Below are 54,455 nucleotides of genomic sequence, written 5' to 3'. Positions count from 1 at the left end.
GAATGTCATCGGCTCTGACATTAAAGATTACGAATGGACTCACCGATGGAACAATCTGGTCACATTTTCGTCAAGAAACAGCATGTATCATAGCTATGTCTCTAAAATCATGGAGAAAAGATTCATCCCCATGCTGGTGAAGTACTTCCCCGACCAGGCCGGGAAAGTCGTCAAATACATCAGGAAGGCGGGATACGGAGACGGCGAGGTTCTCGACCTCATCGAAGGTTCTCGACCTCATCGACCGAACGGCTGGATACAACTCCAACACCGCCTACCTCTACCAGGGGAAAAGCGGGGAGGAACACAGGAAAAAGCTTCAGCAAAAAATACGGAATTCCTGTCCAGCCGCGAGCCGGAATGCCAATAAATAAAGGATAAAACGCCGGTCGTACTCAATAACATGCCTCAACAGCGTTCACCGGAAAACTCCGGAGTCCTGTAAGCAGTCCACTGTTTTTCCTTGGCAGGTTTCCGCCTCCGGCTATCATGCGGGCATGGGCCTTTTTCAGGATCAAACCAGCTCTTTGTCGGAAATCAAGCGGCTTGCCGCCCTCGTCACGGATCCCTCCCGCAGGGGGGAGATCGGTTCGGATCAATGGCCTCTGGCCATGATCGCCTACGGGCTGGTCACCTGCAATGAAACGGGAAGAGAAGAAGAAGGCGTCATCATTTACAACATGTTCCAATCCCGCTGCGCTCCGGACGCCCGCCGCAAATGCGCTCTGCAACTGGCAGCTTTTATCCGGCAGCGCAAAGGGGACGGATGGAGGGCCCTGCTGCCTTTTGCCATGGCGGATGAGGCGCCGGATATCCGCAGGCAATCCGCTTTCCTTATTTATACGCTGGCCGCGCCCCAGCCGGAGGAGCGGTTTCCCGGAATTGCCGGATTGGCGAATGTCATCTGCGCCTCTCCCTGCCCCGGACAGGCATCCATGGCTCCGGCGCTGGACGCCCTGATGAGCCTGGGAGACATGCGGTTTGCCCCTTATCTGTCTTTCATTTCCAAAAATCTCCCTCCCGGGCGCCTCGCGGACCTGCTGGCCGAAACGGAGGCCATTCCCACGGACCTGGGCTGCGGATGGCTGCTGGATATTCTGGATGAACATCCGGAGCTTTCCTCCACCATTGCGGCGGTACTGGCCGGGATGCCCTCCAGAGCCGGAGAAGTGCTGGACGTGGTCGTTCCCGTTCCCTCCTGGCAATTCACCAATTCCGCCGTCCAGCCGCTCCATTCCTGGAGTATTCCCGAATACAGGCTGCGCATGGAAGAGCGGCTCTCCAGATATCTTGCCCCGGAAGAGAGGGAAGCCGTGGACCGGGCATGGAGCTGAGTCTTCCGGTGTATCCCAACCCGCTGCATTTTTCAAAAAGCCGTCTCCCAAAAATGCGGAACGGCTCTTCTGATTCGGAAAATACAGGCTAAGGGGAGTTCCACAAACAGGCAAAACGCAATATGAGCCTGATGTCCTACAGGCTCATATCGGCAAAAGCCCCCCAAGGATAATTTGCTTCAAGAGGGAAAAATCCCCCATGGCGCGGATTTCCCCGTCCATTCATTCACCTCGCCACTACGTGGCGATGGTGGAAATCCACAAAGCTCCGGTATGTCTCCTCATCCAGCAAATCTCCATGCGTCATCAGCAGAAGCGGGAAAGGTTCACCCTCATCCGTATAAGGAGGATGGATATAATCAAACTGCGGATTGGGGACAAAGCCGTGCCTCTGATAAAACCCCAGCCGCCGGCGTGAGATCCCGTCCTCCGGAGGATCAATTTCCAAAATAACCTTGTACGGAAACGCATCCCTCAATTCTTCCAGAATCCTTTGCCCGGCGCCCTGGCCGCGCAGGGAGGCATCCACGGCAAAATACTCCAGATACACGAATTGTTCCCGACGCCACGTCACCAGCATCGCAACCACCCGGCCTTCCCCATTTAAAAATACTTCATAACAAAAACCGGGGTCTTGAAACGCCAACGGGAAATCCTGTATCCGCCGCTGTTCATGCACCGGAAAGCTTGTCCGGTAAATATCCAGAGAATCCAGGAACAGCGGATCATCCACACCCGTCACACGGCGCTTGGTCAGCGATTCAGACTTCATGAACCATATCCAACCACACCCGTCTCCTTTCGGCAAGTCCTCCGGAAAGTCTTCCCCAGTCATACAACCAGTTGTTCAGACTTAAATTGATGCAGAGCTTCCCAATCAAGGAGAAGGAAGAAAAATACCTTCGCGCGGCGATACGGAGACAAGGAAATCCCCGTCTGCCTGCCGGGATTGACGGCAGCCCCGGCGCCTGTACAAGGGATGCCGAAACAGAGGCATTCCATGTTCTCTTTTATCTCTATGAATTTACTTTTACCTGATGTATAGAAAGATCCTGCTCACGCCATGAATTCCATTTGAAATTTTACTCCGGAAACATGGAAACCCGTCTAAAGCCATGATGCCGCCCGTCAAGATATTCCTGCTGCTGATTTTTTCCTGGGCAGCTTTCCCCCGCCCTCTCCAGGCCCGGGAAGAGCCGCCCGCATCCCCCTCCTGGCCGTGCTGTGTTCCTGCACGCTCCGGCAGCCGTATTCTCTTTCTGGGAAACAGCTATACGTTTTTCAACCGCATGCCCGCCATGGTTAAAGCCATGGCAGACACCAAAGGATTGCGGCCGGACGTGCACATGCACGCGGCTCCGGCAGCATCCCTCCAGTCCCATTGGAATGACAGGCGTGCCCGCAACAACATGGAAGGAACGGCATGGGACTTCGTTATTCTCCAGGACCAAAGCGCTACACCTGTCCGGGCTCCGGAACGAACCATGGAGTTCGGAGAAAAATGGTGCTCTCTGGTACGAGCCGCCAAAGGAACGCCCATCCTGATGCTGACGTGGGGGAAAAGAGGAGCTTCCGGAACTCCGGACCCGCAGGAGCAAAAGGCTCTTCTTGAAACGTATTTGAAACTTGCCCGGAGGGAAAAAGCAGCGCTTGCCCCCGTGGGCATTGCCTGGGAGAATTGCCTCAAACGCCATCCAGGCATTCAGCTGTACCAGCCTGACGGCCGGCACCCGACGGAGGAAGGGAGCTACCTGACGGCATGCGTAATCTACTTCACGTTATTCGGAAAATCTCCGCTGGGCCTGCCGGGCCGCTTGTCCTTGAAAGGGACGCGGCTAAGCAATCTTCCCGCAGACAGGGCCAGAATATTGCAGACCGTCGCCAGGGATACATGCAGGCAGTTCTTTTCCGCCACTGCCGGAACCCGTCCCGCAACTGCCGGATTGCAGGCCTCTGCATTGTCTCCGCATAGCGCAAAATCTACTCGCAAAACGGGCACGGGCCCTTTACCATGGCAACGGACATATATACTATTATGAGCGAACAAGTCATTATCATCGGTGCCGGCTGCGCTGGTTACACGGCGGCCATTTACACCGCCCGCGCCAATCTCTCTCCGCTTCTGATCACGGGTTCCCAAATCGGCGGACAGCTGACCACCACGACGGAAGTGGAAAACTTCCCCGGCTTTCCGGACGGCGTGATGGGGCCGGACCTGATGTTCCTGATGCAGCAGCAGGCGGAAAAGTTCGGCACCCGGTTTGCATATGAGGACGTCAAGAGCGTCGTCAGGGATGAAGCCACCGGACTGTTCACCGTGAAGACCAGCGGCCAGAATTACGAAACCCGGAGTATCATTGTGGCTACGGGAGCATCCGCCCGCTATCTGGGAATCCCGGGAGAGGAAGGGCTGGTAGGCCACGGCCTCACCGCCTGCGCCACCTGTGACGGAGCTTTTTACCGGGACGTGCCTGTGTGCGTGGTAGGCGGAGGAGACAGCGCCTGTGAAGAAGCCATGTTCCTGACGCGCTTCGCTTCCCGGGTGTATCTGATCCACCGCCGCGACACGCTCCGCGCTTCCAAAATCATGGCGGAACGAACGCTGTCCAATGAAAAGATTTTCCCCATGTGGAATTCCACCATCGTAAGCTATAAGACGGACGACAAGGGAGAACTGGAAGCCGTCATGCTGAAGGACGTAGTAGAAGGGGATGAAACGGAACTTCCCGTCAAATGCGTCTTTATGGCGATCGGGCACACGCCGAACACTTCTTTCCTGGGGGATCTGGTGGACCGGGACGATGCCGGCTACATTATCCGGAAAACAGGGATGATGGCGACCAGGACGCCGGGATTGTTCGCCGCCGGAGATGTGGCGGATCCTCACTACCGCCAGGCCATTTCTTCCGCCGGAATGGGCTGCAGCGCCGCGATTGAAGCGGAACGCTACCTGCTGGGGCTGTAAACCCATCTTTCGGGAAGGGCCGGAAATCCCGCTGGGAATTCCGGCCCTTCCCCGCTACAGGAAAACGGACATGCACCATTACAGCATTTTTGAGCTTTTCAGCATCGGCATAGGTCCTTCATCATCCCATACCGTAGGGCCCATGCGGGCGGCGCACCGCTTTCTTGAACAGATACGCCACTCCCCGCGCTTGGCGGAAATCTCAGGCATCCGCTGCGAATGCTATGGCTCCCTGGCCGCCACCGGACATGGGCACGGCACAGACACAGCCATCATGCTGGGGCTTCTGGGGGAAGAACCCCATACGGTGGAGCCGCGCAGCATTCCCGGAAAAATCGCCCGCCTGCACCAGCAGGAAACGTTGTCCGTCACGGAAGAAAAAAACGTCCGCTTCTCTCCTTCCCGCGACTTGGATCTTTCCCACTACCAGCCCCTGCGCCTGCATCCGAACGGGATGCAGTTTACTGCCGTCAATCAGGACGGAGACCCGGTGGAAGACGCGGTATTTTATTCCACGGGGGGCGGGTTCGTCTCTTCCGAACAGGAACTTCTGCATCCGGAAGAAAGGGACCGGGAAACCTTTCCTTTTCCTTATGAATCCGCGGAGGAACTGCTGCATATGGCTGATGAGCGCGGATGCCCTCTTTCCTCCATTGTCATGGCGAACGAATGCGCCATGCTCCCGGAACGGGAAGTCCGTGAAAAACTGGACCTGATCTGGGCGACGATGAAGCAGTCCATCTCCAACGGCATGAGCGCGCGCGGCAACCTGCCGGGCGTTCTGCAGGTTCCGCGCCGGGCCAAAACTTTGCGCAAGAATCTTCTGGTGCACGGAGAATCAGCCTTGAAAGACCCTCTCTCCATCATGGACTGGATCAATCTGTACGCCATTGCCGTAAGTGAGGAAAACGCGGCCGGCGGCCGCATCGTCACCGCTCCGACCAATGGAGCGGCGGGAATTGTTCCGGCCGTTCTTAACTACGCCACCAAATTCTGCGTTTCCCCGTATCCGGATGCCGTGCATCGCTTCCTGCTCACCGCCGGGGGAATCGCCATCCTGTACAAGAAAAACGCCTCCATTTCCGGCGCGGACGTAGGCTGCCAGGGAGAAGTGGGCGTAGCCTGCTCCATGGCCGCCGCCGCTCTTGCGGAGTACCTGGGGGGAACACCCCACCAGGTGGAAAACGCCGCGGAAATAGGCATGGAGCACAATCTGGGCCTCACCTGTGATCCTATTGCGGGCCTCGTCCAGATACCCTGCATTGAGCGCAACGCCATCGCCGCCATCAAGGCCATCAACGCCGCCCGCATGGCCCTGGGCGGTACGGGCGCTCATTTTGTCCCGCTGGACAAGGTCATCCGCACCATGCTGGACACCGGAAGGGACATGCAATCCAAATACAAGGAGACCGCCCAGGGCGGCTTGGCCGTCAACGTGGTGAATTGCTGAGGGTACATGAACCCCCTCCCTTGTCTTTTCACGCGCGTCTGTTCCCGCAAAAAACGCTCCGCCGGATTGACAGATACGGGGAGCAAAGGTAGGGTGCGGGCATGCTTTCACGCCTTTTTCTCGCTCTGGCCCTGTTGCTGGGCGGCACGGGACTGTCCCGGGCCGTTCACGTCGTCATGTGCGGCGGCCCCGCACTCAGGCAATGGGAAGGGCTGAGAATACAGCCTGACAGGCATGACAACTGGTGGGCCAACTTTGTAAGGGCCTCCACCATCCGCATCGCCCAGATCCAGCAGCAAGATCCTGCCGCCAGAATCACCTGGATTGTTTACCGCCCCGGTTACGCAACCCGGGGGAAGGAAGACGGAAAACCTTACACCCGCTGGATTGCGGACCTGGCTTCCAAGTATAAAATCAGGCTCGTCTGGGTAAACAGCGCCGACCAGGCCATCCGGGCGCTGAATTCCTCCCCGCGCTTCCACGGCGACAAGGTGGAATCCTTTTACTACTTCGGCCATTCCAACTGCTATGCGTGGATGCTGGACTACGGCAACAATATCATGGCCGTTTCCACGGAATGGATCCATGAGACGGACCTGAACAGGATACGGCGGGATATTTTCACGCCGCAGTCCGACTGCTGGAGCTTCGGCTGCTATACGGGAGCCAGCATGTCCCGCTGGTGGAAACGCATCGTAGGCGTCCCCCTCTGGGGCAACACGGAATCCACCCGCTACGGCCCCGTCTCTGACGGCAGGCTGCCGGAAGGCGCGGGAAAATGGGTTAAATAGCAGGCTTGCACCGCTCTTTCCTTTAAAGACAGGCTCCCTAAAATCGGGAGCCTGTTTTGTTGCCTTTCATGGAAAGCGAGGATATGCCGGATTTTCAATCCGGAAGTCAAGCGTAAATTCTGATAACCAAGAATTTGTGCCGAACTTTATTGCATCATTGAAAACCTTTTTATGCATACGGAAAGCCTGCCGAAATATCCACCCGTGCAGAAACCGCCGCCAGCTTTTGAGACTGCTCAAGATAAGTCTGAAAACCGGAGAACTCTTTTCCCTGAAAGCTGGTACATCTGCCGGGAATGTCCGTTTCAACAGCCGCAGGAAACAGTCCGTACCCTGCAGAAAGAGAAACTCATGCACTATTTTCAGGGCATATCGGATTGAAAATCCGCTTTATTCATCATGAGCGGGTTCAAGACAGCCCGGCAAATTACAGCAATAAAAAAGAGCAACGAACAACCATGAAGAACACATTATTTCTTTCCGGTCTTATGGCTTTGTGTTGCGGCGCAGGGATGGCCGCCACCGTAGCAATCGACCTAAATGGGGAGGCAGCCGAAGGGGCATCTCTGCCTGCAAACCTTAAATTGTCTGGATTCGGAGACGTCAACAGCGGAAATGTCATCACTGCACAAAAAGTCGTCACATGGTTGCAAGGCACCACCGGCTGGCAAGGCACTACTGCAAACGGCAATTCCGGCTCCGGTATTTACGGCAGCGTCACCGCATCCGGGGATACTGATGTATCCGTGTCTTTCATCAACAGAAATGCTTACGGCGGCTCTATCGTGGGAACAGCGGTAACGCTTACCAGTGATTACGCCAGTTATACCGGATTGACTCTTTCCGTGGACTGCGCCGGGCTGCAATCCGGAGCAAACTTCACGACGCTCAATATCGTTTATCAGACGGCAGAAGGCTGGCAGATCAGCCAGTTGACCGGCCAGGCCTCTTCTCTGATTCAAACAGGCATGACCCTGTCCGTGGACTTGAGCGGTACTCCCCTTACCAGCGACACGGCTTACATCGTGATGTCCACCCGCAATGGCGGCGGAAACACGAACTCCAACCTGCTTTTTTCCATGTCAGCCACTGCTGAGGATGTCGTTCCGGAACCGGCTACGGCATCCCTGAGCCTTTTGGGCCTGTCCCTGCTGATGCTGCGCCGCAAGCGCTGAAATAAAAAACGCGATCTTTCCCGTTTTTCAACAACTGTCCGGGGTGTAAAATCTCGGACAGTTTTTCATTTTTAAGCCTGAAGGCTTGCAATCGTATTGCCATATGACCGGGCTGCCGTATAATGGGGGCGGACGGAAAATATCCGTCATTTTCTGACAACAATCATGAACCAAGCACCCCATGTTGCCATCGTCGGCGCCACCGGAGCGGTGGGCGTTGAAATCCTGTCCTGCCTGGAAACACGCAATTTTCCCGTAGGTTCCCTGAAGCTTCTGGCCTCCGCCCGGTCCGCCGGAAAACAGGTCGCTTTCCGTGGGAAAATGCTGACTGTAGAAGAATTGACGGAAAAATCCTTTGATGGGGTGGATATCGCCCTGTTCAGCGCAGGCGGAGGCATTTCCCTGAAATTCGCTCCTATCGCGGCGGCTGCGGGCTGTGTGGTCATTGACAATTCCTCCGCCTTCCGGCAGGAGCCGGACGTGCCCCTGGTGGTGCCGGAAATCAATCCGGAAGCGGCCTTCAACCACCCCCGCAATATTATCGCCAACCCGAACTGCACCACCATCATTACGCTGATGGCCCTCTTCCCTCTGCATCAGCGTTTCGGGTTGAAAACCGTCATCGCCTCCAGTTATCAGGCGGTTTCCGGCAGCGGCCAGCACGGCATTGCGGAACTGGAAACCCAGGTGCGCGCCGTAGTGGACGGCCATCCCGTAGTGAAAAATGTTTATCCCCACCAGATAGCCTTCAATCTTCTTCCCCAGATCGATTCCTTTACGGAAAACGGCTATACCAAGGAAGAGCTTAAGATGCTTAATGAAGGCCGTAAAATTCTTTCCCTGCCCGAACTCAAGGTAACATGCACCTGCGTGCGCGTGCCCGTTTACCGTTCCCATTCCATCTCCGTTACCGCCCAGTTTGAAAAACCTGTGGACTTGGAAACTGCCCGCAGCGCCTATGAAGGCAAACCCGGAGTCGCCCTGATGGACAACCCAGCGGAGGGCGTGTGGCCCACCCCGCTGGACAGCACCAACGGAGATACCTGCTACGTAGGGCGCATGCGCATGGACATGGCGATTGACAATGCCCTGACTCTCTGGGTCGTGGGCGATCAGGTCCGAAAAGGGGCCGCGCTCAACGCCGTACAAATCGCGGAATTGCTGGTCAACCGCTGACCTGTTTCCTCCACACCCCGCACCTATTCCATAACGCCATGTGTGAACAATCACTGAACGACTACATCACAGAACAATGCGCCCTGATTGACGCAGCGCTGGACAGACTGCTGCCAGCAGAGAACGAAAGCCCCGAAACCATCCACAAAGCCATGCGCTACAGCATATTTGCGGGGGGGAAAAGAATGCGCCCCGTCCTTTGCCTGGCGGCGGCAGAGGCCTGCGGAGGACTGGCAGTGGACGCCTTGGTTCCCGCCTGCGCCGTGGAAATGATGCATACGTATTCCCTCATCCATGACGACCTGCCAGCCATGGACAACGACGATCTGCGCCGTGGGAAACCCACCAGCCACAAGGCCTTCGGAGAAGGCGTCGCCATCCTGGCGGGAGACGCGCTGCTGACGGAGGCTTTTGCCGTAATCGCCCAGGTGGACGATACGGAACGCTATACCGTCAGGGATTACGTGAGGGAGCTGGCAGCCACCGGCGGCAGCACCATGCTCATCGGAGGCCAGATTCTGGATTTGGAGGGAGAACACAAGCAGCTTTCCGAACCGGAAGTCCGCACCGTGTACGAAGGGAAGACGGCCGCCCTGCTAACCACGGCCCTTCGCTTCGGCGGCATGTCCGCAAACGCCACGGAGTCCCAGCTGGAAGCTCTGACGGACTTCGGTTACAACCTGGGGCTGGCTTTCCAGGTGATTGACGACATTCTGGATCTGACGGCTTCCACGGAAAAACTCGGCAAGACCGCCGGCAAGGACGTCAATTCCCAGAAATCCACCTGTCCGGCCCTGATTGGCCTGGACGGCGCCCGTTCCGAAGCCAAATGCCGCACTCAGGCGGCTCTGGATGCCCTGATGATTTTCCCGGAAGAACGCCGCGCCCGCCTGGTGGAACTGGCCAACTATCTTCTTAACCGCGAATATTAAGCCGCTTTTCTTTCATGCCCGCAGAAACCGTATCCGACAACGTGGAAACCCTGATCAATCTGGCGCTGGCCGAAGACTTCGGCTCCGGCGACGTGACTTCCACATACTTCGTCCCGGAACATCTGACAGCCAGAGCTATTTTGACCCCCCGGAAAAAAGGCGTTCTTTCCGGCGTCAATGTCGCGGCGGAAGTTTTCCGCAAGGTGGATCCCACCCTGAAGGTGGAAGTTTACCTGCATGACGGGGAAGCCGTGGCGCCCGGCGCCGTGGTGATGCTTATTGAAGGTTCCGCCCGCTCCATTCTTGGGGCGGAACGCACCGCCCTCAACTTCATCCAGCGTCTTTCCGGAGTAGCTACGCTCACCAGACAATATGTGAAAGCCGTTTCCCACACCAGCGCCCGCATTCTGGATACCCGCAAAACCACTCCCGGCTACCGTCTGCTGGAAAAAGCGGCCGTGCTCCATGGCGGAGGCACCAACCACCGCATGGGCCTTTATGACCGCGCCATGGTGAAAGACAACCACCTGATGACGGATGGAAATACGGAACACCTCCAGGAATGCATCAACAGGCTGCGTCAGGAAAAGCCCGGTGTGGAAATCCAGCTGGAAGCGGACACCCTGGAACAGGTGGGCAACTTCCTTAAACTGGAAGGCGTGGACCATATCCTTCTGGACAACATGACGCCGGAAATGCTGAAACAAGCCGTCGCCATGCGCGGAGGACGCACCACCCCCCTGCTGGAAGCCAGCGGAGGCGTTCATCTGGATACGGTAGCCGCCATTGCGGAATCCGGCGTGGACTTCGTCTCCGTAGGCTACGTGACCCACTCGGCCCCCTCCCTGGACCTGGGGCTGGATTTCAGCGTAGAATAACCCCTCATCGTTCAACACGCCATGGACTTGTCCAATTTCAGAGAAGAATACCTCAAAGGCCAGCTGCACAGAAAGGACCTGGCGGAAAATCCCTTTGAACAATTCCAAACCTGGTTTGAACAGGCCCTGAAAGCGGATATTCCGGAACCCAACGCTTTTTCCCTGGCCACGGCGGACGCCCAGGGCAGGCCCTCCCTACGCACCGTGCTGCTCAAATATTTTGACCGGACGGGCTTTGTTTTCTTCACCAACTACGGCAGCCACAAGGCCCGCGATATTGAAGAAAATCCACAGGTCTGCATGATGCTTCCGTGGGTAATGCTGGAACGCCAGATCATCATTTACGGAAAAGCCGTCAAAGTCTCCCGCGCGGAATCCCTGAAATATTTCCTCACCCGCCCCAAGGAATCCCAGCTTGGAGCTTGGGTTTCACACCAAAGCTCCGTCATTTCCGGAAGAAAACTGTTGGAAATGAAGTTGATGGAACTGAAAAACAAATTCTCCAAGGGAGAAATACCCCTTCCCTCCTTCTGGGGCGGCTACCGAATTATCCCGGATACCTTTGAATTCTGGCAGGGCGGCCCCGGCCGCGTGCATGACCGTTTCATGTACAAACTTCAGGAAAACGGCTCCTGGACAATTGAACGCCTTCAGCCATGACCGTCCGGCGCACAACAAACCAGGGGCTTTCTTTCCTGGACGTAACAACACCGCTCTGCACGGCATCCCTGTGCCTTCAGGGAGCGCACCTCACCTCATGGAAGCCGGCAGGGCATGAGGAATGCCTTTTTCTTTCTCCCAACGCAGCCTTTGTCCCCGGCAAAGCCATCCGCGGAGGCATCCCCGTCTGCTGGCCCTGGTTCGGTCCCCGGGAAGGCGCGCCGTCCCACGGCATAGCGCGCACCTCGGAATGGCGCCTCCACCACCAGGAAATGGACAAGCGCGGCAACGTCCTGCTCTCCCTGGCTTTCTATCCGGAAGATGAATCCTATCCCGCCGCCATCCTGCGTCTTACCCTGGGCCGCACGCTGACCATGAAGCTGGAAACCACGGCGCGCACGCAGCCCTGCAAGCTCACGGAAGCCTTCCACAACTACTTTGCCGTCGGCAACCTGACCAAATGCCGCGTTCATGGGCTGGAGGACATCCCGTTCCGGGAAGAAGCCGCCCAGCCCATGAAGCACGGAGAACGCCCGCTGGCGCCGCTGGGGTGTCTGGACCGCGTTTACAACTTCCCCTCCTGTTCGGGAAAAACAATGCTGGAAGACCTCATGCTGAACCGCGCCATCACGGTGGAGCGGAATCATGCCTCTTCCGTCATCGTCTGGAATCCTGGACAACAGGGCGCCAAAAACATGGCGGACCTGGGTGCGGAGTCCTGGAATAAATTCCTGTGCATTGAAACGGGAAACGCGGAGCCCCGTTCCATTTCCCTCGCCCCCGGACAAACCCATACCCTTTACCAAAAAATTTCCGTAAGGCATATGGAGGAAGCCTGCTCTCCCCGTTAAAACGGCAGACAACATTACCTCTCAAATAATGTTCCGGAACATTTCCTTGCCGCCCTTCCGGAATTTCCTTTGTCACCCTTGCCTCTCAGACCGCCTCCAAAAGAAAAAAATTGGCGCAGGCACGGGAAAAACCCGCATCTTGCCCCGGCAAAAGGAAAAACCCCGCGGAAGAACATCAATGACGCCCTTCCGTGGATAAACAGAAGGTCCTTACAGCTTAATTTCAGTATCCCCCTTCCTTACTGAATAAGTATTGCCATTAATGATTAGAGAGTAAGAAGCATTCGACGTGACCGACACCGTGCCTTTACCATCAAAAACAATATCGGTTACAATATCGCCAAACCTCAAATTCCTGATTCCATGGCGGCCCTTATTTTTCTTCAACCTCCACCGCACTTCTTTTCTGGTTGCGGACACCTCCTTAAATCCCAGTACATTTTCAATAAACAGGGAAATCGGCCCCAGGGCTGACCAGCCGCAAAATTCCGGTCTTGCGCGGCGTCCGTGTTCCGTGGAAGGAGTATTCCCGCTTGGGCTGTAGCACTCCCAGATAGTATGCGGTTCTATGTTCCTGTAAGCGGCAAGCTGCTGGTTGATAACCTTCTCGGCAATAGCATCGGCCTCCTCATGGTAGCCATACTTTTCAATGGCCTTAATCGCCATATATGTCGTCGGCAGCCAGATTCCTCCCCGCCAGTAATCCCCGGTTTGATGATGATAATCCTTATCCGAGCGGGCCAGGGAAGGAGTCGGATAACTGCCTCCGAATTCTTCGGGATTCATCAAATGCCTGACCATGCTCCGCGCCTGTTCCCTGGAGGCAACCTGAGCCAGAAGAGGCCAGTAGGACGCAATGGTTTTAACGCGGCAGGGCTGTTTGTCCGCAATGGTGACATCGTAATAAAATCCATCCCGCTCATCCCAGTAAAGATGGTTGATCTTTTTCTTAAGCGCTTCATATTCGGCGTTCCATTTCCTTGCTTCATCTTCATTTCCCAAAGCCTGTTCCATGGCAACAATGCAGTGGGCGCTAAGAGCCTGCTGGGAAATGGCATCCACCCATAACACCTTATGGTATCCTCCGGCATCACGCCCACGGGGAGTATTGTCCATACCGCTCGCTCCCCCTGTCCAGGTAAAGCCATCATCCCCAATGGAATTCAAGTAAATACGCTGGGGGGAACACTCAAACCGTTCACCAGCCTTAGCCCGGGCAAACCATTTGAAATGCTTTTGCAGATATTGCTTCTTATTCAAGATATCATCCAGGCGTTCCTTATCACCGGTGAAGTCAAAATATTCTTTCTCCACCCACGCAAATAACGGGGGATTGTCCACTAAATGAACCTTAAGCGGAGTAACGGCTTTTTCGTGAATAGGCTTGTAAAGATTATCCAAACTTTCAACTCCGGGAAACGACCTGGGAGCATACTTGGCGAAAAGAACCATGAAACAGGTATCCCATATCCATATTTGATCTTCATAGCAATTCTCATCCATGTAGGGAGACGCGGGAAGGCCTTCCGGCCCTTTTCTGACGCGGCCTGCCGCAATTTCCCATGTCTTATGATAAAGATCCACCATTTCCCGGTTTGGATACACCGGAAGGGGAATCTCTTTTTTCCAATCCCGGTTCATGCAGGAATCCGGATGGGTTGTCGCGGAAAATCCCTGCAACGGGGCTGACAGCAGGAGAATCGAACCTGTAATTACCGATAGTTTAGCGCTCATCATTATTTTTTTGTTTATTGAATTAAAGGTTGTTTTTTCAGAAGTTCCCTGAATGCAATGTCAGCCATAATCACCTGCCCATCGGCATTGGGATGAACGCCATCGGGGAAAAGTTCCGGTTTATTCTGAAAAGGGGAGAAAAAGTCGATGGTTTCACACTTATTGTCCCTCGCAACCTGCTTCACAAGAGGAATGATCTTAGTTTCCACCGTTTCCTTGTCAATTTGGCTGGAAGATTGCCACGAGGGAAGAGGAATTGCGCAATAGATTTGAATGCCGGGCATATTTTCCCGCAGTTCGGCGATGATGGCGGCATAATTCTGCTTAAACTCGGACAGGAATTTCCTGTTCTGCGGTTTGGCGTCATTGGTGCCTAAAGCGATAATGGCAATCTGTGCATGGGAATTGAGAGCATTCCGGTACTCGCCTGTTTTAATATAGGGAAGGTCTCCCTTGGCCAGAAGGGTACGCCCGTTAACGCCGCAGTTCAGCACTTCTATTTCTTTCCGTTTGAATTTTTTCCTCAATTCTTGACCAAGAAGATGGCTCCAGCGCAAAACATCCTTATTGGCTCCGGCTACTCCTGCTCCAAAAGTATTACTGTCTCCCAGGCACGCAACGCGCAAAGGGACGGGCTGTCCGGTAACGGAAAGAACAAAATCTACGATATGGGCAGGATTGTCAAAACCGTGCGGATGGTGCCCGCCGGGGCGGCGAATAACTTTTACAGGGCCTCCCAGCTTGGCGTAACGTTTGGCGAAAACATCCGTATTCTCTTCAATAGGGACTACATCATCTTCCGTCCGGGAAATAAACAACAAAGGAATTCCGGCTTTAGCCATGCCGCGCATATTGTCCACGGGATTGCCCTTATAGGATAAAGCCTGCTGTTCATTAAAGCCATAGGCGCGCAGGCATTTGTTCCAGTCATCCGGCGAACCTTTGCCCTTGCCTCTGTCGGCCGGCCAGCTTTTGAAATCACAGACGGGGGCATCCACATAAACGCCAGCCACGCACAAAGGATTCTTCTCCGCCCAGTTCAGAGCATAAAGTCCTCCACGACTCAGTCCAAACAACACCGGTTTTCCGGAAAATTTGCGTTCATCCACCAGATACCTGTAAAATTGATCCATCACCTCCATGGCCTTGGGAGAACCGTAAAGGTCTTCCATGCTGATAAATACCGCCGCATAGCCGCGCTTTACCAGTTCGAGATCAGCTATAGGCTTATAATCAAAAAATTGTGGCCGCCATATCCATAACTGTTCTTTTCCAGAAACAACAGCCTTGTCGGGAAAGACGATGAATGCCCTGCGGCCGCCCACGGTAAACTCCTCCCGTAAAAAACCATTCCAGACAGAAACCGTCCTAGGAAACTGACGCTTGGCCATTTCCGGATCATACCCCGGAATTTCCGGCCGTGCATGTCCTGTTTTTACCAGCCATTCATTGCGGACTTTCTCATGTTTTTTCATCGTATCCGGCGTCGGCCGATGGTCTTTTTCCGCAACCTCAGGAGCAAGGCCTATTTCCGGGACCAGCCCGGCAAGAACTTCCCGGGCTATCATATGATGCCCTTCCGGACCGGGGTGCACGCCGTCACCGGAATACCTGAAACCGGGATTCCCGGCCTTCTCTCTGGCAATGAGCTTCCGAAGCCCGGGACGGATATCTATGACTTTCCAGCCGTCTTTTCTTTTAGAAACCAGCCATTCCGCGTACTTGTCCAATACAGCGTCATACTCAGCCTGCTCAGCGGAATCCCCCCGGAACAATGGAGGAGTAATGAAGACAATCTCCGCTTTTGCCGCATCGGCAGCCTTTTTAAGGCGGATATTCCCTTCCTGGTACGCTTGAAAACGCGCTTTGTCAAACGCCTGCATAAGGCCGTCATTCATCCCGTAGCATGCCAGAATCAATTGGGGCCGGTACATTTGGAGAACCCGGTCAAGGCACTCATGCAGGCATGGACGGGGGAATCTGCCACCCGCATGGCCATACTCGCTCAACCCGGCTACCGTCTCGCTGGGAACGGCAAAGTTGACAATCTCGCAGGCCTCAAACTTTTTATCGGCTTTCAAGGCGTTTTCCACCTCATTTGCCCATGGTCCCGCATAAGCAATACTGTCCCCAAGAATGGCAATCCGGCCCTTATTCAAAGGCTGGGCATGAAGCCGCATCCCCACTCCCGCACAACACAGCAGCATCAACAATAAACATCTTGCTATTAACAATAAACGCATTTCACAATAATATGGTTGTACTTATTACTACTGAAAACGAAATAGATTTCTTGCAAGATACGGAAAAATACCGCTCGGCAGGTTCCTGTGCCGTTTCATGAAACAAAAACCCGGCACTTCACCAATTCCCGTCCAGTCCTCTTCCCGACAATCACGGCCTATCCCTTCCTTTACAGCGTCCCCCTCCTTCCCCAATTTCTCCATTGCCGCCGGAGAACCATAGAAACCGGAAAACCGTTTACGCTTCTTCCCGAAAACGGATGGGGGCGGAAGAAGTCCTTTTCCTGAAGAAATAGGGCAGGATTCGGCTTGCCAAAAAGTCTCTTTTAAGGTTTGGTATGTTCCGAGCCTTTTGGCGCGTTCCCTATCAAGATGCATACAAACCCACCTTCCGATGTTGGCAACGCCGCAACCTTTATTGCGGAAATTTACGGTCAGGATGTCTTCAACATGGAGACCATGCGCAATTACCTGCCCCGCCCCGTTTACAAAAAACTGCTGGCTACCATCCGCAAGGACGAAAAACTGGACCCCGACATCGCCAATGAAGTGGCTCAGGCCATGATGACGTGGGCTCTGGAAAAGGGGGCCAGCCACTACACGCACTGGTTCCAGCCTCTCAATGGGAGCACGGCGGAAAAGCACGACTCCTTTGTGGACGTGGACCCGGAGGGAAATCTGGAACTCAAATTTTCCGGCAAGAGCCTGGTGCAGGGCGAGCCGGACGCCTCCAGCTTCCCTTCCGGAGGTCTCCGCGCCACCTTTGAAGCGCGCGGCTACACCGCATGGGACCCCACCAGCCCCGCCTTTATCAAACGGACGGAAAACGGCGCCACGCTTTGCATCCCAACCGCTTTCTGCTCTTACAAGGGACAGGCGCTGGACAAAAAGACGCCTCTCCTGAGATCCATGACTGCTGTCACCCGGCAGGCCAAGCGGCTGTTGTCCTGCTTTGGCGGTCCGGACAACATTCACGTCAGCGCCGACCTGGGGGCGGAACAGGAATACTTCCTGGTGGACAAGCAGCTTTATGCCCTGCGCCCGGACCTGATGATGTGCGGGCGCACCCTCTTCGGCAATGTGCCCCCCAAGCACCAGCAGATGGAAGACCACTACTTCGGCTCCATCAAGGACCGCGTGCTGGAATTCATGGTGGACGTGGACGAAGCCCTTTGGAAACTCGGCATCCCGGCCAAAACGCGCCACAATGAAGTCGCTCCCGGCCAGTTTGAGATCGCACCCATTTTTGAAAGCCAGAACCTGGCCGTGGACCATAATATGCTGGTCATGGAGGTGCTCCGGAAAACTGCCAACAAGCATGACATGGTCTGCCTGCTGCATGAAAAGCCCTTCTCCGGCATGAACGGCTCCGGCAAGCACAACAACTGGTCCCTCTCCGCCCCCGGTTACGGCAGCCTGCTCAATCCCGGTTCCAGCCCGCAGGAAAACGCCATCTTCCTCACTCTGCTCTGCGCCACCATCAAGGCCGTGGACGAACATGCGGATCTGCTGCGCGCCTCCGTCGCCAAATCCGGCAATGAACACCGCCTGGGGGCCCATGAAGCCCCCCCGGCCATCATTTCCATCTTCCTGGGAGATCTGCTGGATGAAATCATTGAGCAAATCGAGAAAGGAGGCACTAAAAAAGCGCGCACCCAAAAGACCATCAACATCGGCGTGGACACCCTGCCCATGTTCCCCCTGGACGCCTCCGACCGGAACCGCACCAGCCCGTTTGCCTTCACAGGCAATAAATTCGAATTCCGCGCCGTAGGTTCCTCCCAAACCTGTGCATGGCCCATGACGGTGCTCAATACCATTGTGGCGGAAAGCCTGGATGAAATCTGCACCATCCTGGAACCTGTCAAGGACAAGCCCGAGGAGTTCCACGCCACCCTCAACAAGCTCCTTCAAAACATCATCAAGAAGCATAAGCGCATTCTATTCAGCGGAGACGGCTACGGAGAAGCCTGGGTAGAGGAAGCGGAACGCCGCAATCTCCCCAACATCCCCGGCACCATTGAAGCCCTGGCCGCTCTGGAAACGCCCAAGGCCAAGGCGCTTTTTGAAAAGTACAAAGTGGTCAGCCCCGTAGAACTCCACGCCCGCCATGAAATCCAGACGGAAATATTCCACAAGGAAATCAACATTGAAGCGGAAACGGCCCTCCTGATGGTGGAAACCCTTTACATCCCCGCCGTAACGGAACAGCTCACGCAGCTTACCACCGCCATTGCCCAGATGAAGGCATCCGGAATCAAGGCGGGAATGAAAGCTACTACGGATCGCGCCAACCAAATCGGCACGCTGCTGGATATTCTCCCCGGACAGGTGAGGGAACTGCGCCGCGCCGTGGATGAAGCCGATACCAGGGCCATCCAGACGGGCATGGACAATTTGAGAAGCACCATTGATATGCTGGAAAGCCTGACGGACGCAGACCTGTGGCCCGTCCCCACATACGCGGAACTGCTCTTTCTGTAAAGCAGGCGGGCTTTTCTGGAATAGAAAAACACTGTCTATCAATCATAAAGACTACTTATCCCAGTGCTTTCCGCAAGAAAAACGGCAAATTAATCGCCTGACGGATTGACAAAACAATCAAAATAGTTATCCTTTTCGTCCGGTTGTGCATAGGCCGCTTAGACGGACGGCACTGAATCTAGTAATTCACAAGAAGCATCTTTCAACATCATGAGCAAGAGGACTTATCAACCATCCAAGCGTTGCCGCAAGCGTCAGTTCGGATTCCGTGCACGCATGGCCACCAAGAACGGAGCGGACATCATCCGCCGCCGCCGCGCTAAAGGCCGCAAGCGCCTGCTTCCCAAGGGAGCCGAAATCCAGTACAAGCGCCACACCATCCAGCACGGCCGTTAATCCAGCCGCCAGGATTCGGTTAACGCCTCCTTGGAACTTCTTTTCACGGGCCGACCCGCGGGAGATGCGTCTTACTCGTCAACAAAGCATGACCAGGGCATTCCAATTTGCCCGGGTACGTAACGAGGGGCCATCCGTAGCAGGTCGGCTTATTGTTTTAAGCGCGACCCCTTTGGAACATCCGGAGGAACCCTCCAAATTCGGTATCATCTGTACGAAAAAAATCGGCTGTGCCGTTGTCCGCAACAAACTGCGGAGACGCGTGAGGGAAATACTGAGGGCGCACGGGGCTCCTTTTGAAAACGGCGTACACCTGGTGTGCGTCCTCCGCTGGAGGGCCGTGGAAGCCAGCTACGCCGACCTGGAACGGGACTGGCGGAAAGCCGCCCGAAAACTCAAATTGCAACTTCTTTCCCGGGAACAAGACAAGACATGATGAAATGGCTGCTCATCACCCTTGTAAAGGGATACCAAACCTTCATCAGCGCTCCCCTGCATGCCCTGGGGGGCCCCGGAAGCGGCTGCCGCTATACACCCACTTGTTCCCAGTACTTCATCCAGGCCGTTCACATCCACGGAGCCTGGCGCGGCTTTCTTCTTGGCACATGGCGTATTTTAAGATGCAACCCGTGGGGCGGATCAGGTTATGATCCCGTGCCCCCGGCGCGCCACCCACGCTGAACAATTACCTTTCTTTCCCTTTCCTTTCACCAACTCCAATCAAGCTATATCACATTATGGATCGCACAGCATGGATCATCATAGGCATCTGCGCCGCCCTTCTGGGCCTGAATATTTACATGGGCAACAATAAAAAGGCTGAAACCGCCCCCATTCCCGCACCGCAGACGGCTGTCGCCGCAGCCAATGCCCCGGTTGCCGGCGTCCGCCCCGGAGCCGGAACCTCCGCCCCGGAACAGGCCTCCGTCAACAAAGCCCTTGAAGAAGACAAAACCGCCCCGATCACTCTGGTAGCCACGCAGGAAGTGAACGGGAAGCAGCAACCCTTCATCACTTACACGTTCAACCGCATAGGGGGTTCCATCGGCACGGTTACCCTGCACAACGATATTGTGGACTCCCAAAAAGTCGCGGACCATAATATCACGATTAACGAAGCCCAGCAACGGGGCATCGGAGAACTCGTTTTCAACATGGATGCCACCCAGGATCCTTCCTATGACAACACCGTGTATAAGGAAGTGAAACGCACGGCGGACTCCGTAACCCTGGAAGGCTATGACCCCGCACGGCAGCTTTTCATCTCAAAAACGTACACCCTGCACCCCGTCAAAAATCTGGAAGGTGAAATATTGCCCGGCAGCAAATATCTCATTCGCCTGACCGTCTCCCTGCTCAATAAATCTCCCAATGTCCAGGATCTGCGCTACATGGGCATCTTCGGCGGGAGCGCCTATCCTATCGCCAAAAGCGAACCAAAAGATACCTACACCCATTTCTTTTACCATGCAGACGGCTCCCTGGAACAGGAAGTGCCTTCCTATTTCACAGGCGGCTTTTTCAGCAGTGCCAAGGCCCGCGTCCTGGAAGGCCCTCTCCAGGACCTGACTTATGCCGGCGTCATGAGCCAGTATTACGCCACCATCCTTCTTCCCCAGGACCAGTCCAGGGGGTCCACCGTGTACGCCACCCGCCAGGAATTTCCTTTGACGCATGAAGGCAACACCCTGGTGCCCGGCGTCACCGTGGCCATGGGAATCCCCAATCTGACCATGGCCCCCAATGAAATCAAGACGCTCACCTACGATATTTACACCGGCCCCAAATTCAACGCCTACCTGCGTGACCTGAATCTTTCCTATCCCGCCATCAGCGATATCATGGCATACGGCTGGCTCGTATTCCTGAGCGTTCCGATGAACTGGCTGCTCAACCTCTTCCACGGATGGTTCGGCAACTGGGGCGTGGCCATCATCTGCATGACCATCGTTGTCCGTGCTCTTATCTGGCCGCTGCACAAAAAATCCTATATGGCCATGAAACGCATGTCCCTGGTTCAGCCGGAGATGGTCAAACTCAAGGAGAAATATCCGGACGACCCTCAGAAGGTGAACATGGAAATGATGAAGCTGTACCAGAAATACGGCATCAACCCGGCCAGCGGCTGCGTCCCCATGCTCATCCAGATTCCCATTTTCTTTGCCTTTTACCGTGTGCTCCAGTATTCCGCGGAACTGAGAGGGCAGCCCTTCTGCCTGTGGATGACGGATCTTTCCCTGCCTGATACCGTGGGCCACCTGTTCGGCATTCCAATCAATATTCTGCCTCTCATCATGGCTGTAACCATGATTATTCAGATGAGGATGACGCCTCAGGCGGGAGAACGCTCCCAGCGCATTATTATGAACCTGATGCCTGTAATGTTCTTCCTGTTCTGTTACAATTTCGCTTCCGCCCTGGCCCTGTACTGGACCACGCAGAATTTGATCTCCATAGGACAAACAGCCCTTATCCGCCGCTTGCCCATGCCCGTGCTTTCCCCCGCCAAAAAGAAAAAGTCGGGCTTTTTCCAAAAGATGATGGAGCAGCAGCGTGCGGCCCTGGAAGAACAGCAGCGCAAAGCTAAAGGCCGCAACATGCGCAATATAACGCCTAAAAAGTAGGAATCCCTGCTCTGCCTTCCGCCTCTGCAAGTGCGTCCGCCCCTCCGCGGCCGCACTTTTTCATGAAAAGGCGCAGGAAAAAACATTCTGCCGGCGCAAGCCTCAAAAAAGGGAAAGGAACTCCCTTACAGAATTTCCTCAAAAAACCGGCCCTCTCCAGGTGGAGAGGGCCGGTTTTCCTCGTCATATATTCATTGCGTAGTTAATTGGAGCAGCTTGGCAGAAAATGCCAAACACCCACTGGAGCAAACCTAACGGATTATGAATTCGCGGCAATTCCCTGAATAACTAAATAACAAGAATACCAATCAGTTACCTTTCAATTCACTTTTTTATCAATTGCCATCCAGCCGAATTTCCAAAACCAAAACTCCACTAACACATTTCCATTCAAACTTTCCTGTTGACTTCGAATTCATAATCCGCTCAGAACCGGGCATTGCTGGAACATTTGACCTTCCTCCTGACATCAACCGCAACCACCATCCCCCTCGCAGCCGCATTTCTCTATCAACTGACAGTATGGTCATGAAAACCTCCTTATCCGGAACATTAGTCTTCAAATGCGGAATGGCTTAAGCAGGAAAAGCGGCGCCAACATGCCCGGCCATGAAACGGCATACAGGCCTATCAAAAAATGGGGGCCTCCGCACCCGCGGAGGCCCCTGCCTTACCCCAAACAACAGAAAACTGCTGCATGCTTCTTTCAGGAATGCATGGCCAGGGCATGCCGGTATTCCACCGGGAATACCTTGATGAATTTGCCGCGTTCTTCCGGCCAGTTGTTTAACAGGTCGTAAGCCCTGCGGCTCCTGGTAGCCATGTAATGCTCGTAAATGAGCTGAAGCAATTCCGCTTCATCGGCGGAATGCGGCATGACCGTTTCCAGGTCCACGCTGCCCAGGTTGCATTTCTGATCGAAGTTGTTGTCCGCGTCATACACGTAGGCCAGGCCGCCGGTCATCCCCGCGGCGAAATTGACGCCCACTTTGCCGAGCACCGCCACACGGCCCCCGGTCATGTATTCACAGCCGTGGTCGCCGATGCCTTCCACTACCATTTTGGCGCCGCTGTTGCGGATGGCGAAACGTTCCCCGGCCTGCCCGTGAAGGAAGATGCCGCCGGAAGTGGCCCCATAGCCGATGACGTTTCCGGCGATGACGTTGTCTGACGGTACGTAGGAGATATGATCCGGGGGGCGCACGATGATTTTGCCGCCGGACAAGCCCTTCCCGACAAAGTCATTCGCCTCCCCGACAAGTTCAAAGGTGACGCCAGGCGCCAGAAAAGCCCCGAAGCTTTGCCCCGCGCATCCGGTAAAGTGCACCGTAAGCGTATCTTCCGCCAGGCCGCGCGGCCCGAATTTCATCACCAGCTCACCGGAAAGTTCCGTCCCCACCGTCCGGTCCACATTGCGGACGTCTCGGCAGAGTTCCGTCTTTTCCCCCTTTTCCAGCAGGGGCTTCAATGCCGGCAGCAGATGGCGGCGGTCGTAGTTGTCCAGCGGTTCCTTTTCAAAAGAGGGGTCAAACCTGCGTCCATCCCCCTCTGCCGCATGCAGGATGGAGGAAAAGTCCAAATGCCGGGCCTTGTAAAAATCTATGGCGCGGTTGACGGAAAGCAGATCTGCCCTGCCTACGGCTTCATCCAGGGAACGAAGCCCCAGGGATGCCAGGATTTCCCGCGTTTCCTGGGCCACGAAGCGGAGGTAGTTGATGACGTATTCCGGCTTGCCGCTGAATTTGGCCCTCAGGGCCGGATCCTGCGTGGCGACGCCTACCGGGCACGTATTTTCATGGCACCTGCGGAGCATGGCGCAGCCGATGGAAACCAGGATGGCGGTTCCGAAACCGAATTCCTCCGCCCCCAGCAGGGCGGCCATCACGACGTCCCTCCCGGTGCGCAGCTGGCCGTCCACCTGGAGCCGGACCCGGGAACGGAGCTTGTTGAGCACCAGCGTCTGCTGCGTTTCCGCCAGCCCCAGCTCCCACGGCAGTCCGGCGTGCTTTACGCTGGTGAGCGGAGAGGCGCCCGTGCCGCCGTCGTGGCCGCTGACCACAACCACATCCGCATGGGCCTTCACCACACCCGCGGCAACCGCGCCGATGCCCACCTCGGAAACAAGCTTGACGGAGACACGGGCATCCGGATTGGAGTTGCGCAGATCGTAAATTAACTGGGCCAGGTCTTCAATGGAGTAAATGTCATGATGCGGAGGAGGAGATATGAGGCTGACGTTCTGCATGGAATGGCGCAGCCGGGCGATGTATGGATCCACCTTGTGCGCCGGGAGCTGGCCCCCCTCCCCGGGCTTGGCCCCCTGGGCCATCTTAATCTGGAGCTCGGAAGCGTGGCGCAGATAATTAATGGTCACTCCAAAACGCCCGCTCGCCACCTGCTTGATGGCGCTGTAGCGGGCTTCTCCCCGGGCGTTGGGTTCATAGCGGGCTTCATCTTCCCCCCCTTCCCCGGAATTGCTTTTGGCTCCGATTTTATTCATCGCAATGGCGATGGTTTCATGGGCTTCCGGGCTGAGGGACCCCAAAGACATGGCTCCGGAAACGAAACGGCGCAAGATGGAATCCACGCTTTCCACTTCTTCCAGGGGGATAGCGTCTGCCGGAGCAAATTCAAACAGGCCGCGCAAAGTGCAGAGATGCTGCGCCTGACGGTTGCTGTAATCCGCGAATTCCCGGTATTTCCGTTCGTCATTGTCACGCACGGCAGCGCGGAAAGCCTGAAGTGTCTGCGGATTCCAGAGATGATTCTCCCCTCCTTTCTTATACTTGTACTGCCCTCCCGCATCCAGCTTGTCCCCGTGTTCCGCGTTTTGCACGGCGCGCTGGTTGCATTCCGCGGCTATTTCATCCAGCCCTATGCCTCCTACGCGGCTGACGGTGCCGGGAAAGAATTCGTCAATCAGTTCCCGGTTTAGACCCACCGCCTCGAACAGCTGGGAGGAGCGGTAGCTGCGCAACGTGGAAATGCCCATCTTGGACATGATTTTGAGCAGTCCCTTGTCTATGGCATTAATGTAGTTGCCGGAGGCTTTCACTACATCCAGAGGGCAGTCCTGCGGCGCGGCCAGGGAAGTAACCGTCGCCAGAGCCAGGTACGGATTGACTGCCGTGGCCCCGAAACCCAGAAGCAGAGCAAAGTGCATTGTTTCCCTCGCCTCCCCGGTTTCCAGAATCAGACCCACATCGGAACGCAGCCCGGCGGACGTCAGCGCGCGGTTCACCACGGAACAGGCCAAAAGGCTGGGAACGGGAAGGTAGCCGTGCCCTATGTTGCGGTCCGTCAGCACCAGAATGCGCACGCCGGACCTGACCAGGCCCACGGCGGATTCTGCCAGGCTTTCCAGCGTCTCCCGCAGGGCTTTTCCGTCCCCTCCTTCCGGGAACTGGATGGAAAGCCTGGCGGAAGGGAAGCCGGCCTCCCGAATATTGCAGAGGCGGTTGAGTTCTTCATCCGTAATGACGGGGCGCGCCATCTTGATAAGACGGGCGTGCTCCGGCGTCTCTTCCAGAATGTTGGGATGGTTGCCTATGTATGTGGTCAGGCTCATGACCAGTTCCTCCCGGATGGGGTCGATGGGAGGGTTGGTCACCTGGGCGAACAACTGCTTGAAATAATTGAACAGGAGAGGCGCCTTTCCGGAGAGGACGGCCAGCGGCGCGTCATTTCCCATGGAGCCGAGGGGCTCCGCGCCTTTCAGCATCATGGGACGGATAATCAGCTCCACATCCTCCTGGGTAAATCCGAACTGGCGCTGGCGGCCCACGAGGTCCGGCATTTCCGCAGAAGCGGAAATGGAATCAAACAGAGAACGGACGGAAATCTTGTTTTTCTCCACCCAGCGGCGGTAAGGCATGCGCCTGGCCATTTCATTCTTGGTTTCAGCATCGGATACCAGCCGGTGGTTCACCAGGTCGCAGTAAATCATCTCCCCGGGACGGAGGCGGCCTTTGCGGGCTACTTTTTCCGCGGGAATGTCCGCCACGCCCGTTTCCGAAGCCAGAATGAAAATATCATCCGTGGTCAGCGTATAGCGCGCGGGGCGCAGGCCGTTGCGGTCCAGCATGGCGCCAGCATTGATACCATCGGAAAAAACGACGGCGGTCGGACCGTCCCAGGGCTCCATCATGGCGGAGTGGTATTCAAAGAAACCGCGCACATCCGGCCCCAAATGGTAATTGACGCCCCAGGCCTGCGGCATGAGCATAAGCATGACATGGCGCAGGTCCCGTCCGGCGGCGGCCAGCAGCTCAACCATGTTGTCCAGGCAGGCGGAATCGCTCTGGCCGGGGGGAATAAGAGGCAACAGCTTTTGCAGGTCATCCCCCAGCAGAGTGGAAGACAAATGCGGCTCACGCACGCTCAGGTGATTCAGGTTCCCGCGCAGGGTATTGATTTCCCCGTTGTGGGCCAGATACCTGAAGGGATGGGCCAGGCTCCAGGTTGGGAACGTATTCGTGCTGTAGCGCTGGTGGACAAGAGCCAGGGGGGATTTGAAATGCTCGCTGGCCAGATCTCCGTAAAATCCTTCAATCTGCGTGCCGAGGAACAGCCCCTTGTACACAATGCTGCGGCTGGAGCAGCTGCACACATAACAGCCTTCCACGCGCCGTTCCATTTCCCGGCGCATCACGAACAGTTTGCGTTCAAATTCCGCCTGATCCGCAAAACCGCTGCCGTCAATGAACAACTGACGGATCAGGGGGCACGTGCGCTGGGCGTTTTTACCGATGCTGTCCCGATCCACGGGAACCTGCCTCCACGCAATCACGCTGCCGCCGTTTTCCGTGACGGCGGCTTCCAATTCCTCTTCATGGCCGCATCCGCCGAACATCATGGCCACCCCGTATTTGCCTCTGGCGGGAAGCTTGTTGGGAAGCGCCAGGCGGAAAAATTCATCCGGAAGGGCCAGCAGAATGCCCGCGCCGTCCCCGGTATCCGGATCGCTCCCCACGGCGCCGCGGTGCATGAGCCTCTTAAGAACAGTAATCCCCGTTTCAATGATTTTGTGGCTCGGTTCATTTTTCAGGTCAGCCACCAGGCCAACGCCGCAGGCGTCCCTCTCCTGTTCAAAATCATACAATCCCTGCGGCGCGGGAATGCCTGTCTCAAATTGATCGCTATTCATCAGTTTGCTGTTTTGTTTGGGTTAAGTTGACTTATTCGTAGCAAAAACCGTGCCAACATTGCCCAGACTTTCTATTTTCCCGCTTTCAAACTGTTTTACCCCCGTTTTACAAAGCCTGACGCGGCTGCCGGCATAACAGGACATTTTGAAGCGGAATAAAAATATCGTTCCCCCCAAGAAGAATTTTTTACATTTTTGTAATCACCCTTTTGTTGCGATTTTACATTTTTGTAATTCATTCTTATGCGCAGTTTTGTTTCCCTTTTTTGCAGCCCCTTCGCCATAATATTCATATTTCACTAATAATCAATAAATTAAAATTAGCAACATATTCATGAGAACATTTACCTGAAAAGTTGGCACGCTTCTTGCTAAAGAAAAGGTACAACAGTTAACCATGATGAGTGACTCGACACGAACACAAGCCATCAGCGCCATCGCTTCCCTGCCCGTGGGCGGAGCTAGCGAAAGCGCCCCGGTCAGCATTGATTATTACGGAGCGGATGTCTTCAGCACGGAAGTGATGAAGAAGTACCTGCCCAAAGATACGGCAAAAACCCTCCTGGCCACTATCCAGGACGGACTTCCTCTGAACGCGGACATTGCCGCAGATGTGGCCCATGCCATGAAGCAGTGGGCTCTGGAACGGGGAGCCACTCACTATACGCACTGGTTCCAGCCCATGACGGGCTCCACGGCGGAGAAGCACGATTCCTTCCTGGACCCCAAGGGAATGGAACCCATCATGAGCTTCTCCGGCAAAAACCTGATTGTGAGCGAACCGGACGCGTCCAGTTTCCCTTCCGGCGGCCTGCGCTGCACTTTTGAGGCCCGCGGATACACCGCCTGGGATCCCACCAGCCCCGCCTTCATCAAGAGGCACGGGAACGGAGCCACGCTCTGCATCCCTACCGCCTACTGTTCCTATACGGGAGACGCGCTGGATAAGAAGACTCCGCTGCTGCGCTCCCGCCAGGCATTGGGCAACGCCGTCAAGAAGCTGATGAAGTGCTTCGGGCTTCCGGACGAACACGTGACCATCACGCTGGGACCGGAACAGGAGTACTTCCTCATTGACAAGAATTTTTACCTGAACCGCCCGGACCTGGTCCAGACGGGGCGCACCCTTTTCGGCGCACCTCCCGCCAAGCACCAGCAGCTGGAAGACCATTATTTCGGCTCCATCAAGCCTCGTGTCCTTAATTTCATGAGTGACGTGGAACAGGAACTCTGGAGACTGGGAATCCCTGCCAAGACCCGCCACAACGAAGTGGCGCCCGCGCAATTTGAACTGGCCCCTCTGTTTGAGGACGTGAACCTGGCGATCGACCATAACATGCTGGTGATGGAGATTCTGCGCCAGCAGGCCAGCAAGCATGGCCTGGTATGCCTGCTTCATGAAAAGCCATTTGCAGGCGTCAACGGTTCCGGCAAGCATAACAACTGGTCCATTTCCTACGGAAACAAAAACCTGCTGGACCCCGGTTCGGACCCGCAGCAGAACGCCATTTTCCTGACCGTCCTGACCGCCATCATCGAGGCTGTTGACAAGCACAGCGACCTGTTGCGCAATTCCGTGGCCAGCGCCGGGAACGACCACCGCCTGGGAGCGAACGAAGCGCCCCCCGCCATTATCTCCATTTTCCTGGGAGCCCAGCTCAATGAAGTGATTGAGAATATGATCAATGGCTCTTCCGGCTGCGGCAAACGCAACGATACGCTCAAAATCGGCGTGGATACGCTTCCCGTCCTTCCCCGGGACGCGACGGACCGCAACCGCACCAGCCCGTTTGCCTTCACCGGCAACAAATTTGAATTCCGAGCACCGGGCTCCGCCCAATCCTGCGCGGGACCCATGATGACCCTGAACACCATTGTGGCGGAAGCCCTCGACTCCCTTGCGGAAGAACTTTCTTCCTTCGCTCCGGAAACATTCCTGCCGCAGCTTCAGGAAACGCTCAAGCGCAGGATTTCCGAACACAAGAGAATCATCTTCAACGGAGACAACTATTCGGAGGAATGGGTGAAGGAAGCGGAACGCAGAGGCCTCCCCAACCTGAAAAATACGATGACGGCCCTTCACACCCTGGTGAATGAAAAGAATGTGGCCCTGTTTGAAAAATACGGCGTCTTTTCCAGGCGGGAGCTGGAATCCAGGTTTGAGATTTTCCTGGAAGAATACCACAGACGCATCCGCATTGAAGGGCGCCTGTCCTGGGAAATGGCGGCCACCATCATCCTCCCCGCCCTGCGCAACGAATACGGGCAAACCGTTGCCGCGCTCTCCAGGGCGCTGGAAGCCAAGCGGACCAACGGTACCGCCGCCCTGCAGAAGCTGGCGGACAAGCTGGGCGACGCCCTGGATTCCATCGTATCCGACCTGGATACCCTGGAAACGGCGCTTACGAGCTGCCATGAGGACATCCTTGCCGCGATGTCCCGATTGAGAACCAGCGTCGATGCCGCAGAAACCCTGGTGAACGACCGGTCCTGGCCTCTCCCCAAGTACCGGGAAATGCTGTTCATCTATTAGTGGGTGCACCGACGAGCTCCGGAGTTGTGCCGCCCCCCTCGCGGGTCAAGCCTCTGCCCGCAGGGAAGGCACGGCTCCGGAGCCTTGGCGCGCCTTGCTCCGGCCTCCTTCCTCTTCCGTTTTCCACCGTTCCCCACGCTCTAAAAATCCGCGTCATTGACCGTAAAAAAACTTTCCTCCGGAGCCCGGCGGGCACTTAATTCCCCCGGCGGAAATCCGCGGTCCAGGACTACAGGATTCTTCCATCGCCATTATGCCTAAAGACACCTCCATCAAAAAGATTCTCGTGATCGGGTCCGGCCCGATCGTCATCGGCCAGGGCTGCGAATTCGACTACTCCGGCACCCAGGCCTGCAAAGCCCTCCGGGAAGAGGGTTATGAAGTAGTGCTGGTCAACTCCAATCCCGCCACCATCATGACGGACCCGGAGACAGCTCCGCGCACTTATATTGAACCGATTACTCCGGAGTTCGTGGAGAAAATCATCATCCGGGAAAAACCGGATGCCCTCCTCCCGACCCTGGGCGGGCAGACAGCCCTGAACTGCGCCATGGAACTGCACCGCAGCGGCGTGCTGGAAAGGGAAAAGGTGCGTATGATCGGTGCCAACGCAGACGCCATTGACCGCGGGGAGGACCGCAACCTGTTCAAGGAAGCCATGCTCCGCATTGGCCTGGACGTGCCGCGTTCCGGCATTGCGCATACCATGGAGGAAGCGCGCCGGGTGGCCGGGGATATTGGCACCTTTCCCCTGATTGTCCGCCCCGCCTTTACGCTGGGCGGCATGGGAGGCGGAGTAGCGTACAACAAAACGGAATTTGAAGAGATATGCGCCCGGGGGCTGGATCTTTCCCCCGTTTCCGAAATCCTGATTGAAGAGTCCCTGATCGGCTGGAAAGAGTTTGAAATGGAAGTAATGAGGGACCGCGCGGACAATTGCGTCGTCATTTGCTCCATTGAGAACATCGACCCCATGGGCGTGCATACCGGGGATTCCATCACCGTAGCCCCCATCCAGACACTCACGGACCGAGAATACCAGGCCATGAGGGACGCTTCTTTTGCCGTCATCCGGGAGATCGGGGTGGAAACGGGCGGTTCCAACATCCAGTTCGCCATTAATCCGACCAACGGCCGCATGATTGTCATTGAAATGAACCCCCGCGTTTCCCGCTCTTCCGCGCTGGCTTCCAAGGCCACAGGGTTCCCCATTGCCAAACTGGCCGCCAAACTGGCCGTAGGCTATACGCTGGACGAATTGCGGAATGACATCACGCGGGAAACGCCCGCCTGCTTTGAGCCCACCATCGACTATGTGGTTACCAAGGTTCCCCGCTTCACGTTTGAAAAGTTCAAGCAGGCGGACGAACACCTGACCACGTCCATGAAATCCGTAGGGGAGGCCATGGCCATCGGTCGTACTTTCAAGGAATCCCTGCAAAAGGCCTTGCGTTCCCTGGAAACGGGACGCTGGGGCTGGGGATTTGACGCGAAGGCCCCGCAGGCGCCTTCCGCAGAAGAAATCACGCGGAAACTGGCTGTTCCCACGGCAGAACGCATTTTCTGGATTCAAACGGCGTTCAGCAACGGATTTTCCCTGGATGAAGTGCAGCAGCTTACCCAGATTGATCCCTGGTTCCTGGCACAAATGCAGGACCTGGCCAAGGCGGGAGACAGCCTGGACAAGCTGGATCTGCGGGAAGCCAAGAAGCTGGGCTTTTCCGACAGGCAGATCGCCCTGGCCCGGAGAACCACGGAAGAAAACATCCGGAAGGAACGCCAGGAACAGGGCATTGTGCCCGGATATCGGCTGGTGGATACCTGCGCCGCGGAGTTTGAAGCCTACACCCCCTACTTTTATTCCACCTATGGAGATGAAAATGAAGCCCGCGAAACAGGCAGAAAAAAAATCCTCATCCTGGGCGGCGGCCCAAACCGCATTGGCCAGGGGATTGAGTTCGACTACTGCTGCGTGCACGCCTCCATGGCTCTGCGGGAAATGGGCTATGAAACCATCATCGTGAACTCCAACCCGGAAACCGTCTCCACGGACTATGATTCCTCCGACAAGCTTTTCTTCGAACCCCTGACGCTGGAAGACGTGCTCCATATCTGTGAGCAGGAGAAGCCGGACGGCGTCATCGTCCAGTTCGGAGGACAGACGCCGCTGAATCTGGCCAATGCGCTGGAAGCCCACGGCGTGCCTATTATCGGCACCAGCCCCAGGGCCATTGACCTGGCGGAAGACCGCGAACATTTTTCCGCCCTGTTGAAAGAACTGGGGCTGAAACAGGCAGAGGCAGGAACAGCCACCAATGTGGAGGACGCCGCCGCCATTGCCGCGCGCATCGGTTACCCGGTGCTGCTGCGCCCCTCCTTCGTGCTGGGCGGACGCGGCATGATCATCGTATATGAGGAAAAAGAACTGCGCCGGTACATGAATGAAGCCGTGGAAGCTTCCGAGGAACGCCCCGTTCTGATTGACCGCTTCCTGGAAAATGCCGTGGAGATTGACGTGGATGTCATCGCGGACAGGGAGCGCGCCGTCATCGGAGCCATCATGCAGCATGTGGAACCGGCAGGCATCCATTCAGGGGATTCCGCCAGCATGATTCCCGCCATGGGAATTTCCATGAAAATGCACAAGGAAATCACGCGGGCTTCCAAGGAGCTGGCAAGCAAACTGAACGTCTGCGGGCTGATGAACATCCAGTTTGCCGTAAAAGATGAACAGCTTTACGTCATTGAGGTGAATCCGCGCGCCTCCCGCACCGTTCCGTTCGTCTCCAAATCCATCGGCAAGCCCCTCGCCAAGCTGGCCGCACAGGTCATGGCCGGCAAAACGCTGGCGGAACTGGGCTTTACCCGGGAAATCACTCCGGAATACTATTGCGTGAAGGAAGCCGTTTTCCCATGGGGCCGCTTCCCGGGCATCGACGTGGTGCTGGGGCCGGAAATGAAATCCACCGGAGAGGTGATGGGCATTGATCCGGACCCGGATATCGCTTTCGCAAAATCCCAGGTCAGTGCATTCAATCCCCTGCCGACGGAAGGCAAAGTCTTCATCTCCGTGAATGACCGGGACAAGGAACGGGTGCTTCACATGGCCCGGCAGCTGGCGGACATGGGATTCACGCTGTGCGCCACGCGCGGCACGATGATTCACCTGCTCCAGCACGACATTGAATGCGAACGCGCCTACAAAGTCAACGAGGCGCGCCGCCCCAACATCGTGGACCATATTAAAAACGGGGATATTGATTTCATCATCAACACCCCCGGCTCCCACGACGCGCGGGCGGACGACATCATCATCCGTTCCTCCGCCATTGCCGCCAAAACCTCCTATTGCACCAACCTGGCTTCCGCACAGGCCTGCGTGAATGCCATTGAGGCGCTGAAGAACAAAAATCTTCAGGTGTGCACTATTCAGGAGTACCACGCCCAAAACCTTTAATCCCGCACCACCTAAGCATACTTACATCACCATGAGAGCCATTCTCGCACTGGAAGACGGAAGCGTCTTCATCGGTTCGCACTTCGGGGCCACGGGCACGGAAGTGGGGGAAGCCTGCTTCAACACGTCCATGACCGGCTATCAGGAAGTATTGACGGATCCGTCCTACAGCGGCCAGATCGTCACCATGACTTATCCTCTGATCGGCAATTACGGCGTCAACCCGGAAGACGGGGAATCAGGCAAAGCGCAGGTCAGCGGTTTTGTGGTGGCGGAACTGGCGAAAGTCCACTCCAACTGGCGTGCCACGGAATCCCTGGGCCCGTGGCTGGAAAAACAGGGCGTCATCGGCATTGAAGGGGTGGATACCCGCAAAATCGCCAAGCATCTGCGCTCCGCCGGAGCCATGCGCGCCTGCCTCACCACGGAGCTGACGCCGGAGGAAGCCGTGGAAGCAGCCAGAAACGCCCCCTCCATGGAAGGCTGCAATATCGTGGACAAAATCGGTTCCCACCCCATGACACCGGAGGAAGTGGACGCGCTGGTTACGGGAAAAACTCTGCCCCCTGCGGAATACGACATCGTCGCCTTTGACTTCGGCATTAAATACAACATCCTGCGCCAGTTGAGGGAAAACGGCTTCCGCGTAACCGTAGTTCCCGCCCACACGACGGCGGAGGAAGTGCTTGCCATGAACCCGGACGGCGTCTTTCTTTCCAATGGTCCGGGAGATCCCGCCACGCTGACGGACATTCACCGGGAAGTAGCTGCATTGATTGGGAAAGTGCCCATGTTCGGCATCTGCCTGGGCCACCAGATTATTTCCCACGCGCTGGGAGCGAAAACCTTCAAGCTGAAGTTCGGGCACCGTGGAGCGAACCATCCGGTCAAAGATTTGAAAACGGGTAAAATCAGCATTACGTCCCAGAACCACGGTTTTGCCGTGGATCCGGACACCGTGCCGGACAACGTGGAAATAACGCTGATCAATCTGAATGACAATACCGTGGAAGGCATCGCCCACAGGACGCTTCCCGTATTCAGCGTGCAATACCACCCGGAAGCGGCACCCGGCCCCAGGGATCCCCAGTATCTGTTCCGGGATTTCAGGAAAATGATTGCGGCCAGCAAGCGGCAACATGCCCGCTGACGGCTCTGCCCCCCCTTCCTATAGACCAGAGCATTTTCCTCGCCTCGCTGGGAAAAATGCGTTATTTATGCCCGGAGCCCATGAATTGCGGCTCCGGGAGAGGTTTCTTTTCATTTCATCAACCTCTCCCGCCAGCAAATAACCTGACACACCATATGAGCAAAATCGCATTAATCTCCGGCATTACGGGACAGGACGGTTCCTTTCTCGCAGAGTTCCTGATTGACAAAGGGTATGAAGTACACGGCATCCTGCGCCGGTCCTCCTCCTTCAACACGGGCCGCATCGAACACCTTTACCTGGACGAATGGGTGCGGGACATGAAGAAAAACCGCCTGATTAACCTCCACTACGGGGACATGACGGATTCCAGTTCTCTCATCCGCATCATCCAGACCGTGCAGCCGGATGAAATCTACAATCTGGCAGCCCAGAGCCATGTGAAAGTCAGCTTTGACGTACCGGAATACACGGCGGAAACGGATGCCGTGGGAACCCTCCGCATGCTGGAAGCCGTCCGCATTCTGGGCATGGAAAAGAAATGCCGCATCTACCAGGCTTCCACGTCCGAGCTTTTCGGGCTGGTGCAGGAAGTCCCCCAGAAGGAAACCACGCCGTTTTACCCCCGTTCACCCTACGGCGTAGCCAAGCAATACGGATTCTGGATTACCAAGAATTACCGGGAATCTTACAATATGTTTGCCGTTAACGGCATCCTGTTCAACCACGAAAGCGAACGCCGCGGAGAAAATTTCGTTACCCGCAAAATCACGCTGGCGGCGGCACGCATTGCCCAGGGCATGCAGGACAAGCTTTACCTGGGCAACCTGAACGCCCTGCGCGACTGGGGTTACGCCAAGGATTACGTGGAATGCATGTGGCTGATTCTCCAGCATGACACACCGGAGGATTTCGTCATCGCCACAGGGGAAATGCACACGGTCAGGGAATTCTGCACGCTGGCTTTCCGTGAGGCCGGAATAGAGCTGGAATGGGAGGGAGAAGGCGTGGAAGAACGCGGACGCGACAGGAAGACGGGCAATATTCTGGTGGAAGTGGACCCCAAATATTTCCGCCCTGCCGAAGTTGAACAACTGTTGGGAGACCCAACCAAGGCCAAAACCCTTCTTGGCTGGAACCCTACCTCCACTCCGTTTGAGGAACTCGTGCGCATCATGGTGCGCCACGACATGAAATACGTAAAAACTCCCGTTCATTTCTGAGATGAAAAAAAACAGCAGAATCTTTGTGGCCGGACACCGCGGCCTCGTCGGTTCCGCCATCTGGAAATCCCTGGAAAACAAAGGCTATTCCTACCTGATTGGCCGGACGCACAAAGAACTGGATCTGGAAGACCCTGCGGCCGTCCGGGAATTTTTTGACCGGGAAAAGCCGGAATACGTCTTTCTGGCAGCGGCGTTTGTGGGCGGCATCATCGCCAACTCCCGCTACCGGGCGGACTTCATCTTCCGCAATCTCCAGATTCAGCAGAACGTCATCGGGGAAAGCTTCCGGCATGGCGTATCCAAGCTCCTCTTCCTGGGGAGCACCTGCATCTACCCGCGCGAAGCTCCCCAGCCCATGAAGGAAAACGCCCTGCTCACCTCCCCGCTGGAATACACCAACGAACCCTATGCCATTGCCAAAATAGCAGGGCTGAAAATGTGCGAAAGCTTCAACCTGCAATACGGTACCAACTACATCGCCGTCATGCCTACAAATCTGTACGGCCCCAATGACAATTTCCACTTGGAAAACAGCCACGTGCTGCCCGCCATGGTACGCAAGATACACCTGGCCAAGTGCCTGATGGAGGGAGACTGGAACGCCGTGCGGAAAGATCTGAACGCGCGCCCAGTGGAACAGGTGGACGGCACGGCTGAAGAAAAGGAAATCCTGGCCGTGCTGGCCAAATACGGCATTACCCCCGGTTCCGTGGAACTGTGGGGTACGGGAACTCCCCTGCGCGAATTCCTGTGGAGCGAAGACATGGCGGACGCCTGCGTCCATGTGATGGAGCAAGTGGATTTCAGCCAGCTGCAAGAAGGAGGAAGGGAAGTGCGGAACTGCCACATCAATATCGGCACCGGGAAAGAAATCTCCATCGGCGGACTGGCCCGCCTGATTGCCGCTACGGCAGGGTACCGGGGAAATCTGGCGTTCAACGCAGACAAGCCGGACGGCACCATGCGCAAGCTGACGGACGTCTCCAAGCTGCATTCCCTGGGCTGGAAACACCGGGTGGAGCTGGAAGAGGGAGTGGAACGCATTTACCGGTGGTATCTGAGCCGGATGGAAGCCGTCGGCAACTGACTTTTCGGCCAGATCCCCTCAACTCCATGACCAGCCCCCCGGACAACCAGGACACGCCCCCCGCCAAAGCCAGCCTGTGGGCGCTGAGCCCCCTGCTGGTTTTCTTCTTGCTTTACCTGGTCATCTTCATAGCCGTACAGGATTTTTACGCTGTGCCGGTCACGGTAGCCTTTATGGCGGCAGCTGTCTGGGCCGTTTTCATCACCCGCGGAAAAAGCATGGCGGAACGGGTGGATCTGTTTTCCTCCGGAGTAGCCAACCGGAACATCCTGATGATGGTCTGGATTTTCGTGCTGGCAGGAGCCTTCGCCCAGTCTGCCAGGGATATGGGAGCCATTGACGCCACCGTGCAGCTTACGCTGCGGCTTCTTCCGGACAATCTGCTGTTTGCCAGCGTGTTCATCGCCTCCTGTTTCATCTCCCTCTCCGTAGGAACATCCGTAGGCACCATTGTCGCTCTGGCTCCCGTAGCCACAGGGCTGGCACAGGCCACGCAGGTCAGCGCCGGCATGATGACGGCCATTGTGGTGGGGGGAGCATTCTTCGGAGACAATCTTTCCTTCATTTCAGACACCACGATCGCCGCCACCCGTACGCAGGGCTGCGCCATGCGGGACAAATTCCGAGCCAACATAAAGGTGGCGCTCCCCGCCGCCCTGCTGGCCCTGGCCTGCTACATCCTGCTCGGATGGAACGTGCAGTCCCCCTCCACAGCGGATATCTCCATTGAATGGATGAAGGTATTCCCCTATCTGCTCGTACTGGTGACGGCCCTGGCCGGAATCCACGTCATGGTCGTTCTGACCATGGGGCTCCTTGCAACGGGACTGATTGGCATCGGCATGGGGTATTTCTCTTTCATGGCCTGGTTCCAAGCCATGGGCAGCGGCATGACCGGCATGGGAGAACTGATCATCGTCACTCTGCTGGCCGGCGGCGTGCTGTCCATCATCCGTTTCAACGGAGGTATCGCGTATATTATCGGAAAAATTACGGCCCATATCCACAGCAGGCGCGGCGCGGAATTCAGCATTGCCGGGCTGGTTTCCCTGGCCAACCTCTGCACGGCCAACAATACGATCGTCATCATCACGGCTGGCCCCATCGCCAAGGAAATAAGCGACAAATTCCATATCCCACCCAAACGCAGCGCCAGCATTCTGGACACCTTTTCCTGCCTGGTTCAGGGAGTCATCCCCTACGGCGCTCAAATGCTCATGGCCGCCGGAATCTCCCAGGTTTCTCCCCTGCTGGTCATGAAATACCTGTATTATCCCCTGATTCTGGGCATCTGCTCCACCCTTGCCATTGCGCTGGCACCGGGAGGGACGGAAAGACGGGGGAAACGCTGAAAAGCCCATACGGAGAAAGGACGGCAAGGGCGCCTTTTTTGTTACCGACATGTTATCCCTGTTATCTTCATGTTACTCAACATATGGGATTCTTGTGCTATCATACATGCATGAGCCTTCATATAGAACCCACGGAAGACGCAGTGGAAACCCTGCGCAAGGAAAGGCGGAAAAATTATATTGCCGCATTAGCGACATCCATTCTCTCCGTCGTTTTGGCAGGAGCCATTCTCTACTCCCTGACCATCATCATCGCCCCTCCGGAAGAACCCAAAGTCGTCGGCTACATCACGCCGGACGATGCGCCGCCGTCGGATACGCCCCCGCCGCCGGAAGTACAGAGGGAAACTTCCTCTTCCTCCCATGCGGAGACGCCCGTCAAGGTCGTGGTGGCAGCGGCCGCCGCTCCGGTGAGCCTCCCCAAGATCGACATTGACCCGCCCGATGAACCTGTCATGCTGGAGGAGGGAACCGCCCTCGGCATGGGGGACGGCTTCGGCCCCGACCTGGGAGACGCTACCTCCGCCTTCGGTACGTCCAAACCCTCCGGAAGCACGCTGGTAGGTACCTTTTACGACACCAAGCAGACTCCTGGCGGACGTCCTACCAACATGAACATGAACCAGTACAGGGAGTTCCTTTCTCGCTTCGTGAACAAAGGCTGGAACGAATCGGAACTGAACCGTTTTTACAAGGCTCCGCAACAATTATACGCAGCCCAGTTCTACATACCCAGAACTCCCGCCAAAGACGCTCCCAAGGCCTACGGTTGCGATGACAAAGTAAAGCCTAGCCAGTGGCTCGCCATTTACCGGGGAAAAGTACGCGCCCCCAAGTCCGGCACGTTCCGATTCGTGGGACTGGGAGACGACTACTTAGTAGTACGGTTCAATAAACAGAATGTCTTCGACTACGGCTGGGAATCCGCTTCTCTGGGAAAAATGACGGCAAACAATGCCAAATGGCTTGATGCCATGGAAGGCAAACCCGGCAATGACGACTTGAAAAAGGAACTCCGGGAAGTGGGCATCAATGTCCCCCCCGTTACGTTCTACAAATACAGTTCTTCCGGGCACTGGAACAACACTATGCGCGGTGTGGCAGCCGGCAAGCAGTTCACGGTGGAACAGGGCAAGGTTTACCCCATTGAAATCCTGGTTAGTGAAGGTCCTGGTGGTGAATTCGGCATGACTCTTCTGCTTGAAGAAGTTGGAATGGCCCCCATGAGCAAGGATCCTAAAACGGGAGCTCCCATCCTGCCCCTGTTCCGGACCAACTACGGCGTTCCGAAACCGGACAAGAACAAGGAACATGTGCCATTTGACGAAATCGGCATTGTCTGGGAATCCATCAAATAACAGGCAATTCTCCGTCTTCCTCTCTCCATGCCCACAGGAAACCCTGTGGGCATTTTGCTTGCCCGTCCATAAAAGATATCCTACGCTTCCGCTACAACCATGCAGCCTTTTCGATTCCATTCCATCTACCAGCCGCGCATCTGGGGCGGACAAAGTATGAGAACCATGCTGGGACGGGAACTGCCCGACCGGGAAACAGCTTATGGAGAAGCGTGGGAAATCAGCGACCGTCCTGAAGCCATGAGTATAGTCAAGGACGGCGAATGGGAAGGAATGTCCCTGCATCGGCTGTGGGAAGAACATCGGCAGGAAATTTTCGGTCCCGGCTACGAGCGTTTCCCCCGCTTTCCCCTGCTCTGCAAAATTCTGGATGCCCGCGAAAATCTTTCCGTTCAGGTGCATCCCCCGGAACGCACGGCGGCAGCCCGGCAGGGAGAAGTAAAAAATGAAATCTGGTATGTTCTGCATGCATCCCCGGACGCCCTGATTTACGGGGGAATGAAGGAAAACGCCACACTCCCGGACATCCGTCATGCGGCGGAAACAGGACAGATGGAGCAACTGATACGCTCCACCCATCTGGAACCGGGGGAACACCTTTACATTCCGGCAGGGCTGGTTCACGCCATTGGCGCCGGGCACCTCATTGCGGAAATCCAGCAGAATAGCGATACCACCTACCGCCTTTATGACTGGAACCGCACGGATGACTCCGGACGAGGACGGGAACTGCACCTGGAACAGGCATTGGATTCCATCGGGGAATTCCGGGAACTCTGCCAGCGCCCCGGATACCTGACGGAAATGCCGCATTTCACCACAAAGGAATACCGCCTGGATAAGGGAGAACGGTTTACCCAGCCGGACTCCTCCCGCTTTGCCGTCTTCACGATCCTCTGCGGTTCCGTGCTCTGGGACGGGAAAACGGCCCGGAAGGGAGAATTCATTCTGTCCCCGGCAGGCGCGAATGCCGTCACCGCCGCAGAAGCAGAGACTGTTCTGCTCTCAACAACGGTTTAAGCAAACCAATATGACAAAAAGAGCGAAGAATTCGGCACAATGCTGAAGCTTTCACACTTTTTCGTTGCAAAGAAGAAGAGCGAATCTTAGCGTGAACTTAACTTTTCCCGCATCCGTGCTGAAAATTCCCCATCCCCCGGCCTCCGTATGAGCAATATTTCCACCATCGCCACTTATCTTGCCCGCTTTTCCGGTCAGCTCCAGCCCATGCTGGAGAAAGTCCAGGGCATGGACCGCAGAACTTTTCTGCTGGAAACCGCCGCCCTGCTTGCCCTGACCAGTTGTTCGGAACCTTCCGGAAAAGCAGGAATGGCTCCCATGATCTCCTTTAAGCCCTCCGGGGTCCCCGTGGTGAAACGTTCTCCGCGCCAATTGCTGGCGGAATGTAACGTCCGGCCGATGTTCATGCCTAAATCTTCTCCGCTCCGCCGCCGTTCTTCCCGAATGAAGCCACGCTTCATCACCATGCACAACACGGAAAACCCGTCCGCAGACGCCATGCAGCATGCGCGCGCCCTGAATAATGGAGCTTTGCGCTGCAACTGGCATTATACGGTAGACCCGTACGTGACCATGCAGCATATCCCCCTGAATGAAACGGGACGCCATGCGGACCGGGGCGGCCCCGGAGACATGTACTCCATCGGCATTGAAATGTGTGAGAAGCGAGGACAGAGCATCGTCAAAACCTTTGACCGCGCCGCCAAGCTGGCGGCCTACAACATGTATGCCCACGATATTCCCCTGCGGAATGTCGTGCCCCATTACTACTGGACCGGCAAGCGTTGCCCCCACCTTCTGCTGGACAATGGCAAACCCGGCTTCAAATGGTCTTGGTTCATCTCCCGCGTGGATTATTATTACCGTTGCATCAGCTGACATCAGGCAACGCCTCTTCCCTGTGCAGGGAAATGGGTAATATTATTATGCAGCCAAAAACGGCTTTTCCGCCAGGGAACGGTTAAAAATTTCCTGTCATTTCATTAAAACTGCTTGGAAAAGGCTCCCCAAAAAAGCGCCATTTCCACCTGCCCCGTTATTTCTGAAGCATATTCCTTGTTTAAAGCCCCGTACCGGCTTCCTTTTTTGAAAAAAGGCTTCCAGAAACGGAACCGGAGCGTTCGCCTTACGGCATGGCCAAATCCTCCGGCATCAGAATAGCCGCTACGGCAAAAGCGGCAATGCCTTCCCTACGGCCCAGCGCGCCAAGCTGTTCATTGGTAGTGGCCTTGATGCCCACGCGGACCGGAGAGATTCCCAGAGCGGTTCCCAAAGCTCCCTTCATCTGCTCCAAATAAGGAGAAATGCGGGGAGATTCTGCAATAAGGGACGAGTCCACATTCACGATGCGACCTCCACGCTCCCGAATCAGAGAAACGGCTTTCGCCACAATATCCAGGGAAGGGATGTCCTTGCAGGCAGGATCGCCCGGCGGAAACCAGTAGCCGATGTCCGGCAACCCGGCAGCACCCAGCAGGGCATCCGCAATGGCGTGGCATAAAACATCTGCATCGGAATGGCCGTCCAGGCCGCGGGAGGAAGGAATATGCACGCCGCCCAGCATCAAGGGGCGAGGAATCTCCGCAAAACGGTGAATATCATACCCGATCCCGGTCAAAGCGATCATGTTTTTCATACGGTACTGCGGCAATAATGTTCGGGTTATTCTCCCAGCGCCTCCATGATAGGGATGCGGCCGTTCCATGCGGCAATGGCGAACTGTTCCGGATTATCTTCCTTCGGTTCCAAAACAACCTTGCCGCCGGCTGCTTCCACCAGCAAAACCCCAGCGGCGACATCCCAGATGGAAATGACGCTTTCCACATAGGCGTCAAATCTGCCGCAGGCAATATAAGCCAAGGCCAGAGCCGCAGAACCGTTATTGCGCACCTTACGTACCTGCCAGGCGATCCTGGCGAAGCGCTCAATCCCCTTTTCTTTGGAACCGTCCGTCTTGCCGTGCCCCACGAATACCACGGCTTCCGCCATGCGTTCCCGCCGGCTGCAATGCATGGGATGATCATTCATGTACGGAATCCCGCCCTTTTCCACATGCCAGCATTCATCCATCATGGGATCGTAAATCACGCCCAACACCACTTCCCCGCGGCGGCGCAAAGCTATGGAGACGCAGAACCAAGGAATCGTGTAAAAATAATTCACCGTCCCGTCAATGGGGTCTACAATCCATTCACACTCGCTGTTCCTGTCCCCGGTGTATCCTTCTTCTCCCAAAACAGCGTGGTTGGGAAACACGGAAAGAATTTCCTCCGTAATCAGTTTCTGGGAAAGCTTGTCCAACTCCAGCTTGATATCATTCTGGCTGGCTTCATCCACCTTCTTTTGCTCATAAAAATGCTTCTTCAGAAAAGCTCCGGCGGATTTGGCGGCCTGGATGGCCGTGGTCATTTCAAGTGAGTGTCTCATGATGCTTCTACTAATGGAAAATTGAACTTCATTGGGGGCCCTGCTCTGCAGCATTTTCCCGCTCCCGGCGTTCCCGGACAGCTTTTCTGCGGCCTTCCTCCGCACGGTCATACACCTCCCCGGCCAGGGAGGAACAGGTTTTTGCCAACGCCGCGGAAACCCCTTTCTTTTCATAGACGGCGGCCTCCGGAGAATCAAAGCCCACCCAGGCAAAAACCGTGAAATAACGCCCCATGACGGCGGAAAAATGTCCCGTATTTCCCGGAAGCCTGACATTGACGAAGGTTTTCCTGGTTCGTTCGTCGTAGCGGAAGGGAGGAAGGGACGCCACCAGGTGGGCGGATTCCCTAGGCAGGATTTCCCGGCGGCTTTCTTCCGGAGAGGGGGCATTCACCATCACCAGGTTCTTTTTGGTGGTGCCCACCTGCCTGACGGAGGAAATACTCACATTGAGCCCGTCATTGCCGATGAGATACAGGGCATTGACGGCATGCGAAAGAGGCACGGAAAACCTGCCGGTATACAAGTCCGAAGAACGGGGAAGTTCCCCTTTGTAACCGGCCTTTTGTGCCGTTTCTATTACTGTATTGAAACCTACCCCGCGGCCAGTGACTTCCGGATTGCTGCGAATAACGGTTCTACGCTGGTCGACGGCGCATAAATTGACGATGGGAGTGAACAGATCGCCGGGCATTACCCTGGACTGCCATCGATCCAGACCGTCCTGGGCGGAACGTCCCCCTGTTACGGCCAGCAACTCCCCTTTACGGGAATCCACACACAATATGGCCGCTTGCACACAACGATTCAACTGGTTGTCCACCCTTTTGGGCAACCCTGCCCACACAGAAGAAGATTCCAGAGCGGCCAGCATAGGCTCGCTTACATCTTCAACCATCCGCTGGAATTCCAAATCCAGCGTGGTCATTACAAAAATGCTGGAGGTTCCCTCCTGCTCGTCGCAGCAATCCAGGTCTCCCAACTCGCGGGAAACGACCAGAACGGGATAAGAACCGGGCCGAGCTTCCCGTTTACCGGCCACCGCCATCGGTTCGCGGAGCGCCTGCCATAATTGTTCCTGGGTAATGAATTCGCACTCAAACATCCTTTCCAGCGTCGCATTGCGGACCTTGGCAGCAGCCTCCGGGCTGTAAACAGGATTGTAGATGGAAGGTCCGCGCACCAGACCGGCCAGGGTAGCGCACTCCGCCAGCGTCAGATCCGCCACTTTTTTGCCGAAATACAAATCCGCCGCCTGCGCAATCCCATAGCATTGCTGGCCAAAATAAATGCGGTTCAGGTAAGCCGTCAGAATTTCATCCTTGGAATACTTGCCCTCAATGCGGCGGGCCACGGCCATTTCCAAAACCTTGCGATCCAGGGTCTTCCCCCCCAGCTCATAACAATTCCGCGCCAGCTGCATCGTAATCGTGGAAGCACCCTGGGCATAGGACAACGTAGTCAGATTCCGGCAAATGGAGCGGATAATGGAAGAGTACACAATGCCGCCATGTTCGAAAAAGTCTTCATCTTCCCGCGCAATGAAAGCATTCACCAGATTATCGGGCAGTTCATTGCGCGCTACATACACCCGGTCATGATCTGTCAAGGTGCCTATCCACTGGCCGTTGCGATCATATGCGGCACAATTTTCCAACGGCGCCAAAACCTCGTCCAGCTCATACTGGTCCGCCCTCCATGCATAAACGAGAAGAACGATGATGAAAGCGATAGGAATGAGGCTGAACCACAACAACAGACGGCCCAGATTGCGAGGCAGCAATCCAAACAGATCATACCATCTTTTACGCCTGTTTTCCATTTCCGGGTTCAATCCTTAAACGCTTATCGTGCGTCCGGAGGCAAAGACTCTCCATCCTGTTTCCAATCCGGGAATTCCTTTTGCAGGCGGCCCCGATATTGGGAAGCCTCCGATTTGCGGCCGGCCTTGTCCAAAGCTTCTGCCGCCTTGAACAGAGCCTTGGGTTTCAGTTCGGCGTCATTGACAAACAGCTCGGCCGTAACACCGTAATGCTTGGCCGCTTCATCAAACTTTTTCTCCGCATAGGAAATATCCCCCAGAACAATTTTCAAGGAAGCCATCAAAGGACCTTCCACGCCCAGAGCCAGCGCATCTTCCGCCGTCTTTCTGGCATCCGCATACTTGCCCAGCCCCAGCAAAATGGAAGCCTTGTCCAGCATGCCGTCCGCACGGCGGTAAGGCTGATCCTCATCCTTCAGGAAATTGTTGGAAGCCACCAAGGCGCGGTCATACTTTCTGAGCGCCAGGCGCACCTTCGCCAAATTACGCCAAATCACCTTCTTCACATTCTGAAGCTGGTCGTTCTGCGTAGCCCAGGTCATATACTTGTCCGCCGTTTCCAGATCCTTCATCCCATAGGCCTGAAGACCCAGCCATGCGGGAATGACATCCGGCACACGAGCCACGGCGGAAGGATTTTCCTTTTGCAGGGTTTCCAGGGCTTCCTTCAGTTTATTCATGTCCTGGAGCTTGTGATAGGACAGGACGGAAAGCACATTAACCTGTTCTCCGTATTTCTGGGGATCCAGCGTCTTGGCCTCCGCCATATGGCTGATAGAAGACTTGAAATCTCCCTGGTCAAACGCCGCACGCCCCAGCAGGAAATGGGCTTCAGCCAGAGCGGCAGGAGACGCCTTCGGAAAATTCTGGATCAGGCCTTCATAATACTTCGCCATGTTCGCCATATCCTGGCGTCCCGCATAAATCTGAGCGGCTCTCTGCCATGCGGCGGCAGCTGATTCAGCTTTCGGCCAACGGGCAATCACACGGTCAAAATCCATCAGAGCCTCAGCTTCCTTCTTGGTCTTGGCATACATGTCTCCGCGTAACGTCAATGCCTCGCAAATGCGGGGATCTTTTGGAAAATCATTGATAAAATCAGTCAGCAGCTTGGCGGCCACACCTCTGTTCCCGGCCTGGGCAATCGCCCACGCGCTCTTATATAAAATATCCGCGCGCATCTTCGGAGGCACCTTGTCAAAATCAATGCTGGCATAAAACCGGGCGGCATCCGCCGGATTGGAGCTGAACAGGTTCTCTGCAGCCATCAGGCGCACCATATCATGCAGTTCACTGGTAGGAAAAGCCTTGGCATAATGGTTCAGGAAGCTCTGAGCCCGCTGGGGAAGATCTTTCTGCTTGAGTTCATTATAACACAACAACCGGTAAAAGGAGGCTTGCATGGCCTCCTGCGTATAAGGGACGGACTTTTCCGCTTCCAGAAAGAAATCCGCCGCTTTCCGATACTCCTTCAATTTATAGGCGGACTGCCCCAGCAGCATCAGCAGACGCACCTGGCCGTCCTTTGTCGGCATCTTTATTCCCTTCTGCTGCTCATACTGGGAAAGTATCTCCCTGTACTTGCCCATATTGTACAGCCCCAGAAGAAGCCCCATTCGGGCCTCCGGCGCCATCTCCTTCAGGGACTCGTCCTTCAAAAGCCGTTCATAAAGGCCCTGGGCTTCCGCAGTCTTTTTCAGTTTGGTGGCCAGCATGGCGGCCTGAAGAGTGGCGATTCCCCGGTTCCTGTTATCCACACCGGGCGTTTCCAGCACCTTGCGATATTCGGAATAGGCTTCTCCCAAGCGTCCCGTATCCGCACACAGGGCGGCATATCCCATCCGGGACACCAGAACAAACTTGGCATCCGCTTCCGGATTGCCCATCACCGCGCAAAACATGGTGGCGGCTGACTCCGGATTACCGTTGGAAAGAAACAGGCGTCCCAGACGGTACTGGGCGTCCACCTTCAAATCATTCTGTTCCGCATTGCGAATCACGAGCTGGTAATACTGGATGGCCTTATCTATCTCCCCGGCAGAAGAAGCATCCGTCGCCAGACGGTAGGCAGAGGCGGCAACCAGAGCGGGGCTGCCCGTCTGAATCAATCTGAGGAACAGGCCGTGTGCCTCATCTTTCCTGCCCAGCTCCTCCAAACACATGGCAGCACGATACTCTGCCAGAGGAGCCTGGGCAGACTGGGGGAAACGTTGGGTAAATTCCAGATATTTACGCAAGCTTAAATCAAGAAGGCGTCCATATTCCTGCCGGTTCTCCTTCGTAGCCGGAGCCTGGGCCTGCTTGTACAGCATGTCCGCCATATCCAGCGTATCCAGCTCCGGATTAGCGACCAGCGGACCATCCGCGATAGGAGCGGCATCCGGAATATTTTCTTGGGCGGCAGAAAACATCGCCAAAGTTATTAAACCTGCATTAATGGAAAAGAACGCTTTCATGAAGCCTGGGAATTGGAAACATTGATGGAAGATGGAGCCGGAGGACGCGTGGAAAAAGAAACGTTATTCAGCCCGGCCTTCAGACATGCGTCCATCACATGCACCACCACGCCGGATTCCGCCTTCTCATCCACGCGGATACGGACGAGCATAGTTTTGTCCAACCGGGCGACAGAAAAAAGCTTGTCTTCCAGCTGCGGCATTGTGTACGGCTGGCGGTTGATTACCACGGTACCATCTTTACGGATATTCACGATAATTTCATTGGACACATTTTCACCGGGCTTGGGAGTCTCTGCTGAAGGAAGATTGATGGAAAGATCCGGTTCATCATCCTCAAATGTCTGGGTTACGATGAAAAACACCAGCAGCAGAAATACGATGTCCAGCATGGGGGCTAATTGGAACCCGATAGGACTGGGCATTTTATAATGAAATTTCATACAATCTTCCGGTGAGGTGGAGAAGTAGATGCGTTCCGGCTAGAGCCCACGCACATCGCGCAGGGAAGTGGGATCTACGGGGACTCTGGGAAGTTCCTCTTCATGAAAAGCCCCAGCTGCACCGGCTCGTGGCTTCTGAAGCTGGGTGGCAACTACGGAAACACTGTGCGTGACGGCTGCCTCCAGGTCTCCTACCCGTTTGTGTACACGGCTGCGGAAATATACATAAGCCAGGATGGCGGGAATCCCAAGCATCAGGCCGCCCGCCGTCGTAATCAAGGCTTCCGCCACGCCGCCCGCCATGTCAATACGTTGCTTGCCCCCGGAAAAATCACCGTTGGCAATCTCAAAAAAGGTTTTCATCATCCCGACCACGGTCCCCAACAGCCCCAGCATGGGGGCTACGGCGCCAATATCCGACAGCCAGGAAATCTGGCGGCTTAGGAACCCCGCCTGCCGTCCTCCTTCCGCAGAGGCTATCTCCCTCACCTCCTCAAACTGGGCGGAGGGGTTGCGCAACATGAAGTTGGCTACAGTCAACATCACGCGAGCGTAGCAGGAATCTCCATTCTTGCAGAGGATGGAAAGCCCCGTGTAATCCCGCTTGCGGATGAAAGATTCCGCCTGTTCCACCAGTTTGGTAGGCAAAACGGCGGCAGCACGGGTAGAAAAGCAGCACATGACCAGCACCACTACTCCGGCGATGGATAACAGAAGCAGCGGCCACATGATGAAACCGCCTTTCATGAACAGCTCAGAAAGGGGATAATTTCTATCTCCCACCACAAAATCCATGGCGGCGGCCAACGTGGTAAACGGTACAGGGTTCATACAAAAGACATAGGGGATTATACAGAAGAAGTTTTCCTAGGCAAGCCAAGTAGCCGTAATACAGTACGTTTCCGCAGTTCCATTTCTTGCCTCATATGGCATAATGCCTGCGTGGCAGACCGCGAGCAACCAACCCTGAAAGAACTCTGGAGGGAAACTCCGCACAAACCAGGCGTTTATATCATGAAAGACGCCCGGGGAAATACCATCTACGTGGGCAAAGCCAAGGACCTTCACCGCCGCCTGGGCAATTATTTTTCTCCTACGGGAGCCACACTCTCCAACCATAAGACAAGAGCGCTCATTAATGCTATTGCGTCATTTGATTATTTTGAAACCAGAAATGACCAGGAGGCTTTTCTGCTGGAAAGCAAACTGATTAAACAATATCGCCCGCATTACAATATCCAGATGAAGGACGACAAGCGCTACCCCCTGCTGAAAATTCCGAAGGGGGAAAAACTGCCTCGTTTCCAGCTGGCGCGGGTGCGCAAAGATGACGGCGCGCGCTACTTCGGCCCCTTTGTCCACTCCCAGGCTCTTTACGCCACGCAGGAATGGCTCAACCGGCATTTCCGGCTGCGAACCTGCAAGACAAAAAATCCGGGTATCCATGACTTCAGGCACTGCCATGCGGATGTGATTCGCAACTGCTCCGCTCCGTGCGTTGGCCGCATTTCCATCAATGATTACAACCGGAACTTTGACCAGGCGGTGCGTCTGCTGGAAGGGACGGGAAAAAAAAGCGCTCTGGACGAACTTACCAGGGAAATGATGGAAGCCGCCGATGAACTGGACTTTGAACGCGCGGCATATCTGCGGGACATCCGGGACAATCTGGTCAAGGTACTGGAACCCGCCCGGAGGTTCCGAAAAGGAACTCCCGATCTTCCCGGCACCGTTCACCCGGAAGAAGACATGAAGGAACTGGGGGTAGCACTGGGATTAGAATCTCCCCCACTCATTATGGAATGCTTTGACATTTCCAATGTCTCTTCCAACCATATCGTGGCCTCCATGGTGCGCTTCACCAACGGCAGGCCGGACAACAAGGCCTACCGGCGGTACCGTATACGCACTGTAGACGGACAAAATGACTTCGCCTCCATGTCGGAAGTCATCCGGAGGCGTTACTCCCGCATTCTGGCGGAGAGCGATGCCGTAGCCTCACGGCAGGCGGACATGACCCTGTACCAGTGGCTTAAGAAACTCAGCGCGGAAGGAAAAGCCCCCATCAAAGTTCCAGATCTGGTAGTAGTGGACGGAGGTAAAGGACAGCTTTCCTCCGCTCTGGCCGATTTGGAAGCCATCGGCCTGGGAGACATGCCCATCGTAGGCCTGGCCAAGCAGAGGGAAGAAATATTTTTCCCCCACCAGTCCCAGCCCCTTTGCCTGCCTCACAGCACGGGAGCCCTCAAACTCATGCAGCGCATCCGCGACGAAGCCCACCGCTTCGCCAACGGCTATAACGAACTGCTCTACCGTAAACGCATGCGGGAAAGCGCCTTGGACGACGCACCGGGCATGAGCGCCTCAAAAAAAAGACTGTTGCTGGAAAAATTCAAATCCGTAACTGCCATTAAAAAGGCGGACCCGGCTTCTATCGCCGCCATCCGCGGCATTTCGGAAACTTGGGCCCGCACCCTGCTGAACTACCTTAACTCATCTTCCAACTCCTGACTCCTCATGCAATTCCTGATTCTGGCCGCCGGAAAGCCTTCTCTAGGCTACGCCAAGGAAGGCGTGGAACTCTATCTCAACCGTCTCAGGCCCTTCGGCAAAACGGAACTCAAACTTGTCAGGGATGGAAACTCCCAAGACGTTTCTAAACGTCTGCTGGCCGCCAGTGAGGGTTGCCTGCGCATCGCCATGGACGAACGCGGAGAACTTTGGACCACAAAAAAGCTGGTCGACTTGGCAAAGGACTGGCAAATGCATTCCGTGCGCCGTATAGCATTTCTCATCGGAGCCTCAGACGGTCATACGGAAGAATTGCGGTCCCGGTGCAATCATATCCTGTCCTTGAGCAAATTCACCCTTCAACATGAACTGGCGCTTGTTGTCCTGCTGGAACAGCTTTACCGTTGCCACACTATTCTGGCAGGAACACCGTACCATCGATAACCCTCGTCAACCAAACATTCCTGTATAGGAAAACCTGTTCCCTTCACGGCAAATGCAGGAAAATCATTGAAAGCCGCCGTAAGCAATCCAACCAGAAAAAGCTTTTTAAAGACGCGTGAAGCAGTAAAAAACAGAGCTCTTCCTGCAACAAAAAAGGAGCACTCCACAGGGAGTACTCCTTTTCCGAGAAAGAAATGGTAAAGCCAGTTCCTTCGCAACCAGCCAAGCTTAACGCTTGGAGAACTGATAACGCTTGCGGGCTCCAGGACGGCCGGGCTTTTTACGTTCCTTCATGCGGGAATCACGGGTCAGAAGACCGAATTCACGAAGCTGGGCACGGGAAGCCTCATCAACCTGAACAAGAGCACGGGCGATCGCCATACGAATGGCTCCCACCTGTCCGTGAATACCGCCGCCCTTGGTAACGACGTTCACATCAAACTTGTTCATGGTATTGGTAACCTGAAAGGGCTGAAGAACAGCATTCTGCAACTGAACGGTAGGAAGATATTCCTCAAAACCGCGGCGGTTGATCGTAATGCGGCCGGAACCTTCAGTAAGCCAAGCGTGTGCAATGGCGGTCTTACGACGGCCGGTGGCGTTGTATGGGGTTGTCTGACTCATGTCTGAAAAATCAATTAGAGAGTAATGGCAGTGGGCTGCTGGGCTTCATGCGGATGGCAGGCGCCGGCATAAACCTTCAGCTTGGTCATTTGCTGACGGCCCAAGCGGGTGTGAGGAACCATGCCTTTAACAGCCAGTTCCAGAAGAAGTTCAGGGCGGCGAGCACGAATCTTACGGGGGGTGTCCACCTGCTTACCGCCAACGTAACCGGAGAAACGGGTATAAATTTTGGCATTTTCCTTGTTACCGGTCAACACCACCTTGTCCGCGTTCACGATAATGACAAAATCGCCACAATCAACGTGGGGGGTGAAAATTGTCTTGTTCTTGCCACGCAAAATGTTAGCCGCTTCAACGGCAACACGGCCGAGCACCTTGTCGGCAGCGTCTATAACATACCATTTGCGCTCTACTTCTTGCGGTTTGGCTGAGAAGGTCTTCATGGTTCAATTCTTCGTTCTCGTTTTTCGGCATCCTGCCGTTATCTTCCAATTCGGGGGCGCATTCCTAATGATTATTCACGTAAATGTCAAATACTTTTTCTCTTTTACAGCCTTTTTCCCGTCCCTCTCCATAGAATTGTGTTTTATTTGCACAACTTCCGCATTCAGGACTTGCCCTTGCAAAAATATGGTTTATCATTCGCCTGCGCGGGATTTGTACACACGCGTTCATTTTAACTTTACAAGGAGAGTCCTATCAGCCCGAATCCAAGATCCAGCAGCCGCCCCAGCGGCGGACAAAATTCCCGCCCCGGTTCCAGACCGACCGGCACCAGTAACCGTCCCGGACAATCCAGACCTTCCGGCAATGGCACAGGAGCGGCACGGTCGGTCGGACAGTCTGCAGGACCGGGAAATTCCAGAACAGGGGGAGGAAGCCGCCCCGGAGTTAACGCCAACAGGCAACGCCCGCAAGGAGGCGGAGGACGCCACACCAAAGGCAGAAAGAATTTCAACAAATCAGAGTCCAAGGAAGAAAACTCCGAAAGTGAAATTGAAGTGGAAGGCACCATCTGCGCCGTATTGGCAGGGACCATGTTCAAGGTGCGCCTTCCCAACGGTCACGAAGTGCTGGCCCATATTTCCGGCAAAATGCGCAAACGCTTTATTAAAATCGTGGTAGGGGACAAAGTGCGTATGGAAATGTCTCCTTATGACATGACCAAAGCGCGCATCACGTTCCGCATCGGTTAGCCGCTCCCTGGTCCGCTTCTTTTGCAAAAACCTTCTCCGGCTTGCAGGAGAAGGTTTTTTAGCTTACAGTAAAGGCTGCCTCTATCAGTATGCCATGAAAGTTTGCTCCACGGAAAATATGCAGATCGCGGAACGCGAGCTCATCGTTAGCGGAACACCAGCCAGAACCCTGATGAAACTGGCCTCTGCCGGTATTGCGGAATCTCTCATGCAGTTCTTCCCCGACCCGGGATTGTGCGTAGCCTATGTAGGCAAAGGGAATAACGGGGGAGATGCCCTCACCGTCCTTAACATACTGAAACAACATGGCTGGGAAATAGGCTTCCGAACCGCTTACCCGCGCAACGAATGGAGTGAACTTTCCGTGCGGCAGTTGGCGGAAATATCTCCTCCCCCTCAGGAATACCAGGCCCCTCCCCTTCCCCATACGGGAAAACCTATGATCCTGCTGGACGGCCTGCTGGGAATAGGGGCAAAGGGAATGCTCCGGAGGGAAATCTCCGCTCTCTGCGCGGAAATGAACTATATAAGAAACCGTTGCGGGGCTGTACGTACCGTGGCTATTGATATCCCCACCGGAGTGGATCCAGACACGGGAATGCCTCAGCAAAATGCAGTGGAAGCAGATTTCACCATGTGCATAGGAGCCGTTAAGCAGGGCCTGCTGGACGATGACGCCACCCTGTTTGCTGGACGCTTAGTCTGCATTGACCTTCCCAGCCTTCACGTACAGGCGCTCCCCGCCACGGAACTTATTACCTCCTCACGGCTTACCAAATTCCTCTCTGCAAGACCCTATACGGATTATAAGAACAAACGCGGGCACATTGGCGTCATAGCTGGCTCTGAAGGAATGCTGGGTGCGGCCCGTCTCTGCTGTGAAGCAGCTCTCCGGGCAGGAGCCGGTCTGGTTACACTGCACGTTCACAAAGACGTCTATCCCTTAATCGCTCCATCCATGCCTCCGGAAATCATGGTCAGGCCCGTGGACAGTTACGCAGATATCTCCATTCGTACATTCAGTGCTTTCCTCATTGGCCCAGGTATCGGTTCCGTATCGGAGGAAGATGCGGAAGCCATCCGCCTCATTCTGGAAACAGGTACCCCCACTGTTCTGGATGCGGACGGGCTGAATCTGGCCGCGGCCATGCAGTGGAACTTGGGAGAACACGTTCTGGCTACTCCCCACCATGGAGAAATTCGCAGACTTCTGCCAGATGCAGACAACTATGCCATCCGCGCAGACATTGCCGACTGCTTTCTGGCAGAACATGAAGCCGCCCTGATTTACAAGGGAGCACGCACTATCGTCACCCAACGGGGAAAACCTCTTTTTTATAACATCACTGGGGATCCCGGCATGGCAACTGCCGGTCAGGGAGACGTTCTGGCAGGTATTTGCGGAGGCTTCATAAGCCAGGGGGAATCCCTGCTGGTTTCCGCCGTTCTGGGTGTCTACCTGTGTGGCCGAGCTTCCGAAATGGCAATCTCCGCCGGAGAAGCCACCCAGCAAACATTGACGGCAGGGGATACGCTGCGACATCTTCCTTCCGCCATTCTTTCTACCGCACGCCTCTGTTATTGAAATGACCTACCGCAAACTTCAGGAATTGCCCTCACAGTCTCTGCCCAGGGAAAAACTGCTCCGCCAAGGAAGGCACAGCCTCAGCAACGCGGAACTGCTTGCTATCTTTCTCCGAATGGGGATCAAGGGGAAAAATGTGTTGGACATGTCCTCGGATCTGATTCAGTCTGCTGGCTCTCTAGATGCCCTAGCTCATATGGAAGCTGCTGAAATAGCGAACATTTGCAAGGGAATAGGCATGGCGAAAGCCGCTACGCTGAGCGCTGCCTTTGAACTGGGAGCGAGGGCTCTCCGTGAAACTCTGTCACGTCAACCCATTCAAACACCGGAAGATGTCTATGATTATCTGACTACAGCCATGCGCTGGAAGGAAAAGGAGACGGTGCTCGTTCTGCTGCTGGATACCAAGTGTCGCCTCATCAAACCCGTGGAAATATCCAGCGGGACCTTGAACGAATCCATTGCTCATCCACGTGACATATTACGCCCCACTGTCATTCATAACGCCTATGGCTTCATCCTTGCCCACAATCATCCCAGTGGAAATCCAGCCCCCAGCCGTACGGACGACCTCCTGACCGAACGCGTGCGGGAATGCTCCAAATTATTAGGCGTTCGTTTTCTGGATCATGTAATCATTGGTAAACCGACCGAAACAACCAACAAAAATTATTATAGTTACAACCATCCTGGCGGAGACCGCCTTAAAGACCCCGGTCAAGAACGCACCCTCTATCACTGAACAGCCGCTTATCTGAATTCCCGCCTGTTCCTTTCCTATCGAAAATAAGAGCCTCGTCTTCCGACGGGGCTCTTACTGAAAAACTGGCGGAGAGAGTGGGTGTTAAGTTTGTTTCTATAAATAATTTGCTTCAATTTGTAACGCTTCTGTAACATCCGTATGACAAAAAAGACGGGCAGCCGA

General features: G+C 55.4%; 42 protein-coding genes and 1 pseudogene. 31 read left to right on the top strand and 12 right to left on the bottom strand.

Annotated features, from left to right (window positions below):
- Together BHW66_RS04125 and BHW66_RS04120 are read left to right on the top strand one after the other, a co-directional pair.
- Positions 1-370: pseudogene (locus tag BHW66_RS04125) on the top strand (hypothetical protein); the annotation flags it as partial.
- Between the two features lie 127 nt (positions 371-497).
- Entirely contained in the window at positions 498-1,334 is an 837-nt protein-coding gene (locus BHW66_RS04120) for a hypothetical protein (RefSeq protein ID WP_046435344.1), read from the top strand.
- Between the two features lie 226 nt (positions 1,335-1,560).
- Here the strand turns inward: BHW66_RS04120 and BHW66_RS04115 are convergent, their stop codons facing one another.
- On the bottom strand, positions 1,561-2,106 hold the full coding sequence (locus BHW66_RS04115) for a GNAT family N-acetyltransferase (RefSeq protein WP_046435477.1): 546 nt from the start codon (positions 2,104-2,106) through the stop codon (positions 1,561-1,563).
- Between the two features lie 343 nt (positions 2,107-2,449).
- Between BHW66_RS04115 and BHW66_RS04110 the strand changes: the two genes are divergently transcribed.
- The 10 genes from BHW66_RS04110 to BHW66_RS04065 all read left to right on the top strand — a co-directional run bounded on the left by BHW66_RS04110 (position 2,450) and on the right by BHW66_RS04065 (position 12,212).
- A complete protein-coding gene (locus tag BHW66_RS04110; RefSeq protein WP_102758588.1) occupies positions 2,450-3,373 on the top strand; it encodes an SGNH/GDSL hydrolase family protein in 924 nt (307 codons plus the stop codon).
- Positions 3,346-4,299, top strand: a complete 954-nt coding sequence (gene trxB / locus BHW66_RS04105) for a thioredoxin-disulfide reductase (protein WP_232051391.1) — start codon at positions 3,346-3,348, stop codon at positions 4,297-4,299. The genes BHW66_RS04110 and trxB overlap by 28 nt, the downstream gene beginning before the upstream one ends.
- 70 nt (positions 4,300-4,369) lie before the next feature.
- The gene (locus BHW66_RS04100; RefSeq protein WP_046435475.1) at positions 4,370-5,749 is read left to right on the top strand and encodes an L-serine ammonia-lyase; all 1,380 of its coding nucleotides are present in this window, start codon (positions 4,370-4,372) and stop codon (positions 5,747-5,749) included.
- Between the two features lie 101 nt (positions 5,750-5,850).
- Positions 5,851-6,540 carry a hypothetical protein gene (locus tag BHW66_RS04095; protein ID WP_012420307.1) on the top strand — a complete coding sequence of 230 codons (690 nt, stop codon included), beginning with the start codon at positions 5,851-5,853 and terminating at the stop codon, positions 6,538-6,540.
- A gap of 458 nt (positions 6,541-6,998) precedes the next feature.
- Positions 6,999-7,715 (top strand): PEP-CTERM sorting domain-containing protein, encoded by a 717-nt coding sequence (locus BHW66_RS04090; RefSeq protein WP_102734468.1) that lies wholly within the window; start codon positions 6,999-7,001, stop codon positions 7,713-7,715.
- 165 nt (positions 7,716-7,880) lie between these two features.
- Positions 7,881-8,891 (top strand): aspartate-semialdehyde dehydrogenase, encoded by a 1,011-nt coding sequence (locus BHW66_RS04085; RefSeq protein ID WP_012420305.1) that lies wholly within the window; start codon positions 7,881-7,883, stop codon positions 8,889-8,891.
- A 38-nt stretch (positions 8,892-8,929) separates the two neighbouring features.
- A complete protein-coding gene (locus tag BHW66_RS04080) occupies positions 8,930-9,823 on the top strand; it encodes a polyprenyl synthetase family protein (protein ID WP_022197949.1) in 894 nt (297 codons plus the stop codon).
- A 14-nt stretch (positions 9,824-9,837) separates the two neighbouring features.
- The gene (nadC, locus tag BHW66_RS04075; protein ID WP_046435330.1) at positions 9,838-10,701 is read left to right on the top strand and encodes a carboxylating nicotinate-nucleotide diphosphorylase; all 864 of its coding nucleotides are present in this window, start codon (positions 9,838-9,840) and stop codon (positions 10,699-10,701) included.
- 21 nt (positions 10,702-10,722) lie between these two features.
- Positions 10,723-11,361, top strand: a complete 639-nt coding sequence (gene pdxH / locus BHW66_RS04070; RefSeq protein ID WP_012420302.1) for a pyridoxamine 5'-phosphate oxidase — start codon at positions 10,723-10,725, stop codon at positions 11,359-11,361.
- Positions 11,358-12,212 carry a D-hexose-6-phosphate mutarotase gene (locus BHW66_RS04065; RefSeq protein ID WP_046435328.1) on the top strand — a complete coding sequence of 285 codons (855 nt, stop codon included), beginning with the start codon at positions 11,358-11,360 and terminating at the stop codon, positions 12,210-12,212. Before pdxH ends, BHW66_RS04065 begins: the two co-directional genes overlap by 4 nt.
- Before the next feature lie 210 nt (positions 12,213-12,422).
- On the opposite strand, the gene BHW66_RS04060 is transcribed toward BHW66_RS04065, so the two are convergent.
- Complete coding sequence (locus tag BHW66_RS04060; protein WP_164907808.1) at positions 12,423-13,799, bottom strand: trehalase family glycosidase; 1,377 nt, start codon at positions 13,797-13,799, stop codon at positions 12,423-12,425.
- A 161-nt stretch (positions 13,800-13,960) separates the two neighbouring features.
- Positions 13,961-16,153: a GDSL-type esterase/lipase family protein gene (locus BHW66_RS04055; RefSeq protein WP_180974399.1), complete on the bottom strand. Its 2,193-nt coding sequence runs from the start codon at positions 16,151-16,153 to the stop codon at positions 13,961-13,963.
- A 408-nt stretch (positions 16,154-16,561) separates the two neighbouring features.
- On the opposite strand from BHW66_RS04055, the gene BHW66_RS04050 reads away from it, so the two are divergent.
- The 5 genes from BHW66_RS04050 (at position 16,562) to yidC (ending at position 21,693) form a co-directional block, all read left to right on the top strand.
- The gene (locus tag BHW66_RS04050; RefSeq protein WP_012420298.1) at positions 16,562-18,673 is read left to right on the top strand and encodes a glutamine synthetase III; all 2,112 of its coding nucleotides are present in this window, start codon (positions 16,562-16,564) and stop codon (positions 18,671-18,673) included.
- Between the two features lie 210 nt (positions 18,674-18,883).
- Complete coding sequence (rpmH, locus tag BHW66_RS04045) at positions 18,884-19,069, top strand: 50S ribosomal protein L34 (protein WP_012420297.1); 186 nt, start codon at positions 18,884-18,886, stop codon at positions 19,067-19,069.
- Positions 19,070-19,133: 64 nt separating this feature from the next.
- Entirely contained in the window at positions 19,134-19,505 is a 372-nt protein-coding gene (gene rnpA / locus BHW66_RS04040) for a ribonuclease P protein component (RefSeq protein ID WP_102732083.1), read from the top strand.
- Positions 19,502-19,750 carry a membrane protein insertion efficiency factor YidD gene (gene yidD / locus BHW66_RS04035; protein ID WP_012420295.1) on the top strand — a complete coding sequence of 83 codons (249 nt, stop codon included), beginning with the start codon at positions 19,502-19,504 and terminating at the stop codon, positions 19,748-19,750. Before rnpA ends, yidD begins: the two co-directional genes overlap by 4 nt.
- 56 nt (positions 19,751-19,806) lie before the next feature.
- Positions 19,807-21,693, top strand: a complete 1,887-nt coding sequence (gene yidC / locus BHW66_RS04030) for a membrane protein insertase YidC (protein WP_022197678.1) — start codon at positions 19,807-19,809, stop codon at positions 21,691-21,693.
- Between the two features lie 706 nt (positions 21,694-22,399).
- On the opposite strand, the gene gltB is transcribed toward yidC, so the two are convergent.
- Positions 22,400-26,839 (bottom strand): glutamate synthase large subunit, encoded by a 4,440-nt coding sequence (gene gltB / locus BHW66_RS04025; protein WP_102734461.1) that lies wholly within the window; start codon positions 26,837-26,839, stop codon positions 22,400-22,402.
- Between the two features lie 397 nt (positions 26,840-27,236).
- Between gltB and BHW66_RS04020 the strand changes: the two genes are divergently transcribed.
- The 9 genes from BHW66_RS04020 (at position 27,237) to BHW66_RS03980 (ending at position 40,901) form a co-directional block, all read left to right on the top strand.
- Positions 27,237-29,372, top strand: coding sequence for a glutamine synthetase III (locus BHW66_RS04020; protein ID WP_022197680.1), 2,136 nt, complete (start codon positions 27,237-27,239; stop codon positions 29,370-29,372).
- Positions 29,373-29,625: 253 nt separating this feature from the next.
- Positions 29,626-32,829: a carbamoyl-phosphate synthase large subunit gene (gene carB, locus BHW66_RS04015; RefSeq protein WP_102732081.1), complete on the top strand. Its 3,204-nt coding sequence runs from the start codon at positions 29,626-29,628 to the stop codon at positions 32,827-32,829.
- 31 nt (positions 32,830-32,860) lie between these two features.
- A complete protein-coding gene (carA, locus tag BHW66_RS04010; RefSeq protein WP_046435316.1) occupies positions 32,861-33,979 on the top strand; it encodes a glutamine-hydrolyzing carbamoyl-phosphate synthase small subunit in 1,119 nt (372 codons plus the stop codon).
- Between the two features lie 155 nt (positions 33,980-34,134).
- Positions 34,135-35,202, top strand: coding sequence for a GDP-mannose 4,6-dehydratase (gene gmd / locus BHW66_RS04005; RefSeq protein ID WP_012420289.1), 1,068 nt, complete (start codon positions 34,135-34,137; stop codon positions 35,200-35,202).
- 1 nt (position 35,203) lies between these two features.
- Positions 35,204-36,292: a GDP-L-fucose synthase gene (locus tag BHW66_RS04000; protein ID WP_182916694.1), complete on the top strand. Its 1,089-nt coding sequence runs from the start codon at positions 35,204-35,206 to the stop codon at positions 36,290-36,292.
- A 26-nt stretch (positions 36,293-36,318) separates the two neighbouring features.
- On the top strand, positions 36,319-37,644 hold the full coding sequence (locus BHW66_RS03995; protein WP_285605524.1) for a Na+/H+ antiporter NhaC family protein: 1,326 nt from the start codon (positions 36,319-36,321) through the stop codon (positions 37,642-37,644).
- Positions 37,645-37,754: 110 nt separating this feature from the next.
- Complete coding sequence (locus BHW66_RS03990; protein ID WP_012420286.1) at positions 37,755-39,002, top strand: hypothetical protein; 1,248 nt, start codon at positions 37,755-37,757, stop codon at positions 39,000-39,002.
- Between the two features lie 99 nt (positions 39,003-39,101).
- Positions 39,102-40,022 carry a type I phosphomannose isomerase catalytic subunit gene (locus BHW66_RS03985; RefSeq protein ID WP_094139368.1) on the top strand — a complete coding sequence of 307 codons (921 nt, stop codon included), beginning with the start codon at positions 39,102-39,104 and terminating at the stop codon, positions 40,020-40,022.
- Positions 40,023-40,169: 147 nt separating this feature from the next.
- Positions 40,170-40,901, top strand: a complete 732-nt coding sequence (locus tag BHW66_RS03980) for an N-acetylmuramoyl-L-alanine amidase (RefSeq protein ID WP_012420284.1) — start codon at positions 40,170-40,172, stop codon at positions 40,899-40,901.
- Positions 40,902-41,148: 247 nt separating this feature from the next.
- Here the strand turns inward: BHW66_RS03980 and ispF are convergent, their stop codons facing one another.
- Genes ispF through BHW66_RS03950 form a run of 6 tightly spaced genes read right to left on the bottom strand, consistent with a single transcriptional unit; the run spans position 41,149 to position 48,001 of the window.
- Positions 41,149-41,658: a 2-C-methyl-D-erythritol 2,4-cyclodiphosphate synthase gene (ispF, locus tag BHW66_RS03975; protein ID WP_094139367.1), complete on the bottom strand. Its 510-nt coding sequence runs from the start codon at positions 41,656-41,658 to the stop codon at positions 41,149-41,151.
- Between the two features lie 26 nt (positions 41,659-41,684).
- Positions 41,685-42,449: an inositol monophosphatase family protein gene (locus BHW66_RS03970; RefSeq protein WP_102734177.1), complete on the bottom strand. Its 765-nt coding sequence runs from the start codon at positions 42,447-42,449 to the stop codon at positions 41,685-41,687.
- 28 nt (positions 42,450-42,477) lie between these two features.
- Entirely contained in the window at positions 42,478-44,271 is a 1,794-nt protein-coding gene (locus BHW66_RS03965) for a transglycosylase domain-containing protein (protein ID WP_286688917.1), read from the bottom strand.
- Between the two features lie 23 nt (positions 44,272-44,294).
- On the bottom strand, positions 44,295-46,727 hold the full coding sequence (locus tag BHW66_RS03960; protein WP_046435312.1) for a tetratricopeptide repeat protein: 2,433 nt from the start codon (positions 46,725-46,727) through the stop codon (positions 44,295-44,297).
- Complete coding sequence (locus BHW66_RS03955; protein WP_022197692.1) at positions 46,724-47,170, bottom strand: biopolymer transporter ExbD; 447 nt, start codon at positions 47,168-47,170, stop codon at positions 46,724-46,726. Before BHW66_RS03955 ends, BHW66_RS03960 begins: the two co-directional genes overlap by 4 nt.
- A gap of 39 nt (positions 47,171-47,209) precedes the next feature.
- Positions 47,210-48,001 carry a MotA/TolQ/ExbB proton channel family protein gene (locus BHW66_RS03950; protein WP_022197693.1) on the bottom strand — a complete coding sequence of 264 codons (792 nt, stop codon included), beginning with the start codon at positions 47,999-48,001 and terminating at the stop codon, positions 47,210-47,212.
- A 111-nt stretch (positions 48,002-48,112) separates the two neighbouring features.
- Between BHW66_RS03950 and BHW66_RS03945 the strand changes: the two genes are divergently transcribed.
- Together BHW66_RS03945 and BHW66_RS03940 are read left to right on the top strand one after the other, a co-directional pair.
- Positions 48,113-49,681 (top strand): excinuclease ABC subunit UvrC, encoded by a 1,569-nt coding sequence (locus BHW66_RS03945; protein WP_233465517.1) that lies wholly within the window; start codon positions 48,113-48,115, stop codon positions 49,679-49,681.
- 6 nt (positions 49,682-49,687) lie between these two features.
- Complete coding sequence (locus tag BHW66_RS03940; protein ID WP_046435309.1) at positions 49,688-50,125, top strand: 23S rRNA (pseudouridine(1915)-N(3))-methyltransferase RlmH; 438 nt, start codon at positions 49,688-49,690, stop codon at positions 50,123-50,125.
- A 228-nt stretch (positions 50,126-50,353) separates the two neighbouring features.
- Here the strand turns inward: BHW66_RS03940 and rpsI are convergent, their stop codons facing one another.
- Both rpsI and rplM read right to left on the bottom strand, forming a co-directional pair.
- Positions 50,354-50,749, bottom strand: a complete 396-nt coding sequence (gene rpsI / locus BHW66_RS03935) for a 30S ribosomal protein S9 (RefSeq protein WP_022197696.1) — start codon at positions 50,747-50,749, stop codon at positions 50,354-50,356.
- A gap of 14 nt (positions 50,750-50,763) precedes the next feature.
- On the bottom strand, positions 50,764-51,192 hold the full coding sequence (gene rplM / locus BHW66_RS03930) for a 50S ribosomal protein L13 (protein ID WP_022197697.1): 429 nt from the start codon (positions 51,190-51,192) through the stop codon (positions 50,764-50,766).
- Between the two features lie 552 nt (positions 51,193-51,744).
- Between rplM and infA the strand changes: the two genes are divergently transcribed.
- The 3 genes from infA to radC all read left to right on the top strand — a co-directional run bounded on the left by infA (position 51,745) and on the right by radC (position 54,272).
- Positions 51,745-51,945 carry a translation initiation factor IF-1 gene (gene infA, locus BHW66_RS03925; protein ID WP_031930865.1) on the top strand — a complete coding sequence of 67 codons (201 nt, stop codon included), beginning with the start codon at positions 51,745-51,747 and terminating at the stop codon, positions 51,943-51,945.
- 94 nt (positions 51,946-52,039) lie between these two features.
- The gene (locus BHW66_RS03920) at positions 52,040-53,530 is read left to right on the top strand and encodes an NAD(P)H-hydrate dehydratase (RefSeq protein ID WP_215833398.1); all 1,491 of its coding nucleotides are present in this window, start codon (positions 52,040-52,042) and stop codon (positions 53,528-53,530) included.
- Position 53,531: 1 nt separating this feature from the next.
- Positions 53,532-54,272 (top strand): DNA repair protein RadC, encoded by a 741-nt coding sequence (gene radC, locus BHW66_RS03915; RefSeq protein ID WP_012420271.1) that lies wholly within the window; start codon positions 53,532-53,534, stop codon positions 54,270-54,272.
- Positions 54,273-54,455 lie beyond the last annotated feature (183 nt).

Source organism: Akkermansia sp. 54_46 (genome assembly GCF_001917295.1).
GTDB lineage: Bacteria > Verrucomicrobiota > Verrucomicrobiia > Verrucomicrobiales > Akkermansiaceae > Akkermansia > Akkermansia muciniphila.
The sequence above is the reverse complement of the archived record's forward strand: the minus strand, read 5'-3'. Positions and strand labels throughout refer to the sequence as shown.

Bases quoted from the DNA above. Each gene is read 5' to 3' on its own strand.
- BHW66_RS04120 (WP_046435344.1), top strand. From the start codon at position 498: ATGGGCCTTTTTCAGGATCAAACCAGCTCTTTGTCGGAAATCAAGCGG.
- BHW66_RS04115 (WP_046435477.1), bottom strand. From the start codon at position 2,106: ATGAAGTCTGAATCGCTGACCAAGCGCCGTGTGACGGGTGTGGATGAT.
- BHW66_RS04110 (WP_102758588.1), top strand. From the start codon at position 2,450: ATGATGCCGCCCGTCAAGATATTCCTGCTGCTGATTTTTTCCTGGGCA.
- trxB (WP_232051391.1), top strand. From the start codon at position 3,346: ATGGCAACGGACATATATACTATTATGAGCGAACAAGTCATTATCATC.
- BHW66_RS04100 (WP_046435475.1), top strand. From the start codon at position 4,370: ATGCACCATTACAGCATTTTTGAGCTTTTCAGCATCGGCATAGGTCCT.
- BHW66_RS04095 (WP_012420307.1), top strand. From the start codon at position 5,851: ATGCTTTCACGCCTTTTTCTCGCTCTGGCCCTGTTGCTGGGCGGCACG.
- BHW66_RS04090 (WP_102734468.1), top strand. From the start codon at position 6,999: ATGAAGAACACATTATTTCTTTCCGGTCTTATGGCTTTGTGTTGCGGC.
- BHW66_RS04085 (WP_012420305.1), top strand. From the start codon at position 7,881: ATGAACCAAGCACCCCATGTTGCCATCGTCGGCGCCACCGGAGCGGTG.
- BHW66_RS04080 (WP_022197949.1), top strand. From the start codon at position 8,930: ATGTGTGAACAATCACTGAACGACTACATCACAGAACAATGCGCCCTG.
- nadC (WP_046435330.1), top strand. From the start codon at position 9,838: ATGCCCGCAGAAACCGTATCCGACAACGTGGAAACCCTGATCAATCTG.
- pdxH (WP_012420302.1), top strand. From the start codon at position 10,723: ATGGACTTGTCCAATTTCAGAGAAGAATACCTCAAAGGCCAGCTGCAC.
- BHW66_RS04065 (WP_046435328.1), top strand. From the start codon at position 11,358: ATGACCGTCCGGCGCACAACAAACCAGGGGCTTTCTTTCCTGGACGTA.
- BHW66_RS04060 (WP_164907808.1), bottom strand. From the start codon at position 13,799: ATGGTGGATCTTTATCATAAGACATGGGAAATTGCGGCAGGCCGCGTC.
- BHW66_RS04055 (WP_180974399.1), bottom strand. From the start codon at position 16,153: ATGCTGCTGTGTTGTGCGGGAGTGGGGATGCGGCTTCATGCCCAGCCT.
- BHW66_RS04050 (WP_012420298.1), top strand. From the start codon at position 16,562: ATGCATACAAACCCACCTTCCGATGTTGGCAACGCCGCAACCTTTATT.
- rpmH (WP_012420297.1), top strand. From the start codon at position 18,884: ATGAGCAAGAGGACTTATCAACCATCCAAGCGTTGCCGCAAGCGTCAG.
- rnpA (WP_102732083.1), top strand. From the start codon at position 19,134: ATGCGTCTTACTCGTCAACAAAGCATGACCAGGGCATTCCAATTTGCC.
- yidD (WP_012420295.1), top strand. From the start codon at position 19,502: ATGATGAAATGGCTGCTCATCACCCTTGTAAAGGGATACCAAACCTTC.
- yidC (WP_022197678.1), top strand. From the start codon at position 19,807: ATGGATCGCACAGCATGGATCATCATAGGCATCTGCGCCGCCCTTCTG.
- gltB (WP_102734461.1), bottom strand. From the start codon at position 26,839: ATGAATAGCGATCAATTTGAGACAGGCATTCCCGCGCCGCAGGGATTG.
- BHW66_RS04020 (WP_022197680.1), top strand. From the start codon at position 27,237: ATGATGAGTGACTCGACACGAACACAAGCCATCAGCGCCATCGCTTCC.
- carB (WP_102732081.1), top strand. From the start codon at position 29,626: ATGCCTAAAGACACCTCCATCAAAAAGATTCTCGTGATCGGGTCCGGC.
- carA (WP_046435316.1), top strand. From the start codon at position 32,861: ATGAGAGCCATTCTCGCACTGGAAGACGGAAGCGTCTTCATCGGTTCG.
- gmd (WP_012420289.1), top strand. From the start codon at position 34,135: ATGAGCAAAATCGCATTAATCTCCGGCATTACGGGACAGGACGGTTCC.
- BHW66_RS04000 (WP_182916694.1), top strand. From the start codon at position 35,204: ATGAAAAAAAACAGCAGAATCTTTGTGGCCGGACACCGCGGCCTCGTC.
- BHW66_RS03995 (WP_285605524.1), top strand. From the start codon at position 36,319: ATGACCAGCCCCCCGGACAACCAGGACACGCCCCCCGCCAAAGCCAGC.
- BHW66_RS03990 (WP_012420286.1), top strand. From the start codon at position 37,755: ATGAGCCTTCATATAGAACCCACGGAAGACGCAGTGGAAACCCTGCGC.
- BHW66_RS03985 (WP_094139368.1), top strand. From the start codon at position 39,102: ATGCAGCCTTTTCGATTCCATTCCATCTACCAGCCGCGCATCTGGGGC.
- BHW66_RS03980 (WP_012420284.1), top strand. From the start codon at position 40,170: ATGAGCAATATTTCCACCATCGCCACTTATCTTGCCCGCTTTTCCGGT.
- ispF (WP_094139367.1), bottom strand. From the start codon at position 41,658: ATGAAAAACATGATCGCTTTGACCGGGATCGGGTATGATATTCACCGT.
- BHW66_RS03970 (WP_102734177.1), bottom strand. From the start codon at position 42,449: ATGAGACACTCACTTGAAATGACCACGGCCATCCAGGCCGCCAAATCC.
- BHW66_RS03965 (WP_286688917.1), bottom strand. From the start codon at position 44,271: ATGGAAAACAGGCGTAAAAGATGGTATGATCTGTTTGGATTGCTGCCT.
- BHW66_RS03960 (WP_046435312.1), bottom strand. From the start codon at position 46,727: ATGAAAGCGTTCTTTTCCATTAATGCAGGTTTAATAACTTTGGCGATG.
- BHW66_RS03955 (WP_022197692.1), bottom strand. From the start codon at position 47,170: ATGAAATTTCATTATAAAATGCCCAGTCCTATCGGGTTCCAATTAGCC.
- BHW66_RS03950 (WP_022197693.1), bottom strand. From the start codon at position 48,001: ATGAACCCTGTACCGTTTACCACGTTGGCCGCCGCCATGGATTTTGTG.
- BHW66_RS03940 (WP_046435309.1), top strand. From the start codon at position 49,688: ATGCAATTCCTGATTCTGGCCGCCGGAAAGCCTTCTCTAGGCTACGCC.
- rpsI (WP_022197696.1), bottom strand. From the start codon at position 50,749: ATGAGTCAGACAACCCCATACAACGCCACCGGCCGTCGTAAGACCGCC.
- rplM (WP_022197697.1), bottom strand. From the start codon at position 51,192: ATGAAGACCTTCTCAGCCAAACCGCAAGAAGTAGAGCGCAAATGGTAT.
- BHW66_RS03920 (WP_215833398.1), top strand. From the start codon at position 52,040: ATGAAAGTTTGCTCCACGGAAAATATGCAGATCGCGGAACGCGAGCTC.
- radC (WP_012420271.1), top strand. From the start codon at position 53,532: ATGACCTACCGCAAACTTCAGGAATTGCCCTCACAGTCTCTGCCCAGG.